Source organism: Frankia sp. RB5, from assembly GCF_059816245.1.
The window spans coordinates 57,079-114,749 of record NZ_JCBATA010000018.1; the positions used below are offsets into that span (position 1 = coordinate 57,079).

Sequence of the window (57,671 nt, forward strand, 5' to 3'; positions counted from 1 at the left end):
ATCAACGTCGGCCCGTTCTTCCTCATCGCCGCGGTGATCTACTTCATCGGCGGGCTGGTGCCCAACGGCGTCATCCGGCTCGCCGCCACGGTGCTGATGCTGTTCGGGATCCTCGCCGTCGTGGTCGACTCGATCGTGCTGTCCATGCAGGTCAGCCGGCGGGTGGCCGCGAACTACCCGGATTCCCGCGTCCGCGTGCGCGCCTATGCCGCCCAACGCGCGCTCCTGCCGCGGCGCTGGCGCCTGCCGCGTCCCCGGGTCTCCCGCGCCGACCCCAGGCCGTAGCCGACCCCAGGCCGTAGCCGTTGGTCCACCGTGAGCGCGGCCAGAGCCCGACCCGCGGCCACGCCCGACCGTCCCCGACCGGGGACGGTGAGCATCCCCCTCCGCCTCGTGGTGAGCTTCGCCAGAGTCGATGCCCACGAGGAGGAGACAAGCCATGCACCACGATCCGGCGCTTCTCGTGAGACTTGTCCGCGACCTGGTCCAGGACCCGAAAAGCATCCTCGGGGAGAATGTGGTCTGGGTCGCCGGCCGCGTCCTCGGTGCCGACAGTGTGGTGTTGCTATACCGAGAGGGATCCGACGGTCCTGTCATCGGCAAGCACTACGTACTGCCCGAGCTTGCTTCGATGTTCAGCCCGAACGTGACCACGGAGGAGCTCGCACGGATCATCTTTGTCGACGAGATCACCGATCCGAGCGGACCTGGCCGACATCTCGATGTCGACTGGGCGGACGGTCTGGTTTCAGACCCGTCAGCCGTCACCTGGTGGACCTGAACGGCTCATCCTGAGACCTCTTGTGGTGCCGGGAAGCGGAGGGAGCGGGGCCGTCGGCCGTCGAGCCCGGTCCCGGCTCCACGCCGGCGCAATGCCACCGCAGCACAGGCCGGCGGGACCATGGCCGGCGGGCGGCCAGGCAAGTGGTGGCCGCCAGGTCGCCGGCCATAGGTTTGGCATGTGAAGCATCGGCGCCTGGGGCGCAGTGGACTGGCGGTCAGCGAGATCTCCTACGGAAACTGGATCACGCACGGTGACCAGATCGAGGCGGAGGCCGCGACGGCCTGTGTGCGGGCCGCCCTCGACGAGGGCATCACCACCTTCGACACGGCGGACGTGTACGCGGGCACCCGCGCCGAGAGCGTGCTCGGCGACGCGCTCGCCGGCGTCCGACGCGAGTCGTACGAGCTGTTCACCAAGGTGTTCTGGCCAACCGGGCCCGGCGAGAACGACAAGGGCCTCGGCCGCAAGCACATCATCGAGTCCGCGCACGCCTCGCTGCGCCGGCTGCGCACCGACCACCTGGACCTCTACCAGGCGCACCGGTACGACCCGTCGGTTCCGCTGGAGGAGACCCTGCGGGCGTTCGACGACCTGGTGCGCGCCGGCAAGGTGCTCTACGTCGGCGTGTCCGAGTGGACGGCCGAGCAGATCACCGACGCGGTGCGGATCGCCGGCGATCTCGGATTCGATCGGATCATCTCCAACCAGCCGCAGTACTCGATGCTGTGGCGCACGATCGAGGCCGAGGTCGTCCCCGCCTGCGAGCAGGCCGGGATCTCGCAGATCGTCTGGTCGCCCATCGCGCAGGGCGTGCTGACCGGCAAGTACCAGCCAGGACAGCCGCCGCCGCAGGGCAGCCGCGCGACCGGCGGCGCCGGCGCGGGCTTCATCTCCCGGCTGATGCGCGACGAGGTGCTCACCGCCGTCCAGGAGCTGCGGCCGATCGCCGCCGACGCCGGGCTGTCGATGGCGCAGCTCGCCGTCGCCTGGGTGCTGCAGAACCCCAACGTCTCCTCGGCGATCATCGGCGCGTCCCGGCCGGAGCAGGTCCGGGAGAACGTCGCCGCGTCCGGGGTGACGCTGGACCCGGCCGTCCTCAAGCGGATCGACGACGTGCTGGCCGGAGTCGTGACCACCGGCTGAAACTCGCCTCCACGCGGGTGACCAGGGTAGAAACGGGCAAGGCGTGACCACGCCCACATTCCACCCTCCGCGATCGAACGAGGTGACCGGTGAGCACAAGTCCTGGGCCGCTGCGCGGCGTGCGCGTCCTGGAGGTGACGCAGGGCCGGGCCGGGCGGGTGGCCGGGATGCTGCTGGCGGATCTCGGCGCGGACGTCGTGCGCGCCGAGTTATCGCCGCCGGTCAGCGACGACCAGTTGTCCTCCACCCTGCCGTTGGCCGCCGCGGGGGCGGGAGCGGGTGGCACCGATCCCGGCCTGCTGTGCTGGGATCGGGGCAAGCGAGTGGTACGCGTGCCCGCCGGCGCTGCCGGGTCTGATGGCGCTGACGGGCTCGGTGCCTCTGACGGGCTCGGTGCCTCTGACGGGCTCAGTGCCGCTGACGGGCTCGGTGCCTCTGACGGGCTCAGTGCCGCTGACGGGCTCGGTGCCTCTGACGGGCTCGGTGCCGCTGACGGGCTCGGTGCCGCTGACGGGCTCGGTGGGCTTCTCGAGGGCGCCGACGTGCTGCTCGTCGATCACACGCCGGACCGGCTGGCCGCCGCCGGACTGGACGCGGCCACGCTCACCGCGGACCATCCCGCGCTCGTGCACGCGTGGCTGCCGCCCTTCGGCGAGCACGGGCCATGGCGGGAGGTCCCCGAGGATCCGCTGCTGCTCGCCGCGGCCACCGCCGTCGCGGACCGCTACCCGGCGACGGTGGAACGCCCTGTCGCCCCGATCGTGCCGGTGATCACGAACCTGCACGGCGCGCTCGGCGCGGCGGCGGCCATCGCCGGCCTCATCTCCCGGGACCGCCAGGGCGGGCGGGGCCGGGCGGTGGCCGTCAGCGGGCTGCACGCGGCGGCCGCGGAGATGGCCGTGATGACGCCGACGGGCATCGACCAGCAGGTCTTCGCCAGTCAGCGGCTGGCGAGCCTGCCGTTCTGGCGCACCTACCAGGGGTCGGACGGCCGATGGTTCTTCCTGGCCACGCTCGCGCCGGACCAGTTCTTCCGGGCCCTGGAGGCGCTGGACCGGATGGACATCCTGGTCCTGCCCGGCGTCGACGGGGACATCCAGAAGATCTGGGGATACAACGAGGCCAGCGCCCTGGTCAACGCCGAGCTGGAGGCCGAGTTCCGGACCAGGCCGGTGGCCGAGTGGCTCGACCTGCTGACCAGCGTCGACGCGCCGGCCGCGCCGATCGGGACTCGCGACGAGTGGGCCGCCAGCGACATCGTCGCCGCCAACGGCGGCATCGTGTACCGCGAACACCCGGAGCTGGGCCGGGTCCGGCTGCCCGGCCCACCGTTCATCCTGGCCGGGACGCCGGCGGCCGTCGGCGAGTTTCCCGAGGTGGCGGACCTGCCCGCCGATGGCGCGGTGTGGTCCGGCGCACGGGTCGACGTCCCGGTGCAGCCCGCGCCCGTAGGCGCCGAGGCCGCCGTCGCTGGCACCGCCACGGGTGACACCGGCGCCGTCGACACCGCCGCGGGCGACGCGGCTGGGGACGAGGACGCGGACCAGCTGCCGTTGCACGGGATCAGGATGGTGGACGCGTCGTCCTACCTGGCCGGGCCGTTCGTCGGGGCGCTGCTCGCCGACTGGGGGGCCGACGTCGTGCGGGTCGAGTCGACCACCGGCGACTCGTTCCGGATGTTCCCGATGTCCGTGCTCGTCGCCAACCAGCACAAGCGGACGATCTCCCTCGACATCACCCGGCCGCAGGGGCGTGACGTGCTGGTCGGCCTGCTGAGCGGTGCGGACCTGTTCCTGGAGAACCTGCGGCCCGGGCGGCTGGAGCGCATCGGCCTCGCACCCGGCGACCTCGCCCGCGACTTCCCCGGCCTGGTCCACACCTCGGTGTCCGCGTACGGCCACGCCGGGCAGTACGCGGACGCGCCCGGCTTCGACCCGGTCTTCCAGGCCCGCAGCGGCCTCGCCGAGGGTCAGGGCGGCGCCGACGACCCGACCCCCACCCCCGTCCCGATCGTCGACATCGGCACCGGCGCGCTGGGGGCGCTGGGCACGCTGGCCGCCCTGTTCGCGCGGCTGCGCGGCGGCGCGGGCCAGCGGGTGTTCGTGTCGCTGGCCGGCACCGCCGGGTTCCTCCAGTCCGCCGAACTCACCGACTTCGCCGGACGACCGCCGCAGGTCCGCGGCACGGTCAACCATCTCGGCCCGGACGCGGCACACCGCTACCACCGCTGCGCGGACGGCTGGCTGGCCGTCGCCGCGGACGGCGCGGCGCGGCGCGGGCGGCTGTGCGCGGCCCTCGGGGTGGCCACCGAGGACGAGCTGGGCGCGGCCCTGGCGGCGCTGCCGACCGAGCGGGCCGCCCGGCTGCTCGCCGAGCACGGCGTGCCGGCGCTGCCCGCCCTCTCCTTCCACGGCGTGCTCGACGATCCCCACCTGCGCGCCAACGCCTTCACCCACATCGTCCCCGACCCGCGGTACGGCCGGATCCGGATCTCCCGCTCCTACGCCGACTGGCGGACCGGGCGCGGACGCCAGCCCGGCCGGGCGCTGCTGATCGGCCTGGACAGCCGCGCCATCCTCGCCGAGCTCGGTTTCGACGCCGACGAGCTGTTCGCGGCAGGCGTGTCGACCGACGCGCAGCTGGGCGACGTCCTGCCCGGCGTCACCGTCGGCGAGGCCGCCTACGACGAGCCCGGCCCCGACGAACCCGGTTCCGGGGGCGCCGGTCCCGAGGACGCCGATCCCGGGAGCCCCCGCGCGGAAGCCACCGCCGGCGAGGCCGCCTCCGGGGAACCTGCGTCCGGGGAGGCCGCGCGGGAGGAGGCCGCACTGTGAGCGAGTCCGGGGTCGTCCTCGTGCACGACGACGGGGGCATCCGGCGGATCACGCTGAACCGTCCGGATCGGCTCAACGCCTTCACGGTCGACTCCTACCGTGCGCTCGGAGCGGCGGTGGCGGCGGCCGACGCGGACGACTCAGTCTCGGTGGTGCTGCTCACCGGGGCCGGGCGGGCCTTCTGCGCCGGCGCGGACCTCGTCGAGATCCCCCGCAGCGACCAGACGCTCGTCGCCGAGACGTTCCGCACGATGCTGCTGGCCGTCGTCGGCCTGTCCAAGCCGCTGGTCGCCAGGGTGCACGGCCCGGCGGTCGGGGTGGGGATGACGCTGCTGCTGCACTGCGACCTGGTCGTCGTCGCCGAGTCGGCGCGGCTGCGGGCGCCGTTCGCGGAGATCGGCACCGCGCCGGAGACGATGAGCTCGGTGCTGCTGCCCCGCGCGGTCGGGCCGCAGCGCGCCGCCGAGCTGTTGTTCACCTCCCGGTGGATCAGCAGCGCGGAGGCGGTCGAGTACGGGCTGGCGCTGCGCCGCTGCGCCGACGACGAACTGGACGGCGTCGTCGGCGAGCTCGCCAGGACCATCGCCGCGTTCCCGCCGGCGGTGCTGGCCAGCACGAAGCGCCTGCTGCGCGCCGGCCAGGCCGAGCTTGCCAGCCCCGACGCGGCGGCCGCGGTGATCGACCGGGAGACCGCCGAGGGCGCCGAGCTCGGTCGCCTGTTCGGCTTCCCGCGCCGCTAGACGACGTCTCTGGTTGTGATCTTCGTGTGGGTTGTCCCGACGGGTCGTGACAGCGTTCTGGCAGTGTCACGGCGACCCGTGTCGCGAAGGCGGGGATAAACCGGACACGACACGCGGGGTTCGAGACACGGCGGCGCTCTCCCCCGCACACACTTCCCGCCCGCAGGAAGTCCGCCCGTCCTCTGCGTTCTGGTCGGACATCGACACCAGAGATGATCATAAACCCCAGGTCGCGGGTCGCTGTGGGTGAGGTCGCTGGCGGAGGTTGCAGGGCTGAGGGGGTCTCAGCCGGCGAAGGCAGCGGCGAAGGCGGCGGCGAGGGCGGACCAGGTGCGGTCGAGGTCGGAGCCGGGCAGGTAGCGGCCGTCGAGTTCGAGGATGACGGTGCCGTGAGCGGCGGCCCACAGGGCCTGGGCGCGGTAGGGGTCGCCGGTCGCCCGGTAGAACGGCTCGCCGGCCCAGTCCTCGACGCCGGGGGCGAGCTGGTCGCGCGCCAGCGGGCCCGCGGTGAACAGGCGGTACAGGTTCGGGTGCGCGCGGGCATAGCCGCGGTAGGCCGTGAGCAGCGCGTCGACGACGGTGGCGGTGCCGGTACCGCCATCGCCGTCGCCGAGACCGCTGGACCGGTCGCCCGTGCCGCCACCGGCCGCGGCGGTACGGTCAGAGGCGGCACCGCCGGTCGCGGCGCGATCAGCCGCGGCGCGGTCGAGGACCGTGTGCAGCGCGTCGCCGAACTCGAGCAGGCTCGCCTCGAGGAGTCGGGCCTCGAGCTGGGGCTTGCCGCTGATGTGCTTGTAGAGCGACGGCGCCCGGATGCCGAGCACCTCGGCGAGGCGGCGCATCGTCAGCGCCTCGGCACCCTCCTTCTCCAGCAGCTCGCGGGACACCGTGATGATCTCGGCGACCCGCGGCGACGGCGTGGGCAGGACGGGCCGGGGCGCGACGCGGGCGAGCGGCGGGTTCATGCCGTGGCGGGCGCGGGGCCGGTGGGCGCGGAGCCGGCGGGGGCGGCCTCAGTGAGCACGAAGGCGGGGTGGCGGGGGGCGATCCGGCGGATCTCCTCGTCGCTGGAGTTGGGGCCGACACCCTCGAAGAACACGCCGACCTCGGCCTTCCAGCGCTTCAGGTAGGCGCGCAGAACCTCGACGCTGTCGGCCGGCGGGATCTCCGCGGCGTGGTAGCGGGTCCGCGAGCGGCCCCGGAGCAGGTACAGCTCGCCGTCGGCGGCGCGCACGTTGCGCACCCACTGGCCGTGCCCGCGCGCGGAGACCAGGTACTGCCGACCGTCGAGGACGAGCAGGTTCACCGGGGTGCGCCGCGGCTCACCGCTCGTGCGGCCGCGCACCTCCAGCACCCGGCTGCCCAGCAGGCTGACGCCGGCCCGGGTCAGGCCCGCGACTGCGCGGTTGAACACGTTGCGGGTGAGCCAGCCGGGGGCCCGGTAGTGCGCGTTCGACGGCTGCTCTGTCATGACCTGTTACCTCCACCTCGACGAACCATTCAGCTAACGCCGTTAGCCACAAGAAGAGCTAACAGCGTTAGCTGGCGGTCCGTCAAGTGACCGGGCGCAGGTTCATCGGGCCGTACACCCGCCGGCCGGCCTCCAGCAGCGTGACCTGGATGACACCGCCGGCGAGCAGCTCCCGCCAGGACTCCCCGATCCAGGTCTCCGCGTCACCCTGACTGGTGAAGGACTCGGAGCCGGCCGCGCCGTCGACCGTCGCGGTCGATCCGTCCTCAACCTCGTATCGCCATGTCCAGGTCATGGGCGCGTCCCTCCAGCCGGGCGGCCCAGGTCCGGGCCGCCGTGCTCGCCCGGCCGGTCAGCCGGTGGACCCATCTAACCGTGCCAGGCCCTTTCCGGCGGTGCGGGCCGCACGGCACTGGCGCGGACGGGGACACCCGGGCCAGGATGTGCTCGCACACCTGTCTCGTGAGTGGGAGGATCAACCCGCGTGGGAACGACCGTCTACAACGCCGCCGCCTTTGCCGCCGAGTCCGCGCAGCACGAGCCGCCACTGTCCTGGTGGGCCGCGGTGGTCGTCACCTTCGTGGCGATTTTCCTGCTCGCCGCCGTGCTCGCGCTGATGACCCGCTGGGAGCGCAAGCGCCACCCCCACGTGTGATCTCCGCAGATGCGGGTGACCCTGCTCGGCACGGGTTCGGCGGACGGCTGGCCGAACCCGTGGTGTGACTGCGCGTCCTGCGCCTGGGCGCGGGCCCACGAGGTCCGCGGGCAGACGGCGGTGCTCGTCGACGGCGCGCTGCTCATCGACTGCGGTCCGGACGTGCCACGCACCGCGGCACGTCTCGGCATCCGGCTGTCCGGGCTGCGGCACCTGCTCGTCAGCCATGCGCATCCAGACCATCTCGGGCCGGAGAGCCTCATGTGGCGGTCCTGGTCGTCCGTCGCCGAGACGCCGCTCGACGTCGTCGCGCCACCCGCGGCGCTGGAGGTGTGCCGCGCCTTCCTGGCCCGCGGGGAGGGCTCGGACCCGGACCGGCCCGGCGCGCCGCTGCGCTGGCACCAGGCGACGGCCGGCGACGAGCCGCTTCGGCTGGGTACCGAACCGCTGGGCGATGGATCGCCGGGCGATGGGCGGCTGCGCGACGCGGCGCCCGGCGGCGCGCCGCTGGGCGGGGGGTATCTGGTGCGGCCGCTGGCCGCGCGGCACGGGGACGCGGGCATCGGGCCGGCGGTCCTGTACGACGTCACCGCGCCGGACGGCGGGCGGCTGCTGTACGGCTGCGACACCGCCGCGCCGCTGCCCGACGCCACACTCGCCGCCGTCACCGGCCGGGCGTACGACGTCGTGCTGCTGGAGGAGAACAACGGGGACCGGCCCGGCTTCGGCGAGCATCTCGATCTCGACGACTTCGCCGGTGTCGTCGCCGAGCTGCGCCGGCGCGGCGCCGTCGTCGACGGGACGCACGTGCTGGCCGTGCACCTGAGCCATCGCAACCCGCCGGGTGACGAGCTGGCCCGGCGACTCGCGCGGGTCGGCGCGCGGGCGCCGGTCGACGGGGAGAGCTTCGACGTCGCCCCCCGCGCCGGGCGCCCGGCGGTGGCCGCCGTGTCGGCACCGGCCCCGCGTCGAGTGCTGATCACCGGCGGGGCGCGGTCGGGGAAGTCCGCGGAGGCGGAGCGGCGGCTGCTCGGCGAGCCGGTGGTGGTGTACGTCGCCACCTCGGCACCGCCGGACCCGGGCGATCCCGAGTGGGCGGCGCGCATCGCCGCGCACCGCGCGCGCCGACCGGCGGCCTGGACCACGGTGGAGACACTCGATCTCGTCCCGCTGCTGCGCGCGGCCGGACCGCCCCTGCTCGTCGACGGCATCGGGCTGTGGGTGGCCGGACTTCTCGACGACCCGAAGCTGCGCGACGACCCGAAGCTGCGCGACGACCCGGACGCACTCGCGGCCCGTACCGCCGAACTCGTCGAGGCCTGGCGGCACACCCCCCGCGTCGTCGTCGCGGTCACCGACGAGGTGGGGTCGGGGGTCGTCCCGGCGACCGCGGCGGGCCGGCGCTTCCGGGACGCGCTCGGCCGGGCCAACGCGGCGCTCGCCGCCGCCGCCGACGAGGTGTGGCAGGTCGTCGCGGGCGTGCCCGTCGCCCTGCGTCCGCCACCGGGCCGGCCTTTGGAGCCAGGTCGCGACTGCGAACCAGGCCAGGGCTCCAGATCGGCTCAAAGCTCCAGGTCGTAGCGAAACAGGCCGGCCGAGCAGGCGACGACGAGGCCGCGGCCGAGGTCGGGCGGCAGCCAGGCGCAGGACCGGGCGGCGCCGTCGAAGCGCATGATCGTGACGCATTCCCAGTTCGCCGTGCCCCAGATCCGCAGTGCGCCGTCGCCGCCCGCGGTGGCGAGCCAGCGGCCGTCCGGCGAGAAGCGGGCGTCTCGCACGGTGTGGACGTGGCCGGCGAGCGTCGCGACGGGCGCGCCGTCCGGCACCTGCCACACCCGCACCAGATGGTCGGAACCCGCGCTCGCGAGCAGCCGGGAATCCGGAGAGAACGACATCCCGAGCACGTCGCCGGCGTGGGCCGATCCGCCGTCGTCGGACACGGCGTCCACCTGGTGGTCGGCGTCTCGGGCGGACCACAGCCGCACCGTGCCGTCGCCGCCGGAGGCGACCCAGCGGCCGTCCGGGCTGACCGCGCAGGAGTGGGCCGCCATCCCGGGGGTGCTGGTCACGCGGACCGTGACGGGAAGGGGCTGGCCGCCCGCCGCGCCCCAGCGGCGCACCGTGCCGTCCGCGCAGGCACCGACGACCCACTGGCCCGTCGGATCGAGCGCGAAGGCGTTGATCTCCACGTCGGCCGTGAGGGTTGCCAGCACCTCGCCGGTCAACGGGTCCCAGCGCCGTAGCGCGGTGAGCCCGACGGGAACGATCACCCAGGTCGCGTCGGGCCCGACCTCGACGCCACGGGCGAGGTCCACCGCGCCGGGACGCTCGGCCGCGCCGCTGGGTTGGCCCGAGTCGAGCTTCCAGCTCGCGACGGTGCCGTTGTCGGTGTAGGCGACGACCAGCGGCCCAGGTCCCAGCGGCAGCACGGCGGCGCCGCGCATCGGCTCGTCGCGGCCGCCGACCGGCGGCTTGGGCTCGTCGATGTCGGTCGCCCACAGCCGGATCGCGCCGTACCGCCCGGCCGCCGCGACCCATGACCCGTCCGGGGACACGACGCAGGCACGGCTGCCCACCGCGCCGGACAGGTCCGTGCGGTGCCGGCCGGTCACCGCGTCCCAGAGCCGGATCACGCCCTCCCGGCTGGTGGTCGCGAGCAGTCGGCCGTCGCGGCCCACGGCGGCGCCGCGAATCGCGCCGGCCGGTTCGCGGATCACACCGACCTGCTGGCCGTCGGGAGTCGACCAGCGCCGGAACGTGCCGTCCTCCCCCGCCGATCCGAACCACGCGCCGTCCGGGGCGGCCGTCAGGGCCAGCACGGCACCCACGTGGCCGGTCAGCGTCACGGTCGTGCGCCCGGTCGACGGATCACAGACCCGGATCACGCCGTCGTCGCCGGCGACCGCGATCCAGCTGCCGTCCGCCGCGGGCACGCACGCCCGTAGCGGTGCGTCGGAGACGGTCGCGGCGACCAGTGGGGTGCCGTCGGCGACGTCCCAGCAGCGCAGCGTCCCGTCCACGCCGGTCGACACGACGCGTCGCCCGTCCGGGGTGAAGGCGCAGGCGGTGACCGCGCCGCGGTGCCCGCGCAGCACCCGGGCGGCGGGCGTGGGACCGTCGCCGGGCACCGGCCAGAGGCGGACCGTGCCGTCCGCGCCGCCGGAGGCGACGAGGCGCCCACCGGGTGCCACCGCGCACGTCGACACCGCGCCGTCGTGGCCGGTCACGACGGTCTGGCCGCGCCCGTCAGGAACCTCCCACAGGCGCACCGTGCCGTCGACGCCGGTGGAGACCAGCAGGTTGCCACCGTCGGCCACGGCGAGGCCGTCCGCCCACCGGTGGTGGCCGCCCAGGGTGCGGCGCAGGGCCGGATGCGGCAGGTCGGGGCGGGACCAGCCGTTGACCAGGCGGGGCGCGGGGACGAGCGGGTCGAGCCGGGCGCGGATCGGGTCGAGGTCGGGCCCGGCGTCCAGGCGGCTGAGCAGGATCGCGCCGAGTGAGGTCGCCGGCCGAGTCGGGGTGAGCAGGTGGGCGTCGCGCAGGACGACGCGGCGCACAGCGGCGAGCTCGCGGTCGGCGGGCAGGGCGCGGGCGCCGAGCGCGAGGTCGGCCTCCACGGCGACCGGGCCGAGCTGGGGGCGGGCCAGTTTCGCCAGCAGCCAGCGCGGGTCCCGCAGCAGTGACGCGACCGCGTCGGTCCGGCCCGCGCCGAGCAGATGCGCGACCAGGTTGCTCCAGGCGTAGCCCGCCGTGTCCGGCAGCAGCCACCACGGATCGCCCGCTTCCCGCGGACCCCGACTTCGTGGGTCCGGTGCCTGCGGGCCCTGGAACTGCGGGTCGGGCGTCGTGACGTCGAGGAAGGCGTCGCGCAGGGCATCGCAGAGGACCCCTTCCAGATCGCGCAGACGTTGCGGGCCTACGCGCATGCGCAGGTAGCCGCGCAGGACGTCCTGCAGCAGCAGGGCAGCGGGGGCGCGGCGGTAGGCGACGACGAGGGAGAGGTCGGCGAGCTCCTCGCAGAGGTCGTCGACCTCGTCCGGGTCGAGGTCGCCGGTGGCACCCCAGTAGGCCTCCAGCACCCCGCGCGGGATCTCCACGTCCTCCGGGAAGACAGCGAGTTCGAGATAGCGGTCGAGACGGTGGCCGGTGAGCAGCCCGAGGCTCGCGGCCAGCGTGGACTCGACTGCCTCGCTGCGGTGCGCGGCGCGGGTGACGTCCAGTCCGGTCGGGCCGCGGCGTTCCATCCGGTGCGCCACCCGCTCGATCGCCCGCGCGACGCTCATCCCGTCCCGCACGTGCCGGACCAGCGCGCGGTTGACCAGGCGCAGCAGCACCGGCCACCGCCCGGTCAGGGCCAGCAGCCGCTCCGCCGCCCCGTCCGGCACGCGGCCGTCAGGCACGCCGCCGAAGAGACCCCCGCTGGTCAGCGCACCGGCAGAGAGGCCGGTGGCACCGCCGGTGGCACCGCCGGTGGCACCGCCGGTGGCACCGCCGGTGGCACCGCCGCCCGGGAGGGCGCTGTCTGGGACGTCCCGCAGCAGCAGCGCCATCGCCTCCAGGTGGGTCATCGCCGGGACCTCGATCGGGCGGCCCCAGGGCAGCAGGTCGCGCAGCCGGGTCGTGACGATGCGGACGGTGCCCGGGCCGCCCTGCAGGAACGGCATCAGCTGGGTGCGGTTCCACACGTCGTCGACGACCAGCAGCCTCGGCTCGTCACCGAGCAGGGTGCCGAAGTGGAAGCCGGCCTGTTCCGGGTCGGACAGGGTCGGGCGGACGCCGCCGAGCGCCTCGCTGAGGTCGTTGATCCGGTCGGCGAGGGGCGCGCCGTGCAGGGACGCGCCGACGGTTACCCACAGCAGACCGCCGTCGAAGTGCTCCCGGATCGCCGGCGCCCGGCACGCCGCGGCCGTCACGGTCGTCTTGCCGATGCCGCCGGTGCCGTGCAGGACGACCGGCCCGCGTTCCGCGGCGAGCACGGCGGCGACCACCCGTCCGGTCAGCTCGGTGCGGGGAACCGTGTCGCCGGGCCCGGCGGGCAGCATCCAGGGCCGGGCACCGCCGGCCGGGCCGCCGGCGGCGGCGGCGAGGATGGGACCGGCGTCCGCGCGGCGCTGCGACTCCCGCAGCTTGACCAGCGCGTCCAGGACCGCCGTCTCCAGGTCGCCGACGCCGCGGAAGTCGGCGGTGATGATGCCGGACTCGCGCAGCCGGCGGCGGAACTCCCGCTGGCGGTCCGCGTACGTCTCGTCCACGAAGTCGCCGAACGGGACCTCGGCCAGGTAGTCCAGCAGGAACACCAGGCGGGGAATGCCGGCCTCGGTCGCGGCCGCGAACTCCAGCTCGGTGAAGGAGTACGCCGGCTGACCGGGCACCGGCGAGCCGTAGCGGAAGGCGATGAGCCCGACGTAGACGTCCGAGGAGCGCACCGCCCGCACGCAGAACTCGGCGGGGTCGGCGTCGCGGGCGCCGAAGTACTCCATGTCGATGGCCCGGTCACCGGCCAGCGCGATCGCCCGCTCGGCGGCGGCCACGAACGACCGCTCCCGGGGGAAGCGACGCAACTCCGCGGTATGGCTCAGGAACACCCGCCGCTCGCGGTCCGGCACAATCCGGAACGTATCCGATCCGGTCGCCCGCGCGCATCCCTCGCCGGCTCCGCCGAGACCCCACGCGGAGCCGGCCCGGCGATCAGGTAGTAAGGACGTCGTGGAATCGCATGAGGTAGACAGCGTCGCGGTGGAGCACGGCGCCGTGGAGAGCACCGTGCCGGCCGTCCCCGAGCTCGACGAGGTGGCGATGGTGGCGGCGCGGCGCCGGCAGGGCGAGCTCACCAAACCGCCGGGGGCGCTCGGCCGCCTGGAGGAGCTCTCGATCTGGATCTCCGGGGCGCAGGGCGCCTGCCCGCCGCGCCCGTTCGAGCGGGTCCGGGCGATCGTCGTCGCCGGCGACCACGGCATCGCCGGCAGTGGCGTGTCCGCGTACCCGAGCGACGTCACCGCGCAGATGGTCGCGAACTTCGCCGCCGGCGGAGCGGCCGTCAACGTGCTGGCCCGCCAGGTCGGTGCCGAGGTGCGGGTCGTCGACGTCTCGGTGGACAGCCCGGCGCCGGTCGGTCCCGCCGGGGTGGACGGCACGGCACCGCCGGAGCGCTACCGGGTGCGGCGCTCCAGCGGGCGCATCGACCGGGAGGACGCGCTGTCCGTCGAGGAGGCCGAGCGCGCGTTCCTGGTCGGCCGGCTCGTCGCCGACGAGGAGATCGACGCGGGCGCCGACCTGCTCGTTCCCGGCGAGATGGGGATCGGCAACACGACGCCGGCGGCGACGATCGTCGCCCTGCTCTGCGACCGCGAGCCGATCGAGGTCGTCGGGCGCGGCACCGGCATCGACGACGCCCGCTGGATGGTCAAGACGGCCGCGATCCGCGACGCGATGCGCCGTGGTCGGCCCTTCGCCGGCAACGCCGCGTCCGTGCTGCGGGTGGTCGGCGGGGCGGATCTCGTCGCGCTGGCCGGGCTGCTGGTGCAGGCGGCGGCGCGGCGCACCCCGGTGATCCTCGACGGTGTGATCGTCTGCGCGGCGGCGCTGGCGGCCGAGCGCATCGCCCCGGACGCGCGGCGCTGGTGGGTGGCCGGTACCCGCTCCCCCGAGCCCGCCCAGGCGATCGCGCTCCACGCGCTCGGCCTCACGCCGCTGCTCGACGCCGGCCTGCGCCTCGGCGAGGGCACCGGGGCCCTGCTGGCGGTGCCGATGCTGCGGGCCGCGCAGGCGACACTCGCCGAGATGGCGACGTTCGACCAGGCCGGCGTGAGCGGCAAGGCCACCGAGGCCCTCGACGCGCACCGCGCGCCGGCCGAGTACTCCGACCCCACCTGACGGCGGCGACGTTCCTGTGATGCTGGCGGCGCGAACCGCGTTCACCCTGCTGACGGTGCTGCCCGTGCGCGGGCCGGATCGGCTGGACCGGCGCCTGGCCGGGCGGGCGATGGCACTGGCACCGTTCGTGGGCCTGGTCGTCGCGCTCGTCGCGGCGGTGGCGGTGTTCGGCATGCGGATCTCCACCGGGACGCCGGGACACCGCACCCAGACGGTGCTGCCCGCCGCCGTCGGCATCGCCGTGCTCGCGCTCGCCAGCCGCGGCCTGCACCTGGACGGCCTGGCCGATCTCGCCGACGGCCTCGGCGCGCGCCGGGGCCGGGGCCGCGAGCGGGCGCTGGAGGTGATGCGGGAGTCGACCGTCGGCGCCTTCGGGGTGATCGCCGTCGTCTTCGTCGTGCTGCTGCAGGTCACCGCGCTCGGTGCCGCCATCTCCGTGCACCGGGGCACCGTGTCGCTGCTGGTGGCGACCATGACGGGGCGGCTGGCCGCCACGCTTGCCTGCGCGGGCGGCACCCCGGCGGCGCACCCGAACGGCCTCGGCGCCCTGGTCGCCGGTTCCGTGCGCACCCGCGACGCCGTGCTGTCGTTCCTGGCCGTGTGCGCGGTGGCGGCGCTGGCCGGGCGGTTCGACGTCGACGGCGGCGACACCAGCCGGGCCGTGCGCGGCGTGTTCGCCGTCTGCGTGGGGACGGTGGCGGCGGTGGGGATGCGCCACTACCTCGTCCGCCGCCTCGGCGGCCTGACCGGCGACGTCCTCGGCGGCCTCATCGAGCTCACCACCACGATCACCCTGCTGTTCATGGCAATGACTTTCCCCACCCCCGCCCTGCACCTGTGGACCTAGCGGTGCCCTACCAGCCGTTGCCGATCTTCCTCCAGCGCCCGCCGCGCCGAGGACCCGCTGACGCCCCGCGAGCACGAGGTGGCCTCGCTCGTCGCCCAGGCGCTGTCCAACCGGCAGATCGCGGCCCGGCTGGTCCTGAGCGAGCGCACTGCCGAGAGCCATGTCCGGGCAATCCTGCACAAGCTCGGGTGCGTCAACCGGACCGAGCTGATCGCCGGGGGGCACCTGCCGCCCCCTCGCCCGCGGGCCCACCATGCGCCGCCGCCGTGGATGCAAAGTCGACTTTGCATCCACACTCAAGATCGCAAGTTTTCGGCCCTAAACTTTCCATGTGGACCCGCAGCTGTTCGAGCACAGCACCACCGGCAGCCTGGTGACGATCACCGGTACCGACGCGCGGGCCCGGGAGTACAAGCATGTCGCCTTCCAGCCATACCCGCTGGGCAGCAGCGAACCGGCCCTGACCGGAACCACCTGGCGCGCGGTCAGCGAGGCCCGAGGCGCCCTCGGCCGCCTCGGGCAGGCCGGCCGGCAGATCCCCGACCCATCGCTCCTGCGCCAGCCGACCCTGCGTGCCGAGGCCCAGAGCACCTCGGCGCTGGAAGGCACGTTCGCGCCACTGGACGACGTGCTCGCCGCCGACCTCGCCGAACCGGAGGCCCGCAGTGCGTCCCTGCGGGAGGTCCTGAACTACGTCGAGGCCGCCGAGATGGCGTTCGCGTCGCTGGACGAGGGCCGCCCGCTGTCCGCCGTGTCCCTGTGCGAGATCCACCAGGTCCTGGTCCGAGGCACGCCGGCGGAGACGTCCGATGCCGGCCGGATCCGGCGGGTCCAGGTCGCGATCGGAGGTCACGGCGGCGCCCTCCACACCGCCCGCTTCGTCCCGCCGCCGCCGGGCGTCGAGCTGGAGGCCGCAGTCCGCGACCTGATGGACTGGGTCGGCAGCACGTCGCGCGCGCTCGACCCGGTCGTGGCCGCGGCGATGGCCCACTACCAGTTCGAGACGCTGCACCCCTTCAACGACGGGAACGGACGGATCGGGCGTCTCCTCGTCGTCCTGCACCTGGTCGCGAGCGGCGCCCTCACCCATCCGCTCCTGACGATCTCCCCGTGGTTCGAGCACCGCCGCGGCGAGTACCAGGATCGGCTGCGGGCGGTCAGCTCCGACGGACACTGGGACGGCTGGATCGGATTCTTCGCCACCGGCCTCGCCGAGTCCTGCCACCAGACGCTGCGAACGGTGGAGGACCTGCTGGGTGTGCAGGCCGCGTACACCGACCAGATCCGGGCCGCGGGCCTGACCGGTGGGCTCGTCCGCGACATCGCCGACCGCCTGATCGGAAACCCGTTCGTGACGGCGACCTCCGTCTCGGGCCTGACCGGGAAGACGCCACAGGCGGCGCGCAACGCCATCCTCCGGCTGGTGGAGATCGGCGTGCTGCGCGAACGCACACGGCGGAGCTACGCCCGGGCCTACGAGGCCCCCGACGTCCTCGACATCCTGCGGCGCCAGTCCTCGCCGGACCGGTCGGCGCCTGACACCTGAGCGCGGGAGACCTTGCGCCCGGGAGACCCTGGCGGCGGGGCGCCGTCCGCTCGTCCGGACCGGACGCGGCTACGCCGGCGGAGGCACGGCTACTTCGGTGACGAGGGGACGAACGGGGGGCGCACGACCGTCATCGGGCTGGGGCGGCCGCGGACGTCGACGTGCACGGTGTCGCCCTCGGCCACGCCGCGGGCCAGCAGGGCGAGGCCGATGCCCTGGCGCAGCGTCGGCGAGAACGTGCCGCTGGTGACCTCGCCGAGCGGCTCGCCCGACGCCGAGGTGACGGCCATGTGCGGGCGGGGGATCGCCCGGCCGGTGGCGCGCAGGCCCCACAGCAGCCGGGCGGCGCCGGCGGCCCGCTCGGCGGCGAGCGCGCCGCGCCCCCAGAACCGCTCCTTGTTCCAGCCGACGGCCCAACCCGAGCGCGCCTGCACCGGCGTGATCGACGCCGAGAGGTCCTGGCCGTGCAGCGGATATCCCATCTCGGTGCGCAGCGTGTCGCGGGCGCCCAGGCCCGCGGGCGACACCCCGAACGGCTCGCCGGCGGCGAGCAGCGCATCCCACAGCGCGGGCGTGTCGTCCCAGCGGGGCAGCAGCTCGAAGCCGCGTTCGCCGGTGTAGCCGGAACGGCAGACGATCACCGGGCGGCCCTGCCAGCTGGCCTCGGTGAAGCTCATGTAGTCGCCGCCCGTCGGCAGCCCCAGCGCCTCGACAAGCTTGGCGGAGGCCGGCCCCTGCACCGCCAGCACGCCGAGGTCCGCGTGCCGGTCGGTCACGGTCACGCCTGTCGGGGCCGCGGCGGCGAGCCGGGCGACGACCTCGGCGTTGTTCGCGGCGTTCGGCACGAGCAGCACCCGCTCCGCCGAGACGAGATAGGCGATCAGGTCGTCGACGACTCCGCCGTTCTCGTCACAGCAGAGGGTGTACTGGGCCTGTCCGGGGGAGATCCGGCCCAGGTCGTTCGTCAGGCAGGCGTCGACGAACGCCGCCGCGCCCACGCCCACGACCTCCGCCTTGCCCAGGTGGCTGACGTCGAACACCCCGACCGCCTCGCGGACGGCCTGGTGCTCGGCGAGCACGCCCCGCCCGGCGTACTCGATCGGCATCTCCCATCCGCCGAAGGCGGCCATCTTCGCGCCGAGGCCGACATGACGGTCGTAGAGCGGGGATCGACGCAGCTGTGCCATGGCGCCCAGCCTAGTGTCGCCACCCAGTCGTTCAATACGCTCACCGCATGACAGCCATCGCTCCCAGCTCCGCAGCCCTTGCCGATCTCGACGTGGACGCGGTGGTGATCGGCACCACGTCCGGTGACGGCGGGGTGGCGGTCGCGGGGGGCGCGGGCGAGGTCGACGCGGCGCTCGGCGGGCGGCTCACCGGCGTGCTCGCCTCGCTCGGCGCGACCGGGCGGGCCGGCGAGATCGTGCGGTTCGCGACGCTCGGCGCGCTGCCCGCCGCCACCGTCGTCGCGGTGGGCCTCGGGGCGTCCCCGGTGGATGACGAGGTGCTGCGCCGCGCGGCGGGCGGCGCGGTGCGCGCCCTGGCCGGCACGGGGACGGTCGCGCTCACACTGGCCGCCGCCGGTGGGGTGGTCACGGCCGGGGCGCTGCGGGCGGTGGCGGAGGGCGGGCTGCTCGGCGCGTACGCGTTCGACCGGCTGCGCACGACCTCGGCGAAGGGGCGGCCGGCGCCGGTCGAGGCGCTGACGGTCGTCGTCGACGAGGCGAACCGGCCGCTGGCCGAGCGCGAGATCTCCCGCGCCGCGATCACCACTGAGGCGGTGGCGCTGGTCCGCGACCTGGTGAACACCCCGCCGAGCCACCTGTCCCCCGCGCAGCTCGCCGACGTGGCCGTCGAGAAGGCCGCCGAGGCCGGGGTCGCCGTCGAGGTGCTCGACGAGACGGCGCTGACCGAGGGCGGATACGGCGGCATCCTCGGCGTCGGGCAGGGCTCGGCCAACCCGCCACGGCTCGTCCGGCTGGAGTGGCGCGGCGACGCCGCCGAGCATCCGGCGCTCGCGCTCGTCGGCAAGGGCATCACCTTCGACTCGGGCGGGCTGTCGCTCAAGCCGCCGACGGCGATGGAGTGGATGAAGGCCGACATGGCCGGTGCCGCGGCGGTCCTCGGCGCCGTACTCGCGGTGGCCCGGCTGCGGCTGCCGATCACGGTCGTCGGCTGGCTGCCGTGCGCCGAGAACATGCCGGCCGGCGAGGCCATCCGCCCCTCGGACGTGCTCACCCTGCGCGGCGGCACCCGCGTCGAGGTGCTCAACACCGACGCCGAGGGACGGCTCGTCCTCGCCGACGCGCTGGTGCGCGCGGGTGAGGAGTCGCCGGACGTGATCGTCGACGTGGCCACGCTGACCGGCGCCCAGATCGTCGCGCTCGGGCAGCGCACCAGCGGGGTGATGGGTCGCGGTGGGCGCGCGGTCGACGCGGTCGCCTCCGCCGCGGCGGCGACCGGGGAGAGCGTCTGGCCGATGCCGCTGCCGCCCGAGCTGCGCAAGGGCCTGGACTCCACCGTCGCCGACCTCGCGAACGTGCACGGCGGCGGCGGCCGCGAGGGCGGCATGCTCGTCGCCGCCCACTTCCTCGCCGCCTTCGTCGGCGACGAGGCCGACTGGGCGCACATCGATATCGCCGGGCCCTCGTGGAACGGCGGCGAACCCCACGGCCACACCTCCAAGGGCGGCACCGGCGTCATCGTCCGCACCCTCGTCCAGCTCGCCGAGGACCTCGCCACCGCCTCCTGATCCCCGCACCATCTGCACCATCCGCGCGACGGCCGCGCGACGCCGCGCCCCGCCGGCCACGCGACGCCGGCCACGCGACGCAGGCCACTCGCCCATCCGAGCTGACGCGGGACGACCGCGTGAAAGACTGGGCTCGGACCGACGTGCGGTGGGCGACGGTGCGGCGTGGCCTGACGCGCCGGCCCGCGCAGAACGTCGGTTCCGACGGAGCTCAACGAGAAGGGATCCCTGGCGTGGCGGATTCAGCGGCCGGTCCCGTCGATCTGGTCGTCCTCGGCGGCGGAAGCGGCGGGTACGCCGCCGCGCTGCGCGCCGCGGAGCTCGGCCTGAGCGTCGTTCTGATCGAGAAGGACAAGCTCGGCGGCACCTGCCTGCACCGCGGATGCATCCCGACCAAGGCGCTGCTGCACTCGGCGGAGATCGTTGACAACATCAACGAGAGCGAGACCTTCGGGGTCCGCTCCACCCTCGACGGCATCGACATGGCGAAGGTCAACGCCTACAAGGACTCGGTCGTCGCCGGCCTGTTCAAGGGGCTGACCGGCCTGGTGAAGGCGCGGGGCATCGAGCTCGTCCAGGGCACCGGGCGGCTGGTGTCACCGACCGCGGTGGCGGTGGGCGACCGGGTCGTCGAGGGCCGGCACGTGCTGCTGGCCACCGGCTCGTACCCGAAGACGCTGCCCGGGCTGGACATCGACCATGAGCGGGTCATCACCAGTGACGACGCCCTGGTACTCGACCGGGTGCCCGCCTCGGCCGTCGTGCTCGGCGCCGGCGCCATCGGCTGCGAGTTCGCGTCGGTGTGGCGGTCCTACGGCGCCGAGGTGACGATCGTCGAGGCGCTGGGGCACCTCGTCCCGCTGGAGGACGAGTCCAGCTCGAAGCTGCTGGAGCGCGCGTTCCGCAAGCGCGGCATCACCCAGCACCTGGGCGCCCGCTTCGCCGGGGTGAAGACGACCGACGACAGCGTCACCGTCTCGTTGGAGAGCGGCAGGACCATCGAGGCCGAGCTGCTGCTCGTCGCCGTCGGCCGCGGGCCGGTGTCCGCGAACCTCGGGTACGAGGAGGTCGGCGTCGCCCTCGACCGCGGCTACGTCCTGGTCGACCGCGAGCTGCGCACGAACATCCCGACCATCTCCGCGCTCGGCGATCTGCGCCCCGGCCTGCAGCTCGCGCACGTCGGGTTCGCCGAGGGCATCTACGTCGCCGAGCGGCTCGCGGGGCTCAACCCGGTGCCCGTCGACTACGACAACATCCCCCGCGTCACCTACTCGCATCCCGAGGTGGCGTCGGTGGGGCTGACCGAGGCGGCGGCACGGGAGCGCTTCGGCGAGGTCCGCACCGTCACGTACAACCTCGCGGGCAACGGCAAGGCGCAGATCCTGCGGACCACGGGCGCGGTGACGCTGGTGGCCGCGCCCGACGGCCCGGTGGTCGGCGTTCACATGGTCGGCGACCGGGTGGGCGAGCTCATCGCGGAGGCCCAGCTCATCACGAACTGGGAGGCGTTCCCCGCGGAGGTCGCCCAGCTGATCCACCCCCATCCCACCCTGTCCGAGGCTCTCGGCGAGGCGCACCTGGCGCTGGCCGGCAAGCCGCTGCACACGCACGGCTGACCGGTCGGCCCGACCCACCCACGACGTTCCAGGCCACGCCACAGCAACAGCAACAGCGCGCCTCCGGCCGGCCCGCTTGCGCGGTGCAGATACCGGAAGCGACGAAGGAGTCGTTCCAGCATGTCTGTATCTGTCACGATGCCCCGGCTCGGGGAGAGTGTCTCCGAGGGAACCGTCACCCGTTGGCTGAAGCAGGAGGGCGAGCGCGTCGAGGCCGACGAGCCGCTCCTCGAGGTCAGCACGGACAAGGTCGACACCGAGATCCCCGCCCCCGCTGCCGGTGTCATCAGCTCCATCAAGGTCGCCGAGGACGAGACCGTCGAGGTCGGCGTCGAGCTCGCGGTCATCGACGACGGCGCCGAGGGCGGCGGTTCCGCCCCGGCCCAGGCCGCCGCGGCCCCCGCCGCCGAGCAGCCCGCCCCCGCGCCGGAGCCCGAGCCCGCGAAGCCGGCCGCCGCCGCTCCCCCGCCGCCGCCGCCCGCGCCCAAGCCGGCGCCCGCGCCGGCCCCGGTGCGCACGCCGGAGCCCGTACCGGCCCAGGCCCCCGCCGCGCCGGCACCGGTCGCGGCCGCCAACGGCGACGGCGGCATCGGCCGCTACGTCACCCCGCTCGTGCGCAAGATGGCCGCCGAGCTGAGCGTCGACCTCGCCGACGTGACCGGCTCCGGGCCGGGCGGGCGGGTCACCAAGCAGGACATCCAGGACGCGGCCCGCGCCGCCAGCGCGCCGGCGGCACCCGCCAGCCCGGCCGCGGCCCCCAGCCCCGCCTCGACCCCCAGCCCCGCACCTGCCGCCAGCCCCGCCGCCAGGGCGAGCTCCACGCCGGAGCGCGGCCGGACGGTGAAGCTGTCCCGGCTGCGCGCCCTGGTCGCGCGGCGGATGGTGGAGTCGCTGCAGATCAGCGCCCAGCTCACCACCGTCGTGGAGGTGGACGTCACCCGCATCGCGCGGCTGCGGGACCGGGCCAAGGCCGGTTTCCAGGCGCGTGAGGGCCTCAAGCTGACCTTCCTGCCGTTCTTCGCGCTGGCCGCCTGCGAGGCGCTGCGCGAGTTCCCGCAGCTGAACTCCAGCATCGACGTCGAGGCCGGAACGGTCACCTACCACGGCGAGGAGAACCTCGGCATCGCCGTGGACTCCGAGCGCGGCCTGGTCGTGCCGGTCATCCACAGCGCGGGCGACCTGAACCTGACCGGCCTGGCCCGCAAGATCGACGATCTGGCGAGCCGGACCCGGGCGAACAAGATCTCCCCGGACGAGCTCGGCGGCGGCACCTTCACCGTCACCAACACCGGCAGCCGCGGCGCCCTGTTCGACACGCCGATCCTGAACCAGCCTCAGGTCGGCATCCTCGGCACCGGCATCGTGGTGAAGAAGCCGGCCGTCATCGACGACCCCGAGCTCGGCGAGATCATCGCGGTCCGCTCGTCGGTGTACCTGTCGCTGACGTACGACCACCGCATCGTGGACGGCGCCGACGCCGCCCGCTTCCTGACCTTCATCAAGCGGCGGCTCGAGGAAGGCGCCTTCGAGGCCGACCTGGGCCTGTAGCCCCGGCCGAGGCACGTACCCGGCCGGTCAGGCGCCCCGCGCCCCGGGACGTCGACCGGCCGTGGCGGCCCAGCGTGCGTCACGATGGTGCACCATGCGCATCGTCATGACTGGCTCCTCGGGTCTGATCGGCTCCACTCTGGTGCCCGCGCTGCGCGGCGACGGGCACCAGGTGACGGCCCTGGTCCGGCGGCCTCCCAGGGCCGGCGACGAGATCCGGTGGGATCCCGCCGCCGGCCGGCTCGATGCGGCGGCGCTCGCCGGCACCGAGGCCGCCATCCATCTCGCCGGCGCCGGCATCGGCGACCACCGGTGGACCGCTTCCTACCGGCGTGAGCTGCGCGAGAGCCGGATCAGGGGCACCGACCTGCTCGCTCGCACCCTCGCCGAGCTGACGCCGCCGCCGCGGGTACTGCTGTCCGGCAGCGCCCTCGGGTGGTACGGCACGCGGGCGGGTGGTGACGCGGGGCCGGTCGACGAGCCGGCGCCCGCGGGCACCGGTTTCATCGCCGACCTGGTCGCCGGCTGGGAAGCCGCCACCGCGCCGGCCCGCGACGCGGGCCTGCGGGTCTGCACGTTGCGCACCGGTGTCGTGCTGTCGACGCGCGGCGGGGTTCTGCGCCGCCAGCTGCCGCTGTTTCGGGTCGGCCTCGGCGGCCGGCTCGGATCCGGGCGGCAGTGGCTGAGCTGGATCAGCCTGCGCGATCAGGTCGACGCGATTCGCTTCCTGCTCACGGCGGAGTCGGTGCGCGGACCGGTGAACCTGGTGGCTCCCGCACCGGTCACGAACGCGCGGTTCACCGCGGCGCTGGCCGCCGCCCTGCACCGCCCGGCGCTCGCGCCGGTGCCCCGCCTCGCCCTGCGCGCCGCGCTCGGCGGCTTCGCCGACGAGGTCGCGCTCGCCTCCCAGCGCATCGCTCCCGCCGTCCTGACCGGCGCCGGGTTCCCGTTCACCCACCCCGACCTCGACCAGGCGCTGCGGGCGATCCTCGCCGCCCGCTCGTGACCGGCCGTGCACCCGGACCCGACGGCCGGGCCGCGCTCAGCCACTGGTGACGCTCAGCCGCTGGTGACGTCGAGAGTCTGCGAGACGCGCCAGCCGGACTGGGTGCGGACCAGCACGAGATCGTGCTGCTCGGGTTCCCGCGCCGCCTGGTGCTGGAGGAGCTTTCCCTGCGCGTCCAGGTAGTCGTAGGCCTGAAGCCGGTCGGTGACGCGCAGCACGGTCCGGTCGGCGCCGTCCTCACGCACCTCGAGGGCGACGATGTCGGTCCGCAACGGCGAGGTGTGCGCCTTCTGGGCGACGACCTGGCGCATCAGGGCGACGTCGGCGTTGTACGCCTCGCTGCCGGGGGCGTCGGACTCGGCCAGGAGGGACTCCTGGGCCTGCTCGAACGCGCGGCTGCGCGCCGTGTTGAGCGCGGCGAGCACGCCGCGCCAGATCTGCTCGGGCGTCTGGTTGGCGACCGGTGAGGCGGTCGGATCCCGCGCGGGCGCGGTGCCCGCGGCACCGGCCGCGGAGGCGGTGGGCCGTGGTGAGCCGCCCGCGGACTCGGTCGCCTGGTCCTTGGGGGGGCTCGTCAGCAGCAGCACGGCCGCGACGACGACCGCGAACAGCCCCACCCCCGCGGTGGCCGGGAGCAGCCAGCGACGCCGCCGGGCGCCGATGCGCCGGGGGGTACGCCTGCCGTCCGCCGGCCGGGCGGGGCGCTTCGCGGTCGCGCCCTGGCCGGCCGACGGCTTCGAGTCCGGCGACGCCCCGGGCCCGGACGGTGTGTCCAGCAGCGAGTCCACCGGGGACGATCCGCCGGGGCGGGCGGTGGGCGCGCCGCTCGGCGCGGACCCGGACGGGCGGCCGGTGGCGCGCGGCGACCGCCGGGGCGAGGTCGAGCGCCGCGGCGGCGGAGGCAGGGAGTCGAGCAGCTCCCGGGCGTCGACCGCCGTGGCCCCGGTCACGCCGCGCCGCGGCGCCGTCGTCTCGGGCTCGTCGGCGTCGTCGGGCGGTGGATCGAGCCGGGCGCCCGCGAGCAGCCTCGGTCGGGCGTCGCCGGGATCCGGCGTGTCCCGCGGCGGATCCACCGGCAGGTCCCGCGACCCGGCCGCGGCCGGGTCGACCCGGTCGATCCGCGGCAGTGTCTGCGCCGTCGGCGGGCCGGACTGGCGGGCGGAGTGCGCGTCGCCGGCGAAGCGCACGGGCAGCGGGGTCGCGCTGCGGGCCAGCGCGGAGGCGAGATCACCGGCGGCGGGACGGCGCATCGGATCGTCGATCAGCGCCGTCGCCACCGCCACGGCGACGGCGGCCGCGTCCGGTCCGGTCGCCTCCCGCATCGATTCCAACAGGAGGGTGGCGAGATCGTGGACATCCGCGGCGGCCGCGCCGGGCGCGATCGGATCCGGACGGGCCGCCTCGGCGAGCGAGGCCACCCCGAGACCCACGAGGACCGGCCGCCCGGTCGGTTCCAGCAGGATGTCCTCCCGCTCGAGCCGGCCGTGCACGAGGCCGGCCGCGTGCGCGGCCGCCAGCGCCTGGGCGATCGGCAGGCCGACGGTCACGACCTCGCCCGGATCGAGGTTGCCGCGGGCCGTCAGCAGCCGGGCGAGGCTGACTGCCCCGACGACCGGCTCGGTCAGCAGGGCGAGCCCGTCCGGGGTGGGCACGACCGCCAGGATCGGCACGAGATGCGGGTGTTCCAGCTCGGCGAGTGTGCGGGCCGCGCCGAGGGCGGCCGAGCGCAGCACCGGGTCGGGGGCGAGGCGCACCCGGCGCACCACGCACTCGACCCCGGACTGATCGATCTGCCCGGCCCACATCTCCCCGGCGCCGGCGTCCCGCAGGCGGGAACGCACGCTCACCCCCGGTACCTCGGGGGCGCCGCCGACGCGCCGGGCCGGCCTGTCCGCGGAATCGTCGGAGAAGGTCACAAGTAGCGACGCTAGGCTCAAAACGGGTGAGGTTGCATTGGTCTTTCTCCGGTTGTGGATAACTTTTTACGACCCGCCCGGCCGCGTGGCCCGACCGAAGGAGTGATGCGCAGGTGCAGATCCTCGCCACCAGCGGTGGATTCCTTCCCGACGGCCGCTACGGCGCGCGGGTCGGCCCGATCCTGACCCACGCGATCGCCCTGTCGGCCGCCGGCCCGCGTCCCCGCGTCTGCCTGCTGCAGACCGCTCTCGGCGACGACCAGGCCGCCTACGCCCGCGGGTACGCGGCGCTCAACCGGGATCGCCCCGACGTGCGGGTGTCGCACCTGGCCCTGTTCCCGATGCCGAGCGTCGCGGACGTGCGGGCCCACCTGCTGGCCCAGGACGTCGTGTGGGTCGGCGGCGGCAGCGTGGCGAACCTGCTGGCGGTCTGGGCCGCCCACGGCCTCGGCGAGATCATGCGGGAGGCCTGGGAGGCCGGCGTGGTGCTCGGCGGCGTCTCGGCCGGCTCGCTGTGCTGGCATGTCGGCGGCACCACCGACTCGTTCGGCCCGGTTCTGCGCCCGGTGACGAACGGGCTGGGGCTGCTGCCGTTCAGCAACACCCCGCACTACGACTCGGAGGCGGGCCGCCGTCCCCTGTTCCAGCGGCTCGTCGCCGCCGGCACCCTGCCGGCGGGCTGGGCCACGGACGACGGGGTTGGCCTGCACTTCCGCGGCGACGAGCTGGTCGAGGCCGTCGCGGACCGGCCCGGGGCGCGCGCCTGGCGGGTTGAGCGCGGGGCCGACGGCGGCGCCGTGGAGACCGCGATCGTTCCCAGGCTTCTGCCGGGCCGGGAAGCGTAGGCTCTCCGTCGTGGATGTTCTGAGGCTTTCCGTGGTTCCCTACCGCGAGGCGTGGGACATGCAGCGCGCGCTCGCCGAGTCCCGGGTGGACGACGAGGTGGACGACACCCTCATCCTGGTCGAGCATCCCAGCGTCTACACCGCCGGCCGGCGCACGCAGCCCTTCGAGCGGCCCGTCGACGGCACGGAGGTCGTCGACGTCGACCGCGGCGGGCGGATCACCTGGCACGGCCCCGGGCAGCTCGTCGGCTACCCGATCATCAAGCTGCCCCGACCGCTCGACGTGGTCGCCTATGTCCGCGCCCTCGAGGACGCGCTCATCGACGCCTGCGCCGAGCTCGGCCTGCCGACCCGCCGCGTCGACGAGCGCACCGGGGTGTGGACGACGGACGGCCGCCGCAAGGTCGCCGCGATCGGCGTGCGGGTCCGCCGCCAGGTCACCACGCACGGCTTCGCGCTGACCTGCTCGTCGGACCTCGGCGATTTCGGGCGGATCGTGCCCTGCGGCATCGCCGACGCCGGGGTGACGAGCCTGTCCGCCGAGCTCGGTCGCCCGGTCGCCGTCGCCGACGCCCGCCCGGTCGTCGAGCGGCACACCCTCGACGTGCTCGGCCACTATCTCGGCGGGCGCCATCTCGGCGACCGGGTCAGCGCCCGCGTCGAACCGGCGGGCCACGCCCGCGTCGGACGTGTGGTGCTGGCCCGATGACCTCCGTCGTGCCGGAGGGCCGGCCCCTGCTGCGCCTGGAGGTCCGCAACGCGCAGACCCCGATCGAGCGCAAGCCGCCGTGGATCCGCACCCGGCTGCGCACCGGCCCCGAGTACCAGGACGTCAAAAGCCTGGTCCACGGCGCCGGCCTGCACACGGTGTGCGAGGAGGCCGGCTGCCCGAACATCTTCGAGTGCTGGGAGGACCGGGAGGCGACCTTCCTGATCGGCGGCGACGTCTGCACCCGCCGGTGCGACTTCTGCCAGATCGACTCCGGCCGCCCCACCCCGCTCGACCAGGACGAGCCCCGCCGCGTCGCCGAGTCGGTGCGGACGATGGGCCTGCGCTACGCCACCGTCACCGGCGTCGCCCGGGACGACCTGGCCGACGGCGGCGCCTGGCTGTACGCCCAGACGATCCGCGAGATCCACGCGCTGTCCCCCGGCACCGGGGTCGAGGTGCTCATCCCCGACTTCGGCGGCCACGCTGACCAGCTCGACGAGGTCTTCGCCGCCGCGCCCGAGGTCCTCGCCCACAACCTCGAGACGGTTCCGCGCATCTTTCGCCGGATCCGGCCGGCGTTCCGCTACGAGCGCTCGCTCGACGTGCTGCGCCAGGCCCGCGCCGCCGGCCTCGTCACGAAGTCGAACCTGATCCTCGGACTCGGCGAGACCCCCGACGAGGTCCACGAGGCCATGCGGGACCTGCGGGCGGCGGGCTGTGAGCTGCTCACCGTCACCCAGTACCTGCGGCCCACCCCACGTCACCACCCGGTAGAGCGCTGGGTGCGCCCCGAGGAGTTCCTCGACTGGGAGCGCGCGGGCGCCGAGCTCGGCTTCTCCGGCGTCATGTCCGGCCCGCTCGTCCGCTCGTCTTACCGTGCGGGGCGCCTCTACCAGCAGGCTGTCACCGCACGTGACGCAGCTCACGGCGCAATGTCCGATGTCCCCGAAAGTGTGCCCGAGAACTCTCACGGGCAGTGACGGACACGCTGGTGGCCCTCCCCCGGACGGGCTAGGCTTCCCCTCGTAGCGTCACCTGTCGACTCCAGCCACGAGGTGTGCGCCCGTGCTCCGCTCACTGTTCAGTGTCCTTGAAGAGGTGACCCTCCTGGTGCTGCCGCACGGGGGTCAGAAGACCGCCCGGCGCAACGCCTGGAAAGCGGCCGCCAGCCTGCACGTCACGACGAGCTATCGATGGGTCGACCCGGTCCAGATCACCCCGCCCCGACCCACGGCGCCCGCCGCCGCCCAACCGGCCGGCGACGAACCGGTCCGGCTCGCCCGGCGGCGCGGCCGGCGCGGCGGGCCGCGGGCACTGGCCAGCGTCGTCGCCGCGCGAAGCTGAGTCCCCCGGTACCGTCGCTGCTGGAAGAGGTCCCGAGGCCGTAGGCTCGCGGACATGGCACTGAGGAAACAGCCGAGGGACGCTGCACCCGCAGCGGCGAAGAACGGCGCGTCGTCGAACGGCCGCGGCGGCGCCGCGGCGCAGGAGGGCACCGGGTTCCGGGCCCGTCTCGCTCAGCTCTGGCTGGTTTTCAAGATCACTCGCCAGCGTGATCCGCAGGTCCTCTGGATCACCCTCGCGGGTCTGGGCGTTCCCCTGGTGCTCGGTGTCGTGCTCGGCCTGTTCGTCGGACCGCTGTACCTGTGGATCCCGATCGGCGTTCTGCTCGGTGCCGTGATCGCGCTGAACCTGTTCAGCCGCCGGGTCCAGCGCACCGCGTTCGCGGAGATGGAGGGCAAGCCCGGCGCCGCCGCCGGTGTGGTCGAGCGGATGCGCGGCGACTGGCGAATCACCCCCGCGGTGGGCATCAACAGGCATCAGGACGTCGTCCACCGGGTCGTGTCCCGGGCCGGCGTCGTGATCATCGCCGAGGGTCGCGGCCGCGGCCCCCGGGAACTGCTCGCGGCCGAGAAGCGCCGCATCCGCCGGGTTGTCGGCGACACCCCGGTCACCGACATCGTCATCGGCACCGGCGAGGGCGAGACGCCCCTGCCCAAGCTGCAGTCCACGCTGATGCGGATGCGCCGCGTCCTGCCCCGCGGCGAGGTGGACGCGCTGGACCGTCGGCTGCGCGCCATCGGCGGCGCCGCCCTGCCGATCCCCAAGGGCCCGATCCCCCGCAACATCCCCCGCGGCGGCCGCCCGCGCTGAGCGGCCGGCTCGCTCCGTCGAGAGACCATCCATCCAGGTCACGAGACAGTCCATCCGGCCAGGCTGGTCCGCCGTGCGCCCAGCCTGGCCGACCCGCCGACCCGCCGACCCGCGCAGCCGACCGAGGCCGGCCCCCGGCCGTCAGCCCCCGGCCGTCAGCCGCCGGACTGGCCGGAGCGGACGGGGTCGCGCACCATCGCGGTTCCGGCCGCCCGGTCATGCAGGCCGCGCAGGTCCCGGTCCCAGACGACCACGGGGACCAGCAGGGCAAGCAGCAGCGTGCGCACTCCGATCCAGGGCCACGACTGCAACCCGCGATCCCGCACCCGGATCACCCGGATGCCCAGCAGCCGCATTCCGATCGTCTGGCCGGTGGTGCTGACGAGCAGGAACTCCTCGAGCAGGAACACCAGGTAGATCGCCAGCCCGCGGACGTCCGCGGAGTAGCGCACGCCGGCCAGGAACAGCACGCCGACGATCAGGTTCGCCACGACGGCGTCGATCAGGTAGGCGCCGAGCCGCGGGCCGAAGCCCACGACGGATCCCCGGCCGTGCTCCGGAAGGCCCAGCCGGGCCCCGGGCGGCGTGTCACGCGGCAGACCCGGTCCTTCGAGCCAGCCACCTAGTGCTCGTCCCACGACGCAAGCTTATGCGCCACACCAAGCTGCACCCAACAGCTCACCAAGGGTGATAACGTCGGCCGTTGTAACATGACCGAAACGGCTTTGTGATGTCATATGCCTGCCCGGACGTGACGAAAGACACCCCGACATGCCGTGACCCACAGGCCCAGAAGCGTGACGGGAACGCTGGAGGACGAATGTTCACCAAAGCCGAGGACGTGCTCCGCTATATCCGCGACGAAAAAGTTCAGTTCATCGACGTACGGTTCTGCGACCTGCCCGGCATCATGCAGCACTTCACGATTCCGACCCAGGTCTTCGCCGAGTCGGTCTTCACCGACGGGCTGATGTTCGACGGCTCGTCGATCCGCGGCTTCCAGGCCATTCACGAGTCCGACATGCTGCTGCTGCCGGACCCGCAGACCGCGTTCGTGGACCCCTTCCGCGAGCACAAGACCCTCGCCATGACGTTCTTCATCCACGACCCGATCACCAAGGAACAGTACTCGCGCGACCCGCGCAACATCGCCAAGAAGGCCGAGACCTACCTGCGCGGCACCGGCATCGCCGACACCGCGTACTTCGGCCCGGAGGCGGAGTTCTACATCTTCGACGACGTCCGGTACGACTACAACCCGTACGGGTCGCTGCATCAGGTCGACTCGGTCGAGGCCGCGTGGAACACCGCGCGCAAGGAGGAGGGCGGCAACCTCGGCTACAAGCCCAGGTTCAAGGGCGGCTACTTCCCCGTTCCGCCGACCGACCACTTCACCGACCTGCGCTCCGAGATGACCCGGGTGCTCTACGAGACCGGCATCACCGTCGAGATGCAGCACCACGAGGTCGGCACCGCGGGCCAGGCGGAGATCGACATCCGCTACGACACGCTGCTGAAGACCGCCGACAACCTGATGCTCTACAAGTACGTGATCCGCAACGTCGCCCGCGAACGCGGCAAGACCGTCACGTTCATGCCCAAGCCGCTGTTCGAGGACAACGGCTCCGGCATGCACGTGCACTCCAGCCTGTGGAAGGACGGTGAGCCGCTGTTCTACAGCGCCAACGGCTACGGCGGCCTGTCCGACATCGCGCGCTACTACATCGGCGGCCTGCTGCACCACGCGCCGGCCCTGCTCGCGTTCACCAACCCGACGACGAACTCCTACCGCCGGCTCGTTCCCGGCTACGAGGCGCCGGTCAACCTGGTGTACTCGGCGCGTAACCGCTCCGCGTGCTGCCGGATCCCGCTCGGCGGCGACTCGCCGAAGGCGAAGCGGGTCGAGTTCCGGGTCCCTGACCCCAGCTGCAACCCGTATCTGGCGTTCGCGGCCATGCTCATGGCCGGCCTCGACGGAATCCGCAACAAGATCGACCCGCCGGAGCCGATCGACAAGGACCTCTACGAGCTCCCGCCGGACGAACTGGCCGCCGTCCCGCAGGTTCCCGGCTCGCTGGAGAAGGTGCTCGACGCGCTCGAGGCGGACCACGAGTTCCTCCGCGAGGGCGACGTGTTCACCACCGATCTCATCGAAACCTGGCTGGACTACAAGCGGCGTAACGAGGTCGACGCGATCCGGCTGCGCCCGCACCCGTACGAGTTCACCCTCTACTACGACATCTGACCGGGCCGCCGCACGAGGCCGAGGCCCCGTTCCGGCATCATGGGAACGGGGCCTTCGTCGTGCGGTGAGGGGCCTTTCGCACGGGGCCACGGGAGGCTTTCGGAAATGCCCGCGCGCCACTTTGGTACAGCCCGGCCGAGCGCATCCCGATGGTGCCGGCCCGGTGCCGGGACCGCTACCGCCGGCGACCTGCGAGAGACGAAGAATTAACAATCGTGGAACGACTCGGTAACGCGACCCGACAAAGCTCCGACCGAACCCTCCCGTCATCGCGGCCCGGGTCGGCCTCCCCCCGGCCGATCATGAAGTCGCTCCGTACCGTGCAGGACCAACAACGGGGAGTATTGAGTGAGTTATCAGGCCGAGTACATCTGGATCGACGGCACCGAGCCCGAGCCGCTGATGCGCAGCAAGACGCGCATCATCAAGGACGGCAAGGAGCCGGAGATCTGGGGCTTCGACGGCTCGAGCACCAACCAGGCCCCGGGATCGAACTCGGACTGCGTGCTGCGTCCCGTCTACGTCACCCCCGACCCGCTGCGGGGCGGCGACAACATCCTGGTGCTGTGCGAGGTCGAGCTGACCGACTTCACGCCCCACCCGACGAACACCCGGGCGTTCAGCCGCTCGGTCGCCGAGAAGTACGCCGACATGTCGCCGATGTTCGGCATCGAGCAGGAGTACACCTTCTTCAAGGACGGCCGTCCCTACGGCTGGCCCGAGGTCGGCTTCCCTGCCCCGCAGGGCCCGTACTACTGCGGCGTCGGCGGCTCGAAGATGCCGGGTCGCGAGATCGTCGAGAAGCACACCCAGGCGTGCCTCGACGCCGGCCTCGCGATCGAGGGCACCAACGCCGAGGTCATGATGGGCCAGTGGGAGTTCCAGATCGGCGTTGTGCCGGCGCCCGCCATCGGCGACCAGATCTGGCTGGGCCGCTGGCTGCTGCACCGCATCGCCGAGGACTACGGCGTCGAGGTGTCGTTCGCCGCGAAGCCGATCGACGGTGACTGGAACGGCGCCGGCGCGCACACCAACTTCTCCACCAAGCAGACGATGGCCGGCTGGGACGCCATCGTGGCCTGCTGCGAGGCGCTCGGCACCCGGGTCATGGAGCACGTCACCCACTACGGTGTCGGCATCCAGGACCGGCTGACCGGCAAGCACGAGACCGCTCCCTGGAACAAGTTCTCCTGGGGCGCCTCCGACCGCGGCGCGTCGATCCGCATCCCGTGGGCGGTGGAGAAGGCGAAGAAGGGCTGGCTGGAGGACCGTCGTCCGAACGCCAACATGGACCCGTACCTGGTCTCCGCTCTCATGATCGACACCTGCTGCAGCGCGCTGGCCGGCGACAAGCCGACCCTGTTCGTGCCCGAGCAGCAGGGCGCGGCGACCCCGGTCGCCGCGACGGTCTGAGCGACGCCGTAACGGAGCGTACGCCGCGACGTGAGGTGACAGTCCTGGGCCAGCGCTCGCCGAGGCGCGATCTCGGTGAGCGCCGGCCCGCGGCCTGTCCGCCGACGTCCGTCAGCCGAAGCAGGACGTCCGCTCCCGGGTGAACACGTCCTCGACGACCGTCTGGGCGCGCCGCGCCAGCCGCCGGTGCTCGGCGAACAGCTCGTCCGCCTGACCCGCCGGCCAGCCCGCCGCGCGCGCCGTCGCCTCGATCTCCGCCGGCGCCGCCGGTATGACGTCGGCTTGCCGGCGCCCGGCCAGCGCGCCGGCATTGCGGATCCGCGACGACGACAGCCACGCCGCCTGCAGGTCCCCGGCCTCCCCCTCACCCAGCAGACCGGCGACGACCGCCGCCCGCAGGCCGTCCAGCGTCGAGGTGGTGCGCAGCGACGGAAGCTGCCGGGCATGGCGCAGCTGCAGGATCTGCACCGCCCACTCCACGTCGGTCAGCCCGCCCCGGCCGAACTTGAGATGGCGTTCCGGGCTGATCCCGCGGGGCACTCGCTCGACCCGCATCCTTCCGCGCAGTCGCACGATCTCGTCGAGGGCTGCCGCCGGCAGTGCGTAGGGGTAACGCACCGTGTCGGCGAGCCGGCAGAACCGGTAGGCGAGGTCGGGATCGCCGGCCAGCGGCCGGGCCCGCAGCAGCGCCTGCGACTCCCAGTCCTTCGACCATCGCCCGTAGTAGGCGGCGTAGGCGTCGAGGGTGCGCGACACCGGACCGCTGCGCCCCTCCGGCCGCAGCGTCGCGTCCAACCGCAGCGCCGGATCCGGGCCCGGCAGCGCGAGCAGCCGGTGCAGCTCCCCGACCACCTCGCTCGCCGAGCGCTGCGCCTCCTGCGCGCCGTGGCCCGGCCGCGCCTCGTGCACGAACAGCACGTCGGCATCGCTGCCGTAGGAGATCTCCGCACCGCCGAGGCGACCCATCGCGATCACCGAGATGCGTGCCGGCAGCGCGTCCGGGTCATCCCCGCCGGCGACCCGGCGCTGGGCGACGAGCAGGGTCGCGGCGACGGTGGCGTCGGCGGCGTCAGCGAGCGCCCGCCCGACGGCGGCGACGTCGAGCAGTCCGAGCAGGTCGGCGCAGGCGACCCGGACCAGCTCCTCACGGCGCACCGCCCGCGCCCGGCCGACCGCGTCCTCCCAGTCCGGGTTGCGGTGCGCGATCGCCAGCAGGGTACGGGACAGCGACTCGCGCGGCACCGGGACGAGATCGGCCTCGGTGCGCAGCAGCCGCACCGACTCGGGCGCCCGCGTCATCAGGTCCGCCACGTACGGGCTGGTCGCGAGCACCCGGGCGAGCCGATCGGCGGCGCCGGCGGAGTCCCGCAGCAGCCGCAGATACCAGGGCACCCGGCCGAGTGCCTCGCTGACCTGCCGGTAGGCCAGCAGGCCGGCGTCGGGGTCGGGGGCGTCGGCGAACATCGGCAGCAGCGTGGGCAGCAGATGCCGCTGGATCGCCGCGGTGCGACTCACCCCGCTGGTCAGCGCCTGGATGTGCCGCAACGACCGGTCCGGCTCGGCGAAGCCGAGCGCGGCGAGCCAGTGCGCCGCCTCGGCCTGCGACAGCCGGATCTCCTCGGTCGACAGCCGGGCGACCGCCTCCAGCAGCGGCTGGTAGAACAGCCGCTCGTGCAGCGACCGGACGGTCCGCGCGATCCGGGCGCGGGCATCCTCGAACTCGCCGGCGGTGCGCATCCCCATCGACCGGGCGAGCCAGCGCAGCTCCGCCGGTTCGCGCGGCAGGGTGTGCACCCGGCGCAGCTGGAGCAGCTGGAGCCGGTGCTCGGCGCCCCGCAGGAAGCGGTACGCCTCCGCGAGCCCGGCGGCGTCGCGCCGGCCGACATAACCACCGCGGGCGAGGCCGTCGAGCGCGGCGAGGGTGGAGTTCTCCCGCAGCTTCGGATCGGCCCGGCCGTGGACGAGCTGCAGCAGCTGCACCGCGAACTCGACGTCGCGCAGCCCGCCCGGCCCGAGCTTGAGATTGCGCTCCGCCTCGGTCCGCGACAGCGTCGACTCGACCCGCTGGCGCATCGCCCGGACGTCGGCCACGAACCCCGGGCGAGAGGACGCCGTCCACACCAGCGGAGCGACCATCGCGCAGAACTCGGCCCCCAGCGCGAGGTCGCCGGCGATCGGCCGGGCCTTGAGCAGCGCCTGGAACTCCCAGGTCCGCGCCCAGCGGCGGTAGTAGACGCGGTGGCTGTCGAGCGTGCGCACCAGGGCGCCGTCGCGTCCCTCCGGGCGCAGGTTGGGGTCGACCTGGAACAGCGCGCCGGCGGACGTGACGAGCCCGGCGGCCCGCATCAGCCCCTCGGCCAGCCGCGTCCCCACCCACAGCGCCCGCTCCGGTCCCGCGGGACCGCCCGCCGTCGGGGAATCCGTCACTCCGCCCGACCCGGCGACAGCCGGTTCCGCGACGGCAGGCTCGACGACGGCAGGCTCGACGACGAACAGCACGTCCACGTCGCTGACGTAGTTGAGTTCCCGCCCGCCGCACTTGCCCATCCCGATGACGGCGAGGCGCACCGGCGGCAGCGCCGGATCGGTGCCGGCAGGGGTGATGCCAGCGGGGATGACGCCGGCGCGGGCGATGGCGAGCGCCGCGTCGAGCGCGGCACCGGCCAGGTCGGCGAGCTCGGCGGTGGCGTCGTCGAGAGCCACCGCGCCGGTCAGGTCACGGGCGGCGACGACGAGCAGCTCACGTCGGTAGGCGACCCGCAGCAGGTCGAGGGTGGCCGGGCTGTCGTCGACGGCCCGGGGCGCGGGACCGGCCGGATCGGCGCCGACCGCCCGCAGCAACGTCGCCCGCGCGTCGCCCGCGTCCAGCCGGGTGGTGGCCAGCGTGTCCGGGGCCAGCACCGCCCAGTCCGCCGGATGACGGGCCAGGTGATCCCCGAGCGCCCGGCTGGCGCCGAGCACCGCGCACAGCCGGCGCCGCAGACCGTGCTGAGCGACCAGCACGTCGAGTAGTCGCGGACCCTCGGCCGGGCCGAGGGCGTCGACCAGGCGTTCCAGCGCGGCCAGGGCCAGGTCAGGGTCGGCCGCCGCGGCCAGCTCGGCGAGCACGGGATGATCTGTGACGCGTCCCGCGCTCGCCAGCCCGATCCTGCCCAGCGCCGCCGCCGCTCGGTCGACCTCGGTGAAGCCCAGCCGGGCGAGCTGCGCGGACACCGAGCTGCCGCGCGGATGGTCCACCGGCGGCTCGGCGCGCGGACCGCCGTCCATCACGCTCCAGAGGTCGACAGCGCGCATCGCGGCACGCTCACAACACCGGCAGGTACCGGTCGACCTCGAACGGGGTGACCTGCCGCCGGTAGTCCTGCCACTCGGCCCGCTTGTTGCGCAGGAAGAACTCGAACAGCTCGTCACCGAGGGTCTCGCGGACCAGCGTCGAGCGCTCCATCACGGTGATCGCGTCGGCCAGCGAGCCCGGCAGGGCGGTGATGCCGCGCTCGCGGCGCTGCTCGTCGGTGAGCGTCCACACGTCGTCGGTCGACGGCGGCGGCAGCTCGTAACCGTGCTGGACGCCGCGCAGGCCCGCGGCGAGCACCAGCGCGAAGGTGAGGTACGGGTTGCACGCGCTGTCCGGCAGCCGGAACTCGACCCGGGTGGCCTGGGACTTGTGCAGCTTGTAGAGGGGAACTCGGACCAGCGCCGAGCGGTTGTTGTGCCCCCAGCACACGAACGCCGGAGCCTCCAGCAGTTCACCGAGCCGCTGGTCGCCGATGAGGCGCTTGTACGAGTTCACCCACTGGTTGGTGACGGCGGTGATCTCGGCGGCATGCACGAGCAGTCCGGCGATGAACGCCTTCGCGACCTTCGAGAGCTGGTATTCGTCGGTCGGGTCGTGGAAGGCGTTGCGGTCGCCCTCGAACAGGCTCAGGTGCGTGTGCATGCCGGAACCGGCCTGGTCCCCGAACGGTTTCGGCATGAAGGTCGCGTAGATCCCCTGCCGCAGCGCCACCTCCTTCACCACCTGGCGGAACGTCATGATGTTGTCCGCGATGGTGAGGGCGTCCGCGTACCGCAGGTCGATCTCCTGCTGGCCGGGCGCGACCTCGTGGTGGCTGAACTCCACCGAGATGCCGAGCCGCTCCAGCATGCTGATGGCCTGCTGGCGGAAGTCGTGGCTGATGTCGTTCGGTGTGAGGTCGAAATAGCCCGACTCGTCGACCGGCGGCGGCACCGGGCCGCCGCGCTTCGGCGGCTCCTTCAGCAGGAAGAACTCGATCTCGGGATGGGTGTAGAAGGTGAAGCCGGCGTCCGCGGCCCGGGCCAGCGCCCGGCGCAGCACCCAGCGCGAGTCGGCCGCCGCGGGCGCCCCGTCCGGCATGACCAGATCGCAGAACATCCGCGCGGTCAGCGGATGCTCCCCGCGCCACGGCAGCACCTGGAACGTGGACGGATCGGGCCGGGCGAGCATGTCCGCCTCGTGTACCCGGGCGAACCCCTCGATCGCCGACCCGTCGAACCCGATGCCCTCGGCGAGCGCCCCCTCCAGCTCCGCGGGCGCGATCTCCACGGACTTGAGGTAGCCGAGCACGTCGGTGAACCACAGCCGCACGAAGCGGATGTCCCGTTCCTCCAGAGTCCGCAGTACGAACTCCTGCTGTTTGTCCATGACGCCTCCACGCTGAGGTGAGGACTCGACCATACGGGCCGCCCGCCCACGTGGTACCCCTCACCCGACCATAGCGACCCCACCCCACCAACGTGGCCCGATGTCGCCGCCGGCGGCCCACCGACAGCCCACCCGCGACCAGGGAGGCGGAGGTCCTCAGGCGAACGTCCACGACGTGCCCGCGACGACCTCATGCCCGCCCGGTGAGGCCGGGTGGCCACCGACCGCGGGTGGAGGCGTGGAGGCGCAGGGATGACCGAACGACCGAGAGGCCCGGAAACGCGACGCCGGGACGATCCCGGCCCGTTCCCGGGCCTCTCGACGAGCGCAGCCCGCGATCTCCATCAGCTCATGGTTCAAGCCGTCTCGACGACGACTCCGACACACCCCAGATCCGCACGATCTCCCAGGGGCCGACCGAGGACGCTCGCGCGCGCAGCACCCCCTGGTTCTGACCGGAGACGCCCGACTTCTCGACGGAGACGTACCGCTGGGTCGCCTGGGAGAATATCGTGCAGTCCCGGGGAGCAGCTGTTCCAGGACATGAGATGGTGAACTTCTCCCAGGGGCCGATCTCGGTCGCCCGGGCGCGAAGCGATCGATAGTACTCCCCGGTCAGGTTCTTCTCCGCCGAGACATACCTGTTGTTCGCGACCGACGCGATCGTTTCGTAGCCGTCGTAGAAGCAGATGTTGAACTTCTCCCACGGTCCGACGGCGCCCGCGCGGGCGCGAAGAAGGTTCTGGCGGTCGCCCGTCCCGCCGATCTCGGTCGAGACGTACAGGGTTCCAGTACTGAATGTTGCCTCGATGGTGGCCTGGGAGCAGACCGCCGCCTCGGCCTTCGCCGGATTCAGCAACAAGAGGGCGGCGAGTACCGACAAGGCACCCAGTGCCGCCATGAAGCGTCTTGACCTCACAGCTCGAATTCCTTTCCTCGGAGAGGACGATGTCCTGACCGCTGGGCGGTCACGAACAAGCGGCGCGCGTGGTTCGAGTCCGGGGCCCGCGTACGGCCGCGAGTGGAGCGCCGTGACTCAGCCTGTCGACGCCGGTCTGGTCGATCAACGGTTTCCCGGTTGCCCGGTGCCCCGGGAAACCCCACCGGAGGGGCAACCCCCGAGCGGGCCGAGTCGCCGGACAGGCCGTCCCGATCCGCCGCCCTGTCCGCATCACGACAGTGCCGTTCTACGACCATCCAGTCCCTGGCGGGACATGACTCGACAGAATCGGTGTCACACATACCTGATCAGTGGTCATCTGGTGACGCATACACCGTCTGGGCGACGTCGCGGTTCATGGGCGGATCCGGCTGGCGCGGCGCACCGTCTCCCGGCGGAGGATGCCGGACACCATGACGCAGCAGCAGAACGCGGACGCCGGGGCCCAGCTGCGGCGGCTGCGCACCGAGCGCGGGGTCTCGCTCGCCGCGATGGCGCGGATGACGCATTACAGCAAGGGATACCTCAGTAAGATCGAGAACGGCGAGAAGCCGCTCACGCCAGGTGTCGCCCGCCAGTGTGACCAGGCGTTGCGGACCGGCGGCACGCTGGTCGGCCTGCTGGCGCAGGGCTCGGTGCAACCGGCAACGGAGCCCGCCGCCGCCGGCTCATACCACCGGGCCGGTGAGCGCGGCGGGTTCGAGCTCCCGGCCGAGGGCACTCCCGAGACGGCGGCATGCGTCGGGCGGGACCCGGAACTGGCCAGCCTGTCCGCGGCCGCGACCGCCGCGCTCACAAACGGCCTGCGGGTGCTGTGGGTGACGGGCGAGGCCGGCGGCGGCAAGACGACGTTCGCCCGGGCCGGCGCGCGGATCCTGGCGAAGTGGGGATGGCAGGTGGCCTGGGGGCGCTGCCCCGAGGTCGACGGGGCCCCGCCGGCATGGGCGTGGGCGCAGGTGGCGGGCACGCTGCTGGGTCTGACCGCGTCCGCGGCGGATGGGGCCGGCACCGCCGCGGCGGCGTCCGACGGCGGTCCGCTCGCCGCGCTCACGCGTCACCACGCCCAGGGGCCGGACGCCGTGCCCGAGGCCCTGTTCTGGGCGGCTCGCGCGGTCGGCGACCTGGTGGCCCGATCCATCGAGCGGTGCCCACAGCTGGTCGTCCTCGACGACCTCCACCGGGACCGCGGCGAGGTGCTGCAGCTACTGCGCTACCTGCACGCCGAGCTCATCGGACGTCCGGTCCTCGTCCTCGCGATCTACCGCGCGACGGAGATCACCGCCGAGTTGCGGGCCACGCAGGGGGCGCTGGCCGGTTCCCGCAGTGACCTGGTCGAGCTGCCCGGGCTCTCGCCCGCCGACGTGGCCACCGTGCTGGAACGCACCAGTGGAAGCGAGGTCGGCGGGGACGTCGCCGAGTCGATCGCCGTCCGCACCGGCGGCAACCCGCTGTTCGTGTCCGAGCTTGGCCGCCTCATCCGGGCCGACGGCATCGAAGCGGCCACCCGGACGGTCCCCGCCGGCGTCCGCCAGGTGCTTCGGGCTCGGCTGGCCGGCTTGACGCCCGGGACCAGAACGGTGCTGAGCTCGGTGGCGATCCTGGGTCTGGATGCCGATGTCGGTGTGCTGGCGGAGCTCGGACCGACCGCGGTGCCAGCGGTGATCGACGCCGTGGAGGCCGCGCTCCGGTCGGGCCTGGTGTACGAGCCGGGCCCCGGTCAGGTCCGGTTCACCCACGCGATGGTCCGCGACGTGCTTTACGAGGAGATCTCGCTGGCGCGGCGGGTCCACCTGCACGGCCGGGCGGCCGAGGTGCTTCACCGTGCTGGCGCCGACACTGCCACGCTGGCACATCACGCTCTCGCCGCGGCCACCCCCTCGACCGCCCGCGCGGCGGCCATCCTCGCGGGGCGGGCCGCCCGGGTCGCGGCGTCGCTGGCCGCCTATCAGGAAGCCTCTGCCCTGCTGGCGCGTGCCCTGTCCGTCCTCGAGCTCACCAGTGGCGCCCCAGGGACGACCAACCAGGCGCTTCACCTCGACCTGCTCCGCTCCCTGGTGTCCGCGCAGGCGCACGCCGGCAATGTGATCGCGGCGAGGGTCACCCGGCTGCGCGCGGTCGAGGCGGCGCGGGCAGCCGCCGACCCGCGTGAGATCGCACGCGCCTACGCGGCCTTCGACGCCCCGGCGCTGTGGACGGCGCACGCCTACCAGCAGGTGGATGCGGCGCTGGTCGCGGGCCTGGAGCGGGCGCTGGCCGGACCAGCAGGGCAGGACGACCGCCTGCGCTGCCACCTGCTGACCACCCTGGCGTTCGAGGTCGACGCGAGCGATCCGGACCGTACCCAGCTGGCCAGCTCACAGGCCACCGCCATCGCCCGCCGGCTGGACGACCCGATGGTGCTGTGCCGCGCGCTGAACGCCTGTTACATCGCGACCACCCTTGATCCGGACGGGGGTGCCGACCTCGAGGCTGTCGGCCGCGAGCAGCTCGCCACCGCGACCGCGGCGGGGCTGACCGGCTACCAGGCCCAGGGCCACCAGATTCTGTTCATGGCCGCCCTCGACCGCCATGAACTCGAACGAGCGCAGTGGCACGTCGACCGAGCCGTGGAGCATGCGACGAGCGGTCAGCTCGAGCTGGCCCTGGGCATCCTGGCGATGTACGAGGCTCTGCGGGCGCTGATCGCGGGCAGGTTCGACGAGGCGGACCATGCCTACGCTCGGATCTCGGCCGCGCTGCGGGCCGTCGGCGACCCGAACTCCCACACCTTCGACCTGCTGGTGCGCTTCTGCGTCGAGCATGCGCGCGGCGGATCCGGGTCGGCGGCCCGGATGAGCACGCTCGCCGACGAGGCCCGGCCGGTCTACGACCAGCTGGGCCAGGCCATCGCCGAGCCCTACACGCGCCTGTTGATCGGAGCCGGCCGCCTCGCCGAGGCCCGTGCCTGCTGGACCCCCCAGATCCCCGTACGACGGGACTACTACTGGCTGTTGTGGATGGTCTTCCGGGCCGAGAACGCGGTCCTGCTCGGCGTCCGCAACGTGGCCGCCGCCTGCTACGACAGCCTGACCGGCTACGCCGGTCACCTTCCCGAGCTCGTGCACGGGCATGTCGCCGTCGGCCCCGTCGATCACACACTCGGCCAGCTGGCGGCGTTCTGTGGCTGGCCGTCCAGCGCGGTGAACCACTTCCAGCGGGCGGTCGCGGTCGCCACGCGGTTGGGCGCCCCGCACTGGGCAGCCCGCAGCCGGCACGCACTGGTTCGGTTGACGGCCGGCGCCACGGCGCTGTGAACCCTGCGGGCGGCGTCCAGTCAGGACCGTTGTCGGACCTGCAGGCGGCGGTCAGACCTGCAGGCGGCGGTCGACGGCGTCAAGGATCTCGGTAACGGCGTCGTCGACGGGGACGCCGTTGCGCTGGGAGCCGTCGCGGAAGCGGAAGGAGACCGCGCCCTTGGCCACGTCGTCGTCGCCGGCCAGCAGCATGAAGGGGACCTTCTGCTTCTGCGCGGTGCGGATCTTCTTCTGCATCCGGTCGTCGGAGGCGTCGACCTCCACCCGGATGCCGCGGGCGGCCAGGCGCGCCGCGATGTCGTCCAGGTAAGGGACGTGCTCGTCGGTGATCGGGATGCCGACGACCTGCACGGGGGCGAGCCACGGCGGCAGGGCGCCGGCGTAGTGCTCCAGCAGGATCGCGAGGAAGCGCTCGATCGTCCCGAACAGCGCCCGGTGGATCATGAACGGGCGCTGACGGGTGCCGTCGGCGGCCTGGTACTCCAGGTCGAAGCGCTGCGGCAGCTGGAAGTCGACCTGGATGGTGGACAGCTGCCAGGTGCGGCCGATCGCGTCACGGGCCTGCACGGAGATCTTCGGGCCGTAGAACGCGCCGCCGCCCGGGTCCATGACGAGCTCGAGGTCCTGCTTCTGCGCGGCCTCACGTAGCAGGTCGGTCGCCTCGGCCCATTCCTCGTCGGTGCCGACGGCCTTGCCCTCGGGACGAGTCGACAGCTCCAGGTAGAAGTCGTCGAGGCCGTAGTCGCGCAGCAGGCCGAGAACGAAGGTCAGTGTGCTGTCGAGCTCGGTGGGCAGCTGTTCGCGGGTACAGAACAGATGGGCGTCGTCCTGGGTGAGCCCGCGCACCCGGGTCAGGCCGTGCACCACGCCGGACTTCTCATACCGGTAGACGGTGCCGAACTCGAACAGCCGCAGTGGCAGTTCCCGGTACGACCGGCCGCGCGACCGGTAGATCAGGATGTGCATCGGGCAGTTCATCGGCTTGAGGTAGTAGTCGGTGCCGCCGTCGAGCTGCATGGGCGGGTACATGCCGTCGGCGAACCAGTCGAGGTGCCCGGAGATCTCGTACAGATCCGACTTGGTGATGTGCGGGGTGTTCACGAACGAATACCCCGCCTCGATGTGCCGGCGGCGGGAATAGTCCTCCATGGCGGTGCGAATGGCGCCGCCCTTGGGGTGGAACACCGACAGACCCGGGCCGATCTCGGTCGGGAACGAGAACAGGTCGAGCTCGGCGCCGAGGCGGCGGTGGTCGCGCCGCTCGGCCTCCGCCAGGCGGGTCTGATAGTCCTTGAGCGCCTCGCGCGACTCCCAGGCGGTGCCGTAGATGCGCTGCAGCTGCGGGTTCTTCTCGCTCCCCCGCCAGTAGGCGGCGGCCGAGCGCAGCACGGCGAACGCCGGGATGGACCGGGTGCTCGGCACGTGCGGGCCGCGACAGAGGTCCTTCCAGCACTGCTCGCCGGTCTTCGCGTCGAGGTTGTCGTAGATGGTCAGCTCACCGCCGCCGACCTCGACACTGGCCTCCGCGTCGTCACCGGCGCTCGACTTCAGCCCGATGAGCTCGAGCTTGTACGGCTCGTCGGCGAGCTCGGCGCGCGCCTGCTCGTCGGTGACGACCCGACGGGAGAAACGCTGCCCGGCCTTGATGATGGCCTGGGCCTTCTTCTCGATGGCCTTCAGGTCGTCCGGGGTGAACGGGGTCTCGACGTCGAAGTCGTAGTAGAAGCCGTTCTCGATCGGCGGGCCGATGCCGAGCTTCGCCGCCGGGAACAGCTCCTGTACCGCCTGCGCGACGACGTGCGCGGCGGAGTGGCGCACGATCGCGCGGCCGGCCGGCGAGTCGACGGCGATCGGCTCGACGACGGCGCCGTCGACCAGGACGTGTGCGAGATCACGCTGCTGGTCGTCGACGAGAGCGGCGATGACGGCACGGTCCTCGGCGAACAGTTCGGCGGCCGTCGTCCCGGTCGGCACCACCCGCGACTCACTGCGCTGGTCATGCTGGACGGTAACGCGGACGTCGGACACCGAGAGTCTCCTGTATGCGGTAGGACGCGTGCGCGGGGTTCGCCCCGCGGGTGGCGTGTCGCCAGCCGGCGGGCGGCCCCACGGCGGGCCTTCCTGGCCCGACCGCGATGCTACTCGTGCCCGCGCGCGACTCCCATCGGATTTGTACTCAGGGTGACGAGCCCGCGGCGTCCCGGCCGTTGTCGGACGAGAGACCCGCGCCGCTCTGCCCGCCCACCGGGTAGGGATCGCCCACCCGGTACAACCCGCCGACCGGGTAGGGGCCACCGACGGTGTACGGCCCGCCCACCCGGTACGCGACACCGGCTCTCCCGGCACCGTCGACCGTGCCGTCCGCGCGCGGCCCGCCCTCGCCTGGGCCGTCCTCCCCGAAACCGCCCTCGCCCGCGCCGCCATCCGTGACCGGACCGTCCTCGCCCGGATCGCCATCCTGACGGTCGCCCTCCGGCGGGTCGCCCGCACCGCCGCGGGCGGCGCCGTCACGGGCGCGGATGCCGTCGAGAAGCACGTCGACGATCCGGCCGATGCGGGTGCCACTCACCTCCCGGTCGCCGCTCATGTACTGCCGGTAGACGACCGGGCCGACGAGCATGTCCACGACGAGGTCGACGTCGACGTCGGCGGCGAGCTCCCCGCTGGCGACGGCGCGCCGCAGCAGCTCGGCCGCGTGCCGGCGGGTCGGCTCCACTACCCGCTGGGAGTAGGCGGCGAACAGCTCCGGGTGGGCGGACCGCTCGGCGGCCAGCTTCGGCATGATCAGCCCGGCCAGCGTCTGGATGTTGCGCCGGCGCAGCGCGTTGAGCCAGGCCACCAGGTCGTCGCGCAGCGAGCCGGTCTCCACCGCCTCGACGTCGTCGGCCAGCGTGTCCAGCGCGTCGGCGATGAGGGCGTCCTTCGTCGGCCAGCGCCGGTAGACCGTCGCCTTGCCGACCCCGGCGCTGGCCGCCACGGCCTCCATCGACAGCCGGGTGAACCCGGCCGTGGCCAGCTCCCGCAGCGCCGCGTCGAGGATCGCCTCGTCACAGCGGGGATCGCGGGGCCGCCCGGGCGCCCGCGATCCGCGCACGCCGGACGGCGCGCGATCCGACGGCCGGCGCGGCTGCGGCGGGTGCGCGTCCTGGAGCGTCATGGAACGCGCCGCCCGCTCGCCCTGACCGTCCCGTCGCCATGCCGGTGCATCCGCATGGATTGGCCACCCGCCACCTGTTCGCGCCGCACGTTCCTGTCGCATTTCAAGATCAGCATACGTGCCTCCGGCCGCAGACGCATCCGTTGTCGATGGCAGCGGGAGTGTCGTGCCCCGTGGTTGCCCAGGTGGGGCGATCGGGTCGCCCCGGGGAGGGGTCCATCCGCCAGGTCGCGCGGCCGCAGCGGGCCCACGGCGCGGCCCGGCATGGGTGGCGCCACGGTGGCAGCATGGACAGCACGCCGGGACGCCCAGCGCCCGGACGGACCCCTCAGGAGTGCTCATGACGTCGTCAGGCACCAACTCCCCCGAGACATCGGCCCCATCCCACCCGACGGCTCCCGCGGACGCGGCGGCGACGCTGTACGGCGCGCCGGCCGAACCCCGCCAGCCGCGCCGCTCGCGATTCACCGTCCGTGACGTCGCCGCCGCGAAGAGCCGGGGTGAGAAGTGGGCGATGCTCACCGCCTACGACTTCACCACCGCCTCGGTGTTCGACGACGCCGAGATCCCCGTCCTGTTGGTCGGCGACTCGGCCGCCAATGTCGTCTACGGCTACGACACCACCGTGCCGGTCACGGTCGACGAACTGATCCCGCTGGTCCGCGCGGTGGTGCGCGGCGCGCCGCACGCGATGGTCGTCGCCGACCTGCCCTTCGGCTCCTACCAGGCCGGGCCCGTCCAGGCTCTGGAGACGGCCACCCGCTTCCTCAAGGAGGCTGGCGCGCACGCGGTGAAGCTGGAGGGCGGCGCGCGGGTCGCCCCCGCGGTCGAGGCGCTGACCGGCGCGGGTATCCCGGTCATCGGGCATCTGGGCCTGACCCCGCAGAGCATCCACACGCTGGGCGGCTACCGGGTCCAGGGACGTGACGAGGCCGGCGAGGTGCTTCTCGCCGACGCGCGGGCGATCGAGGCGGCGGGAGCGTTCGCCGTCGTGCTCGAGGTGGTGCCGGCGGATCTCGCCGCCCGGGTCACCAAGGAACTGCGCATCGCCACGGTCGGGATCGGCGCCGGCGTGGACTGCGATGCCCAGGTGCTGGTCTGGCAGGACATGGCCGGGCTCAGCGGCGGTCGCACGCCCCGCTTCGTGCGCCGCTTCGCCGACCTGCGCACCGCCCTCGGTACCGCGGCTCGCGCCTACCGCGACGAGGTGCGCGACGGCCACTACCCGACGGTCGAGCACAGCTACTGACTCGAGCTCGGCGACTGATCGGATGACCGGCTGACCCCTCGGGCCACGAAGGCCACGAAGGCCACGAAGGCCACGAAGGCCACGAAGGCCACGAAGGCCACGAGGGGCCAGCCCGAGCATCCGGCACGGCCGTGCCGGCCGATCTCACACCTGGGCCAGCGCCGCCGCCAACTGCCCCCGGGCCGTCACCAGCGACGGTCCGTACCAGGTCAGCAGGCGCCCGCTGACGCACACCGCCGGCGCGTGGAACGCCTCCGGCCCGTCATCCGGGCCGAAGGCGTACGGCTCGTCGGGCAGCACCACCAGGTCGTGCGGCGCGACATCCGCCGGGTCGAAGCGCGGATAGCGCGCGGGCGAGTCGGCGAGCACGTTGTCCACGCCGAGGCGGCGCAGCACGTCGCCGGTGAACGTGTCCCGGCCGACGGCCATCCACGGGCGGCGCCAGATCGGCACCAGGGCACGCCGCCGCGGGCCGGGAGGTGCCGCCGAGGCCCACACGGCCTGGGCCTCGTCCAGCCAGCGGGGCCGCGGGCGGCGGCAGGCCAGCCGGAGCATCCGGTCCAGGCTGGTGAGCGCCTGGGGGACGGTCACGGGGGCGGTCACCCACACCGCGAGCCCCGCGGCGCGCAGGGCGTCGAGGTCGGCCGCCCGGTTCTCCTCGGCGTTCGCGCACACCACGTCGGGCTCGAGCGCGACGATCGCGTCGAGGTCCGGGTTCTTGGTGCCGCCCACCCGGGCGAGGGCGAGGTCCGGCGGGTGGGTGCACCAGCGGGTGGCGCCCACGAGCAGCCCGGGGGCGGTCGCCTCGACCGACTCGGTCAGGCTGGGCACAAGCGAGACGACCCGTTCCACCCGTGCGGGGACCGCCACGAGCAGCCCCAGGTCGTCCCGTGACATGCCGTACCGGTCACACGTCGGTGACACGTAGCCCGGCGTGCGCCTTGTACCGGCGGTTGATCGAGATCAGGTTGGCGGTCAACGCCTCGACCTGGCCGGCGTTGCGCAGCTTGCCGGCGTAGATGCCGCGCATGCCGGGAATCCGCTCGGCCAGCGCCGCGACCAGGTCGGTGGCGGCCCGGTCGTCGCCGAGCACGAGCACGTCGGTGTCGATGGTCTCGACCGACTCGTCGGCCAGCAGTACCGCCGAGACGTGGTGGAAGGCGGCCACGACCGTGCTGTCCGTCAGGACCGCCGCGGCCTGCTGGGCGGCGCTGCCCTCGGGTACCTGCAGGCCGAACGCGCCGCCCTTGTCGAAGCCCATGGGGTTCACGCAGTCGATGACGATCTTCCCGGCCAGGGGGGCGCGCAGCGCCTCGAGGGTCTCCCGGTGGCCCTCCCACGGCACGGCGACGATGATCACGTCGGCGCGCTCCGCGACCGTGGCGTTGTCGGCGCCCTCGATGCGTCTGCCGGGCCCGGCGAGCTTGGCGGCGGCCTCCTGGCCACGCTCGGTGGACCGGGAACCGATCAGCACGAGATGCCCGGCTGCCGCCAGGCGCAGGCCGAGCCCTCCCCCCTGCGGCCCGGAACCACCGAGGATGCCAATCGTCAGGGCGGGGACGTCCGGCGGGACGTGCTGTGTCGCGGTCACCCCGTCATCCTGCCCGACCCGACGCCATGGCGCCCGATCCGGTGACCGCGCGTACATCTGACCTCATACGGGGCCCGGACGGTGGGAGCCGGGCTGTTCACCCTCTGGCGTGACGACCCACCATGCACCTACCCCCTCGCGGACAGCCGAGGGCAATGAGGGACTATGCATGAACAACGGGACAGCTACGTGTCCGACTGATCCACCTCCGGCCGGGCACGCCTCCGACCGGGTCGGCGGGATCCCACACACGTCGCTACCGGCAGAGGAGCAGCGCACGTGACAGACAGCTACAGCCCATGGGCAGCGACCATAGGTGAGCGATCGAGTACGTCCAGCGAGACCTCGGGTGCGTCCGGCAACCCCGGCCGTGCATTGGTCGCAGATGGGCCGTACCGTTCGGTTTCACACGCATCGAGCAGATCTTCCGAGTCAGGCGAGAGAGGTCGAGCAATGGCGGACGTATCGGTTCGCTTCGCGATGACGAACGACAGCGAAGTGGTGCTGAACCTGTCGCTGCCGCAGGCGCTGCGCCTGATGGAGGCGATCGCCCGCAAGGTGGGCGAGACACTGGCCGAGCGCAGCACGCAGGCAGTCGGCGGAGTCGGCGGAGTGCCGACGTCGGCGCCGTCCAACGGCATGCCGAGCCTCGGGCCGTACACACCGTCCTGAGCGGACCCGCCGGCGGTCGCCGCCGGCTTCAGCGCAGAGGGAATGACTCCGTCAGGCGGGTATGGTCCCCGCTCGCTGCCCGGGCGCCGGGGATCCAGCCGCCGCCCGGTGTCGGCGCCGCGGGTGGCCGCGCGGTGAGCGCGCGCGGGTGTGACGTCGCATACACCTCCCGCAGGCGGTCGACGGTCACCAGCGTGTAGATCTGGGTCGTGCTCACGGACGCGTGGCCCAGCAGCTCCTGGACCACCCGAACGTCCGCCCCGCCATCGAGCAGGTGAGTGGCGAACGAGTGCCGCAGCACGTGCGGCGACACCCCCTCGACGCCGGCCGCGGCGGCGGCCGTGCGCAGCACCGTCCAGGCGCTCTGCCGGGACAACCGGTTGCCGCGGCGCGACAGGAAGACCGCCGCCCCCGAGCGGGGCCCCGCGAGCGCCGGCCGACCGGCCCGCAGGTAGTCCGTGATCGCCTCGACCGCGCAGCGGCCCAGTGGGACGACCCGGTCCCGCCCGCCCTTGCCGTGCAGGCGGACGGCGGCGCCGTCCAGATCCAGGTCGTCCACGTCGAGCCCGACGGCCTCGGAGATGCGCGCCCCGGTGCCGTAGAGCAGCTCCAGCAGCGCACTGGCCCGCAGCCGGCGCGCGACCTCCGTCACGTCCGCCTCCGCCGAGGCCACCGGCCCGGCGATCGCCGCCGCCAGCACGGCGCCGACCTGGTCGACGGTGAGCGCCTTCGGCAGCCTGCGCGGCGGCGCGGGCGGGCGCACCGGCCGCGACACGTCCTCGCTGACGTCACCCTCGTCGGCGGCGAAGCGGTGCAGCGAGCGCACCGCCACGAGCATGCGCGCCACCGAGGCCGCGGCCAGCGGCTGGTGCGTGTCGTCACCCGAACGCAGCGCCGCGGCGAAACCGGCAACCTCCGCCTCGCCCACCGCGTCCAACGAGCACAGGCCGTGCGCCGACAGATGGTCGAGGTAGCGGCGAAGATCCCGACGGTAGGCGAGGACCGAGTTGTGGGCGAGTCCGCGTTCGCCCTCGAGGTGATGGAGATAGCGAGCGACGACGTTCGCCGGCGGGCACGGGGTGTCCGCCGGCCCGGCCGGCTCGCCGTCCGCTCCCCCGTCGCCGGAGGAGCGCATCCGGAAGGCCTCGCCGCCGCCGGTCACTTCCATCATCAAACGAATAGTAGGACCTGCCCACCGTTGTCGGTGGCTCCCTATCCACATGCCGCGTTTTCATGGCTATTCTGGCGACCTGTGCGGACGGACACCGGGCGGACGGACACCGGGCGGACGGACACCGGGCGGACGGACACCGGGCGGACGGACACCGGATCGTCACGCCTCCCCGCACGGCCCGCGGGCCCGCCGGGCCGCGCCCTGCTGGTCAGGCTCGCCCTGCTGGTCAGGCTCGCTCTGCTGGCTGGGCTCGCCATGCTGGCTGGGATGGGCGTGCTCGCCGGCTGCGATGATTCCGGCGGCAGCGCCGGCGGCGCCCCGCTGCCCGCTCGTCCCGGCACGTCCGGCGGCGATGCGACGGCCACCGGCGAAGCCGGCGTGCCCGGCGCGGACGACTCCCCGGCCGCCGCCCGCACGACCGTCGAGGCCTACTTCCGTGAGATCAACGACGCCACCCGAGGCGGCCGGCTCGCCGCGATCAGCGCGACGGCACTCGCCGGCTGCCAGACCTGCGCCCTGGACGTCGGCGTGAGCCGCTCCCTGCAGCAGCGCGGGCTGCACGCCGACGGTCCCGCCTACGGGCTCGCCGATGTGTCCGCGCAGCCCCGCGTCGGCCTCGTCGCCACCGTGACCTTCACCCTGCGGACAACCACGGTCGGCCTGCTCGACGCCGCCGGGCGCCACGTCGGCGACGCCCCGGGCGTGCCCACCCGGGCCGCCACGGCCGAGCTCGCCCTCACCCAGCGGGGCTGGCGGGTCCAGACCCTGCGCTACGCCCCGGCGCCGGCATGAGCGCGTCCGCACGGCGGCTCGGCTCCGTCCTCACCGCCGCGATCCTGCTCGTCGGCGTCCTCGGCCTGGCGAGCCTCGGCGGGGCGCGCCCCGCGGCGGCGGCGCCCGACGGCCGGACCGTCGTGCCGTGCGCGGGCGTGCTCTGGGGCAGCTGCGACACCCGCGCCACCGCCGACGGCTACCAGTACGAGTACCGCAACGGGATGCTGGCGCGCGTTCCCGTGGGCGCCACCGGCCGCAGCGGCGGCCGGGCGGCCTCCTGCGGGCAGAACTGCCCGGACGACCCCGCCGCCGTCTGCGACCTGTACGAGCTCGTCGGCCCCGACCCGGCGATGACCCCCGAGCAGCGTGCCCAGTTCGACCAGACGATGGCGGGATGCAACAACTACCTGCTGCCCGACGCGGCCGGCATCCCCCTCGCCCAGGTGCAGGCCGAGTTGGCCGCCTACCTGCGGGACAGGCTGCTGCCGAAGCCCTCGATCGTCATCGCGCCGTCCGGGCGCAGTATCGCCAACCTGGCCACGATCCTGTACTCGCCGACGCCGCCGTCCTACACGTTCAACGTCGACCAGCCGGTCGTGGCGACCATCAGCGCGGTGCCCCACTACCACTGGGACTTCGGTGACGGCTCCACCGGTCCGGACGCGCCGGGCCGTCCGTACGATGCGGCGATCTCCCCGCGGGACCATCCGGACGCGTACGTCACCCACGGCTACGCACGGCCGGGCCAGTTCCAGGTGACGCTCACGGTCACCTGGAACGGCACGTTCACACTGCCGGGCGTCGCGCAGGCGTTCCCGCTCGAGGCGGTGAACCTGGCCGCCGCGCAGCCCCTCGTCGTCAACGAGGCATCCGGCGTCCTCGTCCACAACGACTGACCAGCTCACCGGCTGCCCGGCTGCCCGGCCGCCCGGCTGCCCGGGTCATTGGTTGACGGAGGCCCGGCGGCCCCGGCTGTCGTGGGCCCGGCTCGTGGGCCGCGGCTCAGCCGTTGTGAGCGGGTCGGCCCGGCCAGGGGGCGTCGAGCGGGCGCAGCCCGGCGAAGTCGTCGGCACGGGCGCGGGCGGCCGCGAGCAGGCCGACGACCGCCATCGCGTTGGTGATCTCGCCGCGCAGCACCCGCGCCACGGCCTCGTCGAGGTCGAACCGGGCGACACTCATCTCGGCCTCCTCGTGCTCCGGAACGTAACGTTCGGCCGCGGGGATCTCACTCAGGTCGCGGGCGAGGAACACGCGGTAGGCCTCGTTGGTCATGCCAGGCGACGACCACACGTCGACGAGCAGGTCATACCGGCCGGCGCGCAGAGCCGCCTCCTCGGCGAGCTCGCGGGCGGCGGCGACGGACGCCGGTTCTCCGGGCACGTCGAGGAGGCCGGCGGGCAGCTCCCACAGCGGCCCGCCGACGGGATGGCGGTACTGGTGCACGAGGACGACCTGGCCGGCGTCGTCGAGCGCCACCACGCCGACCGCCCCCGGGTGCACCACGACGTCGCGCTGGGAGACGTCACCGTCCGGCATGCGGACGAGATCCCGCCGCACGGCGATGATCCGCCCCTGGTAGCCGAGCGTACTTTCGGTGACCTCGTAGCGGTGCCCCGCGGCGGTCACGGCGACACCAGGGCCGCGGTGCCGTTGGCGGTCGGCCCCGGGTGGGCCTCGTCCCTCGTTCCGCCGGCCGCGGAGCCGTTCCTGCCCCGCGCGCTCTTCGGCGCCTTGCCGCCGGCCCTGGCGCCGTCGCTCACGGCCTCATGGTCGACGGTGTGCCCGTCGCCGCCGTCCCCGCGGGTGTCGTCCGCGACCGTGCTCGCGTCGGACAGGTCGACCGGCAGCACACCGCGTCGCCGGTCGGCGTGGACGAGCGCGGCCGCGACCAGGCCGCGGAACAGCGGATGGGCCCGCGTCGGCCGGGAGCGGAACTCCGGATGCGCCTGGGTACCGACGTAGTAGGGATGCACGTCCGCCGGCAGCTCCACCACCTCGACGAGGCGGCCGTCCGGCGAGGTGCCGGAGAACACCAGGCCGGCGGCGGCGAGCCGGTCGCGGTAGTCGTTGTTGACCTCGTACCGATGCCGGTGGCGCTCGGCGACCTCCGGCGCGTTGTACTCGCGCCGGGCGACCGTGCCCGGGCCGAGCGCGCAGGTGTAGAGGCCGAGGCGCATCGTCCCGCCCATGTCCCGGGTGCCGGCGACGACCTCGTGCTGATCGGCCATCGTGGAGATCACCGGATGGGGGGTGTCGGGCTCGAACTCGGTGGAGTTCGCGCCGGCGAGTCCGGCGAGGTCCCGCGCCGCCTCGATGACCATGCACTGCAGGCCGAGGCAGATCCCGAGCGTCGGGATCCGGCTCTCGCGGGCGTGGCGCAGCGCCGACAGCTTGCCCTCGATGCCCCGCACCCCGAACCCGCCTGGGACGATGATCCCGTCGACGCCGTCGAGCAGCGCCGCGGCCCGCTCCGGCGAGGCGCACTCGTCGGAGGTGATCCAGCGCAGCTCGACCCGGGTGTCCGTGGCGAACGCGCCGGCCCGCAGCGCCTCGGTGACCGACAGGTACGCGTCGGGCAGGTCGACGTACTTGCCGACGATGCCGATGGTCGCCGTGTTCGCCGGCTGGTGAACCCGGCGCAGCAGCGTGTCCCACTCCGTCCAGTCGACGTCGCGGAACGACAGCCCGAGCCGGCGCACCACGTAGGCGTCGAGCCCCTCCCGGTGCAGCACCCGGGGGATGTCGTAGATCGAACTCGCGTCGGGCGCGCCGACGACGGCCTCGTCGTCGACGTCACACATCATCGCGATCTTCTTCTTCAGCGAGTCCGGCAGCGGCCGGTCGGAGCGGCAGACCACCGCGTCGGGCTGCAGGCCGATGCTGCGCAGCGCGGCGACGGAGTGCTGCGTCGGCTTGGTCTTCAGCTCGCCGGACGGCGCCAGATACGGCACCAGGCTGACGTGCACGGTCAGCGCGTTGTCCCTGCCGACCTCGTGGCGGACCTGGCGGATCGCCTCCAGGTAGGGCAGCGACTCGATGTCACCGACCGTGCCACCGACCTCGGTGATGACGACGTCGACGTGGTCGCCCGCGAGCCGGCGGATCCGATCCTTGATCTCGTCGGTGATGTGCGGGACGACCTGGACCGTCTGGCCGAGGTAGTCGCCGCGGCGCTCGCGGGCGATGACCGCCGAGTACACCTGGCCGGTCGTCACGTTCGCGCTCGCGTCGAGGTTGACGTCGAGGAACCGCTCGTAGTGACCGATGTCCAGGTCGGTCTCGGCCCCGTCGTCGGTGACGAACACCTCACCGTGCTGGAACGGGTTCATCGTGCCCGGGTCGACATTGAGGTACGGGTCGAGCTTCTGCATCGTGACACGCAGACCACGCGCCTTGAGCAGTCGACCGAGGCTGGAGGCGGTCAGTCCCTTGCCGAGACTCGACGCAACCCCGCCGGTGACGAAGATGTGCTTGGTGACATGCACCTGGCCCACGCGAAACTCCCGTGGTCACGCCGCCGGTCCGGACCCGACGCCTCCACGGGTCTTCACGGTAACAGCTTCCGAGTGGTCCGTTGCCGTCCGATCGTCGGTTCGCCGACTCCCCGAGGCCAGCCCGGGAGTCTGGACACCATGCGGACGGCCACGCGCAACGGACCGGACGACCACCTGTCGATCAGCACCGGCACCACCGCCGCCGGGCCACGACACCGTTCGGGCCGCGCCGGGTGACCGCTCGCCCTTCCCATCATCGCGACAAATGTCCGGATACATCGAGCCTACCCACCGGCGCCCAGAATACGAAAGCATCACGTTCTCCTGTCGGAGCTTCGGCGCGGCCGACGGCATTCGCACCGCGCATCATCGACCGCCCTGCCACGCACTTCCTGACTCGAATACATGTTCGATAGTAGCGCGCCGAATCGCCGCTGACAATGACGCCCACTGGCGGCGCTCCGCCGGAGCCGACGAACACGACCTCAAACATTCGCGAGCGTCACCACATGGCGGTGAGACACGACCACACCCGCGACGAGAAGGATGGGAGTCGGCGTCGACCGGCGTCGCCGTCAGGGCTTCCACCCAGGCACGGCTGGACCTTCCGACAGCATCGCCACATGATCACGAAGCCGATCGCGACAGACGACATCAACAGGAAGCGCCGGAGAAAAGATCACAGGAGCGGTGGGATCCCGGGGCAGGCCAAATCTGGCTCCCCGCCGCTTCTAATTTATAGCGCACCCTGGGGCTTGCGGCAAGACCCGGGGCATGCCGCAGAATCGCCAACCAGAGTCGTCGCCAGCGGAACAGGAGTCACCACGTGCACGTGTCGCCGTCGACATATGGGTCCCGCGCGGGCCTCGCACCGCGCCGCGGGCGCACCAGGATGTGCGTGTGAACCATCTCACCACCAGCGCGTTCCGCCTTCCCGCCCAGCTGGCCGCCAAGGCCGACCCGGGGCTGATCGCCGACGACGAGCGGTATTTCGCCGCCCTCGCGAGGACCCTGGCGCAGTCGATCGCCGACCTGTCCGACCGTCTCGACGTGGTGCGCCGGGCACCCGGCGGCGCCGGCCAGCAGGCGTTGGAACGCGATCTCGAGATCCATCGGCTGACCGCCCGCCTGCGCGCCCTGCGCCGGTTCGGCCTGGACCTGTGCCTGGGACGCATCGTCCACTCCGAGCGCCCCGAGCCGGTGTACATCGGACGGCTCGGTCTCACCGACAGCGACGGCCACCGACTGCTGCTCGACTGGCGGGCGCCGGCCGCGGAGCCGTTCTTCGGCGCCACGCACGCCCGGCCGATGGGCCTGGCCAGCCGCCGCCGCTACCGCTGGACCCGCGGACGGATCAGCGACTACTGGGACGAGGTGTTCACCCCGGACGGATTCGACGGACACGCCGCGCTCGACGACCAGTCCGCGTTCATCGCGAGCCTCGGCTCCAGCCGGTCGTCCCGGATGCGCGACGTACTCGGGACCATCCAGGCCGACCAGGACGCCATCATCCGCGCGGGCTCCGACGGCGCGCTCGTCGTCGACGGCGGCCCGGGCACCGGCAAGACGGTCGTCGCGCTGCACCGCGCGGCGTATCTGCTGCACGCCGACCCCCGTCTCGGCCCCCGTCGGGGCGGCGTGCTGGTCGTCGGCCCGCATCAGCCGTACCTGGCCTACGTCGCGGACGTCCTGCCGAGTCTCGGCGAGGAGAGCGTGCGGACCTGTACCCTGCGCGACCTCGTCGCCGAAGGGGCGACGGCGGTGCCGGAGCCCGACGCGGAGGTGGCCCGCCTGAAGTCGTCCGCGGACCTGGTGCGCGCGATCGAGGCGGCCGTACTGTTCTACGAGGAGCCGCCGGGCGAAGGTATGACGGTCACCACTGACTGGTCCGATCTTCGGCTCAGCGTCGACGACTGGGCCGAGGCGTTCGGCGCACCGGATCCCGGCACCCCCCACAACGAGGCACGTGGCCAGATCCTCGACGAACTGATCATGATCCTCGCGGACAGGCTCGGTGATGCGACCGAGGCCGACGGCGTCCCGGCGGACGAGGTCCACCGGTCCCTGCGGCGCAACCGGCAGCTGATCACGGCCCTGAACAGGGCCTGGCCGATGATCGAGGCGGCGGATCTCGTCGCCGACCTGTGGTCGGTTCCCGCCTATCTACGCAGGTGCGCGCCCTGGCTGAGCCCCGAGGAGGCGCGCGTGTTGCGCCGCCCGCACACGCACGCCTGGACGGAGGCCGACCTGCCGCTGCTGGACGCGGCCCGCCAGCGCCTGGGTGACCCGCGGGCCGCCCGGCGCAGGCGCCGGCGCGACGCCGCGCTCGCCGCCGAACGCGACCACATGACCAGAGTCGTCGACAACCTGCTCGCGGCCGACGACGACGGCGAGGGGGCGATCACGATGCTGCACGGACGGGATCTGCGCGACGCCCTGGTCGACGAGGCCGCGTCGCCGGGCACCGACGCGGATCTGCTCGCCGGCCCGTTCGCGCACATCGTCGTCGACGAGGCCCAGGAGCTGACCGACGCGCAGTGGCAGATGCTGCTCCTTCGCTGCCCGTCGCGGAGCTTCACGATCGTCGGGGATCGTGCCCAGGCCAGGCGCGGCTTCCCGGAGTCGTGGCGGGAGCGACTCGAGCGGATCGGACTCGACCGGGTGACCCTCGCCGCCCTGACCATCAACTACCGGACGCCCCGCGAGGTCATGGAGCAGGCCGAGCCGGTCATCCGGGCGGCCCTCCCGGACGCCAACGTGCCGACCTCCATCCGCGGCACCGGCGTCCCCGTCGCGTACGGGTCGGTATCGGAGCTGGCGCCGACCCTCGACACATGGCTGGCCGACCACCCGGAGGGAACCGTCTGCGTGATCGGCGACTCCGCGTTCCAGGCCACGTTCCCGCAGCGGCCTCGCGTCCGGTGTCTGACCCCGGACCTGTCGAAGGGGCTCGAGTTCGACCTGGTCGTCCTCGTCGATCCCGAGTCCTTCGGTCCCGGCGTCGCGGGTGTGGTCGACCGCTACGTCGCGATGACCCGCGCGACCCAGCACCTCGTCATCCTCCGCTCGGAAACCACCGTCCCGCAGGCCCGGACATCGTGACCGGCCCTGGCCCAGGCCCGGGCGGCGGTCGCGGCCACGGCCACGGCCACGGCCGAGGAGTCTCTCGATGGGGCGGCGACGCTGCTCGCGGGCGCCGGGGCCCTGCTGGTGTGTGCCGGGGCCGGGATGGGCACGGACTCGGGACTGCCGCCGAGGTCCACGGCTCCATCCACCACCTGCAGTGCGCCGGTCCACTCGACGCCCGGCTGAACCCATCGCCCACGCCACCCTGACCACACGACGATCACCAGCCCTGACACCCATGACCACGGTTATCCACAGGATGGGAACACGCGTTCGACAACAGCGGGCGACCCGCCTAACGTCGCGGTATGAAGATCAGCCCGGTGATCCTGCTGGCGACCCGCTTCTGGCTGGTGATCCGCCCGCTGGCCGGCGTCCTGGCCGCCAGCCGCACGCGGCTACGGACGGGACTTGTCGGCCGCGGCCGCGGCCAGCAGC

45 protein-coding genes and 1 pseudogene (2 of these 46 only partly in view) are annotated in these 57,671 nt (G+C 73.5%); 28 read left to right on the forward strand and 18 right to left on the reverse strand.

Going from position 1 to position 57,671, the window contains the following annotated elements; genetic code table 11:
* The 5 genes from AC6EXY_RS11865 to AC6EXY_RS11885 all read left to right on the forward strand — a co-directional run.
* Positions 1-285, forward strand: partial view of a DUF3043 domain-containing protein gene (locus tag AC6EXY_RS11865; protein ID WP_101834979.1) — the 3' portion only. 318 nt of this gene lie to the left of the window's left edge; only the last 285 of its 603 coding nucleotides appear in the window; its start codon lies off the left edge, out of view; its stop codon occupies positions 283-285.
* A gap of 154 nt (positions 286-439) precedes the next feature.
* Positions 440-781, forward strand: a complete 342-nt coding sequence (locus tag AC6EXY_RS11870; protein ID WP_101834977.1) for a hypothetical protein — start codon at positions 440-442, stop codon at positions 779-781.
* Between the two features lie 180 nt (positions 782-961).
* Complete coding sequence (locus AC6EXY_RS11875) at positions 962-1,927, forward strand: aldo/keto reductase family protein (protein WP_101834975.1); 966 nt, start codon at positions 962-964, stop codon at positions 1,925-1,927.
* 89 nt (positions 1,928-2,016) lie between these two features.
* Entirely contained in the window at positions 2,017-4,761 is a 2,745-nt protein-coding gene (locus AC6EXY_RS11880) for a CaiB/BaiF CoA-transferase family protein (protein ID WP_499817637.1), read from the forward strand.
* The gene (locus tag AC6EXY_RS11885; RefSeq protein WP_165818632.1) at positions 4,758-5,501 is read left to right on the forward strand and encodes an enoyl-CoA hydratase/isomerase family protein; all 744 of its coding nucleotides are present in this window, start codon (positions 4,758-4,760) and stop codon (positions 5,499-5,501) included. Before AC6EXY_RS11880 ends, AC6EXY_RS11885 begins: the two co-directional genes overlap by 4 nt.
* Positions 5,502-5,785: 284 nt before the next feature.
* Here the strand turns inward: AC6EXY_RS11885 and AC6EXY_RS11890 are convergent, their stop codons facing one another.
* From AC6EXY_RS11890 to AC6EXY_RS11900, 3 genes are all read right to left on the reverse strand, one after another.
* Positions 5,786-6,466 (reverse strand): TetR/AcrR family transcriptional regulator, encoded by a 681-nt coding sequence (locus AC6EXY_RS11890; RefSeq protein WP_101834971.1) that lies wholly within the window; start codon positions 6,464-6,466, stop codon positions 5,786-5,788.
* Positions 6,463-6,972 carry a nitroreductase/quinone reductase family protein gene (locus tag AC6EXY_RS11895; RefSeq protein ID WP_499817638.1) on the reverse strand — a complete coding sequence of 170 codons (510 nt, stop codon included), beginning with the start codon at positions 6,970-6,972 and terminating at the stop codon, positions 6,463-6,465. The genes AC6EXY_RS11890 and AC6EXY_RS11895 overlap by 4 nt, the downstream gene beginning before the upstream one ends.
* 82 nt (positions 6,973-7,054) lie before the next feature.
* Positions 7,055-7,267, reverse strand: a complete 213-nt coding sequence (locus AC6EXY_RS11900) for a hypothetical protein (RefSeq protein WP_101830937.1) — start codon at positions 7,265-7,267, stop codon at positions 7,055-7,057.
* Between the two features lie 189 nt (positions 7,268-7,456).
* Here AC6EXY_RS11900 and AC6EXY_RS11905 point away from each other — a divergent pair, with 189 nt between their 5' ends.
* Positions 7,457-7,627, forward strand: a complete 171-nt coding sequence (locus AC6EXY_RS11905; RefSeq protein ID WP_165818288.1) for a hypothetical protein — start codon at positions 7,457-7,459, stop codon at positions 7,625-7,627.
* A 9-nt stretch (positions 7,628-7,636) separates the two neighbouring features.
* Entirely contained in the window at positions 7,637-9,208 is a 1,572-nt protein-coding gene (locus tag AC6EXY_RS11910; protein ID WP_101830938.1) for a bifunctional adenosylcobinamide kinase/adenosylcobinamide-phosphate guanylyltransferase, read from the forward strand.
* On the opposite strand, the gene AC6EXY_RS11915 is transcribed toward AC6EXY_RS11910, so the two are convergent.
* Positions 9,190-13,236 (reverse strand): DUF4062 domain-containing protein, encoded by a 4,047-nt coding sequence (locus AC6EXY_RS11915; protein WP_499817642.1) that lies wholly within the window; start codon positions 13,234-13,236, stop codon positions 9,190-9,192. The genes AC6EXY_RS11910 and AC6EXY_RS11915 overlap by 19 nt on opposite strands.
* A 97-nt stretch (positions 13,237-13,333) precedes the next feature.
* On the opposite strand from AC6EXY_RS11915, the gene cobT reads away from it, so the two are divergent.
* From cobT to AC6EXY_RS11935, 4 genes and pseudogenes are all read left to right on the forward strand, one after another.
* The gene (cobT, locus tag AC6EXY_RS11920; RefSeq protein WP_279354597.1) at positions 13,334-14,500 is read left to right on the forward strand and encodes a nicotinate-nucleotide--dimethylbenzimidazole phosphoribosyltransferase; all 1,167 of its coding nucleotides are present in this window, start codon (positions 13,334-13,336) and stop codon (positions 14,498-14,500) included.
* 19 nt (positions 14,501-14,519) lie between these two features.
* Positions 14,520-15,347 carry an adenosylcobinamide-GDP ribazoletransferase gene (locus tag AC6EXY_RS11925; RefSeq protein WP_101830939.1) on the forward strand — a complete coding sequence of 276 codons (828 nt, stop codon included), beginning with the start codon at positions 14,520-14,522 and terminating at the stop codon, positions 15,345-15,347.
* A gap of 57 nt (positions 15,348-15,404) precedes the next feature.
* A pseudogene (locus AC6EXY_RS11930) lies at positions 15,405-15,548 on the forward strand (response regulator transcription factor); the annotation flags it as partial.
* Between the two features lie 130 nt (positions 15,549-15,678).
* On the forward strand, positions 15,679-16,893 hold the full coding sequence (locus tag AC6EXY_RS11935) for a Fic family protein (RefSeq protein ID WP_499817639.1): 1,215 nt from the start codon (positions 15,679-15,681) through the stop codon (positions 16,891-16,893).
* An 89-nt stretch (positions 16,894-16,982) separates the two neighbouring features.
* Here AC6EXY_RS11935 and gcvT read toward each other — a convergent pair whose 3' ends face one another.
* Positions 16,983-18,080 (reverse strand): glycine cleavage system aminomethyltransferase GcvT, encoded by a 1,098-nt coding sequence (gcvT, locus tag AC6EXY_RS11940; RefSeq protein WP_101830941.1) that lies wholly within the window; start codon positions 18,078-18,080, stop codon positions 16,983-16,985.
* A gap of 47 nt (positions 18,081-18,127) precedes the next feature.
* Here gcvT and AC6EXY_RS11945 point away from each other — a divergent pair, with 47 nt between their 5' ends.
* The 4 genes from AC6EXY_RS11945 to AC6EXY_RS11960 all read left to right on the forward strand — a co-directional run bounded on the left by AC6EXY_RS11945 (position 18,128) and on the right by AC6EXY_RS11960 (position 23,815).
* Positions 18,128-19,645, forward strand: coding sequence for a leucyl aminopeptidase (locus AC6EXY_RS11945; protein WP_499817640.1), 1,518 nt, complete (start codon positions 18,128-18,130; stop codon positions 19,643-19,645).
* Between the two features lie 233 nt (positions 19,646-19,878).
* Complete coding sequence (gene lpdA, locus AC6EXY_RS11950) at positions 19,879-21,261, forward strand: dihydrolipoyl dehydrogenase (RefSeq protein WP_101830943.1); 1,383 nt, start codon at positions 19,879-19,881, stop codon at positions 21,259-21,261.
* Between the two features lie 120 nt (positions 21,262-21,381).
* Positions 21,382-22,809: a 2-oxoglutarate dehydrogenase, E2 component, dihydrolipoamide succinyltransferase gene (sucB, locus tag AC6EXY_RS11955; protein ID WP_499842335.1), complete on the forward strand. Its 1,428-nt coding sequence runs from the start codon at positions 21,382-21,384 to the stop codon at positions 22,807-22,809.
* Between the two features lie 94 nt (positions 22,810-22,903).
* Positions 22,904-23,815 carry a TIGR01777 family oxidoreductase gene (locus AC6EXY_RS11960; protein WP_101832516.1) on the forward strand — a complete coding sequence of 304 codons (912 nt, stop codon included), beginning with the start codon at positions 22,904-22,906 and terminating at the stop codon, positions 23,813-23,815.
* 53 nt (positions 23,816-23,868) lie between these two features.
* Here AC6EXY_RS11960 and AC6EXY_RS11965 read toward each other — a convergent pair whose 3' ends face one another.
* Positions 23,869-25,662 carry a protein kinase gene (locus AC6EXY_RS11965; RefSeq protein WP_243407645.1) on the reverse strand — a complete coding sequence of 598 codons (1,794 nt, stop codon included), beginning with the start codon at positions 25,660-25,662 and terminating at the stop codon, positions 23,869-23,871.
* A 182-nt stretch (positions 25,663-25,844) separates the two neighbouring features.
* On the opposite strand from AC6EXY_RS11965, the gene AC6EXY_RS11970 reads away from it, so the two are divergent.
* The 5 genes from AC6EXY_RS11970 to AC6EXY_RS11990 all read left to right on the forward strand — a co-directional run bounded on the left by AC6EXY_RS11970 (position 25,845) and on the right by AC6EXY_RS11990 (position 29,442).
* Positions 25,845-26,576, forward strand: a complete 732-nt coding sequence (locus tag AC6EXY_RS11970) for a Type 1 glutamine amidotransferase-like domain-containing protein (RefSeq protein WP_101832515.1) — start codon at positions 25,845-25,847, stop codon at positions 26,574-26,576.
* 10 nt (positions 26,577-26,586) lie between these two features.
* Positions 26,587-27,285 (forward strand): lipoyl(octanoyl) transferase LipB, encoded by a 699-nt coding sequence (gene lipB, locus AC6EXY_RS11975; RefSeq protein WP_499818696.1) that lies wholly within the window; start codon positions 26,587-26,589, stop codon positions 27,283-27,285.
* Positions 27,282-28,268 carry a lipoyl synthase gene (gene lipA, locus AC6EXY_RS11980; protein ID WP_101832513.1) on the forward strand — a complete coding sequence of 329 codons (987 nt, stop codon included), beginning with the start codon at positions 27,282-27,284 and terminating at the stop codon, positions 28,266-28,268. Before lipB ends, lipA begins: the two co-directional genes overlap by 4 nt.
* An 85-nt stretch (positions 28,269-28,353) precedes the next feature.
* Positions 28,354-28,632, forward strand: coding sequence for a hypothetical protein (locus AC6EXY_RS11985; RefSeq protein WP_101832512.1), 279 nt, complete (start codon positions 28,354-28,356; stop codon positions 28,630-28,632).
* A 54-nt stretch (positions 28,633-28,686) separates the two neighbouring features.
* Positions 28,687-29,442 (forward strand): DUF4191 domain-containing protein, encoded by a 756-nt coding sequence (locus AC6EXY_RS11990; RefSeq protein ID WP_101832511.1) that lies wholly within the window; start codon positions 28,687-28,689, stop codon positions 29,440-29,442.
* Between the two features lie 155 nt (positions 29,443-29,597).
* Here AC6EXY_RS11990 and AC6EXY_RS11995 read toward each other — a convergent pair whose 3' ends face one another.
* Positions 29,598-30,080: an RDD family protein gene (locus AC6EXY_RS11995; protein WP_101832510.1), complete on the reverse strand. Its 483-nt coding sequence runs from the start codon at positions 30,078-30,080 to the stop codon at positions 29,598-29,600.
* Positions 30,081-30,262: 182 nt separating this feature from the next.
* Between AC6EXY_RS11995 and glnA the strand changes: the two genes are divergently transcribed.
* Positions 30,263-31,687, forward strand: a complete 1,425-nt coding sequence (gene glnA, locus AC6EXY_RS12000) for a type I glutamate--ammonia ligase (RefSeq protein WP_101832509.1) — start codon at positions 30,263-30,265, stop codon at positions 31,685-31,687.
* Between the two features lie 348 nt (positions 31,688-32,035).
* Positions 32,036-33,100, forward strand: a complete 1,065-nt coding sequence (gene glnII / locus AC6EXY_RS12005; RefSeq protein ID WP_101832508.1) for a glutamine synthetase GlnII — start codon at positions 32,036-32,038, stop codon at positions 33,098-33,100.
* A gap of 111 nt (positions 33,101-33,211) precedes the next feature.
* On the opposite strand, the gene AC6EXY_RS12010 is transcribed toward glnII, so the two are convergent.
* The 3 genes from AC6EXY_RS12010 to AC6EXY_RS12020 form a co-directional block, all read right to left on the reverse strand.
* On the reverse strand, positions 33,212-36,367 hold the full coding sequence (locus AC6EXY_RS12010) for a bifunctional [glutamine synthetase] adenylyltransferase/[glutamine synthetase]-adenylyl-L-tyrosine phosphorylase (RefSeq protein ID WP_243407647.1): 3,156 nt from the start codon (positions 36,365-36,367) through the stop codon (positions 33,212-33,214).
* A 37-nt stretch (positions 36,368-36,404) separates the two neighbouring features.
* The gene (locus AC6EXY_RS12015; RefSeq protein WP_101832506.1) at positions 36,405-37,763 is read right to left on the reverse strand and encodes a glutamine synthetase family protein; all 1,359 of its coding nucleotides are present in this window, start codon (positions 37,761-37,763) and stop codon (positions 36,405-36,407) included.
* A gap of 349 nt (positions 37,764-38,112) precedes the next feature.
* On the reverse strand, positions 38,113-38,664 hold the full coding sequence (locus AC6EXY_RS12020) for a fascin domain-containing protein (RefSeq protein WP_101832505.1): 552 nt from the start codon (positions 38,662-38,664) through the stop codon (positions 38,113-38,115).
* 452 nt (positions 38,665-39,116) lie between these two features.
* Here AC6EXY_RS12020 and AC6EXY_RS12025 point away from each other — a divergent pair, with 452 nt between their 5' ends.
* Complete coding sequence (locus AC6EXY_RS12025; RefSeq protein WP_499818695.1) at positions 39,117-41,996, forward strand: AAA family ATPase; 2,880 nt, start codon at positions 39,117-39,119, stop codon at positions 41,994-41,996.
* A 51-nt stretch (positions 41,997-42,047) separates the two neighbouring features.
* Here the strand turns inward: AC6EXY_RS12025 and thrS are convergent, their stop codons facing one another.
* On the reverse strand, positions 42,048-44,024 hold the full coding sequence (gene thrS / locus AC6EXY_RS12030; protein ID WP_499818694.1) for a threonine--tRNA ligase: 1,977 nt from the start codon (positions 44,022-44,024) through the stop codon (positions 42,048-42,050).
* Positions 44,025-44,172: 148 nt separating this feature from the next.
* Positions 44,173-45,153, reverse strand: coding sequence for a TetR/AcrR family transcriptional regulator (locus tag AC6EXY_RS12035; RefSeq protein ID WP_499818693.1), 981 nt, complete (start codon positions 45,151-45,153; stop codon positions 44,173-44,175).
* Between the two features lie 340 nt (positions 45,154-45,493).
* On the opposite strand from AC6EXY_RS12035, the gene panB reads away from it, so the two are divergent.
* Positions 45,494-46,402 carry a 3-methyl-2-oxobutanoate hydroxymethyltransferase gene (gene panB, locus AC6EXY_RS12040; RefSeq protein ID WP_101832501.1) on the forward strand — a complete coding sequence of 303 codons (909 nt, stop codon included), beginning with the start codon at positions 45,494-45,496 and terminating at the stop codon, positions 46,400-46,402.
* Between the two features lie 144 nt (positions 46,403-46,546).
* Here panB and AC6EXY_RS12045 read toward each other — a convergent pair whose 3' ends face one another.
* Both AC6EXY_RS12045 and npdG read right to left on the reverse strand, forming a co-directional pair.
* Positions 46,547-47,299: a helical backbone metal receptor gene (locus AC6EXY_RS12045; RefSeq protein ID WP_101832500.1), complete on the reverse strand. Its 753-nt coding sequence runs from the start codon at positions 47,297-47,299 to the stop codon at positions 46,547-46,549.
* Positions 47,300-47,309: 10 nt separating this feature from the next.
* Positions 47,310-47,993, reverse strand: a complete 684-nt coding sequence (gene npdG / locus AC6EXY_RS12050; RefSeq protein ID WP_101832499.1) for an NADPH-dependent F420 reductase — start codon at positions 47,991-47,993, stop codon at positions 47,310-47,312.
* A 453-nt stretch (positions 47,994-48,446) separates the two neighbouring features.
* Here npdG and AC6EXY_RS12055 point away from each other — a divergent pair, with 453 nt between their 5' ends.
* Positions 48,447-48,665, forward strand: coding sequence for a hypothetical protein (locus AC6EXY_RS12055; protein ID WP_009742848.1), 219 nt, complete (start codon positions 48,447-48,449; stop codon positions 48,663-48,665).
* 28 nt (positions 48,666-48,693) lie between these two features.
* Here the strand turns inward: AC6EXY_RS12055 and AC6EXY_RS12060 are convergent, their stop codons facing one another.
* The gene (locus tag AC6EXY_RS12060; protein ID WP_499818804.1) at positions 48,694-49,836 is read right to left on the reverse strand and encodes a tyrosine recombinase; all 1,143 of its coding nucleotides are present in this window, start codon (positions 49,834-49,836) and stop codon (positions 48,694-48,696) included.
* Positions 49,837-49,917: 81 nt separating this feature from the next.
* Between AC6EXY_RS12060 and AC6EXY_RS12065 the strand changes: the two genes are divergently transcribed.
* On the forward strand, positions 49,918-50,631 hold the full coding sequence (locus AC6EXY_RS12065; protein WP_499818805.1) for a hypothetical protein: 714 nt from the start codon (positions 49,918-49,920) through the stop codon (positions 50,629-50,631).
* On the forward strand, positions 50,628-51,509 hold the full coding sequence (locus AC6EXY_RS12070; protein WP_101832498.1) for a PKD domain-containing protein: 882 nt from the start codon (positions 50,628-50,630) through the stop codon (positions 51,507-51,509). Before AC6EXY_RS12065 ends, AC6EXY_RS12070 begins: the two co-directional genes overlap by 4 nt.
* A gap of 106 nt (positions 51,510-51,615) precedes the next feature.
* Here AC6EXY_RS12070 and AC6EXY_RS12075 read toward each other — a convergent pair whose 3' ends face one another.
* The gene (locus AC6EXY_RS12075; protein ID WP_499818806.1) at positions 51,616-52,239 is read right to left on the reverse strand and encodes an NUDIX domain-containing protein; all 624 of its coding nucleotides are present in this window, start codon (positions 52,237-52,239) and stop codon (positions 51,616-51,618) included.
* Positions 52,236-54,107, reverse strand: coding sequence for a CTP synthase (gene pyrG, locus AC6EXY_RS12080; protein WP_101832496.1), 1,872 nt, complete (start codon positions 54,105-54,107; stop codon positions 52,236-52,238). The genes AC6EXY_RS12075 and pyrG overlap by 4 nt, the downstream gene beginning before the upstream one ends.
* Positions 54,108-55,007: 900 nt before the next feature.
* On the opposite strand from pyrG, the gene helR reads away from it, so the two are divergent.
* Positions 55,008-57,209, forward strand: coding sequence for an RNA polymerase recycling motor ATPase HelR (helR, locus tag AC6EXY_RS12085; RefSeq protein ID WP_101832495.1), 2,202 nt, complete (start codon positions 55,008-55,010; stop codon positions 57,207-57,209).
* A 422-nt stretch (positions 57,210-57,631) separates the two neighbouring features.
* Here helR and recN read toward each other — a convergent pair whose 3' ends face one another.
* A protein-coding gene (gene recN, locus AC6EXY_RS12090) for a DNA repair protein RecN (RefSeq protein WP_101832494.1) crosses the window boundary here: on the reverse strand, positions 57,632-57,671 show its end. The gene runs 1,715 nt beyond the window's last position; only the last 40 of its 1,755 coding nucleotides appear in the window; its start codon lies beyond the right edge, outside the window; the stop codon is at positions 57,632-57,634.

Coding starts and splice junctions, on each gene's coding strand:
- AC6EXY_RS11870 (WP_101834977.1), top strand. CDS start 440: ATGCACCACGATCCGGCGCTTCTCGTGAGACTTGTCCGCGACCTGGTC.
- AC6EXY_RS11890 (WP_101834971.1), bottom strand. CDS start 6,466: ATGAACCCGCCGCTCGCCCGCGTCGCGCCCCGGCCCGTCCTGCCCACG.
- AC6EXY_RS11895 (WP_499817638.1), bottom strand. CDS start 6,972: ATGACAGAGCAGCCGTCGAACGCGCACTACCGGGCCCCCGGCTGGCTC.
- AC6EXY_RS11900 (WP_101830937.1), bottom strand. CDS start 7,267: ATGACCTGGACATGGCGATACGAGGTTGAGGACGGATCGACCGCGACG.
- AC6EXY_RS11910 (WP_101830938.1), top strand. CDS start 7,637: ATGCGGGTGACCCTGCTCGGCACGGGTTCGGCGGACGGCTGGCCGAAC.
- AC6EXY_RS11925 (WP_101830939.1), top strand. CDS start 14,520: ATGCTGGCGGCGCGAACCGCGTTCACCCTGCTGACGGTGCTGCCCGTG.
- gcvT (WP_101830941.1), bottom strand. CDS start 18,080: ATGGCACAGCTGCGTCGATCCCCGCTCTACGACCGTCATGTCGGCCTC.
- AC6EXY_RS11945 (WP_499817640.1), top strand. CDS start 18,128: ATGACAGCCATCGCTCCCAGCTCCGCAGCCCTTGCCGATCTCGACGTG.
- sucB (WP_499842335.1), top strand. CDS start 21,382: ATGTCTGTATCTGTCACGATGCCCCGGCTCGGGGAGAGTGTCTCCGAG.
- AC6EXY_RS11960 (WP_101832516.1), top strand. CDS start 22,904: ATGCGCATCGTCATGACTGGCTCCTCGGGTCTGATCGGCTCCACTCTG.
- lipA (WP_101832513.1), top strand. CDS start 27,282: ATGACCTCCGTCGTGCCGGAGGGCCGGCCCCTGCTGCGCCTGGAGGTC.
- AC6EXY_RS11990 (WP_101832511.1), top strand. CDS start 28,687: ATGGCACTGAGGAAACAGCCGAGGGACGCTGCACCCGCAGCGGCGAAG.
- glnA (WP_101832509.1), top strand. CDS start 30,263: ATGTTCACCAAAGCCGAGGACGTGCTCCGCTATATCCGCGACGAAAAA.
- AC6EXY_RS12010 (WP_243407647.1), bottom strand. CDS start 36,367: ATGGACGGCGGTCCGCGCGCCGAGCCGCCGGTGGACCATCCGCGCGGC.
- AC6EXY_RS12015 (WP_101832506.1), bottom strand. CDS start 37,763: ATGGACAAACAGCAGGAGTTCGTACTGCGGACTCTGGAGGAACGGGAC.
- AC6EXY_RS12020 (WP_101832505.1), bottom strand. CDS start 38,664: ATGGCGGCACTGGGTGCCTTGTCGGTACTCGCCGCCCTCTTGTTGCTG.
- AC6EXY_RS12025 (WP_499818695.1), top strand. CDS start 39,117: ATGACGCAGCAGCAGAACGCGGACGCCGGGGCCCAGCTGCGGCGGCTG.
- AC6EXY_RS12035 (WP_499818693.1), bottom strand. CDS start 45,153: ATGACGCTCCAGGACGCGCACCCGCCGCAGCCGCGCCGGCCGTCGGAT.
- panB (WP_101832501.1), top strand. CDS start 45,494: ATGACGTCGTCAGGCACCAACTCCCCCGAGACATCGGCCCCATCCCAC.
- AC6EXY_RS12045 (WP_101832500.1), bottom strand. CDS start 47,299: ATGTCACGGGACGACCTGGGGCTGCTCGTGGCGGTCCCCGCACGGGTG.
- AC6EXY_RS12055 (WP_009742848.1), top strand. CDS start 48,447: ATGGCGGACGTATCGGTTCGCTTCGCGATGACGAACGACAGCGAAGTG.
- AC6EXY_RS12060 (WP_499818804.1), bottom strand. CDS start 49,836: ATGATGGAAGTGACCGGCGGCGGCGAGGCCTTCCGGATGCGCTCCTCC.
- AC6EXY_RS12070 (WP_101832498.1), top strand. CDS start 50,628: ATGAGCGCGTCCGCACGGCGGCTCGGCTCCGTCCTCACCGCCGCGATC.